This is a genomic window from Herbaspirillum chlorophenolicum, assembly GCF_001189955.1.
GTDB classification, from domain to species: Bacteria; Pseudomonadota; Gammaproteobacteria; order Burkholderiales; family Burkholderiaceae_D; genus Herbaspirillum; species Herbaspirillum chlorophenolicum.
In genome coordinates this window covers 1-56,359 of record NZ_LFLT01000019.1, presented here as the reverse complement: position 1 = coordinate 56,359, position 56,359 = coordinate 1, and the positions used below count along the sequence as shown (strand labels likewise).

The 56,359-nt window shown below is 64.0% G+C and carries 51 protein-coding genes and 1 pseudogene (1 of these 52 cut by a window edge); 29 read left to right on the top strand and 23 right to left on the bottom strand.

Translation table 11 applies throughout. The features are described 5' to 3' along the window. Positions 1-782 carry the 3' portion of a D-amino acid aminotransferase gene (locus tag AKL28_RS13255; RefSeq protein WP_050468621.1) on the top strand. 67 nt of this gene lie to the left of the window's left edge, so 782 of the gene's 849 nt are visible here — the last part of the coding sequence; its start codon lies off the left edge, out of view; the stop codon is at positions 780-782. A gap of 155 nt (positions 783-937) precedes the next feature. Next, positions 938-1,261, top strand: a complete 324-nt coding sequence (locus AKL28_RS13250; RefSeq protein ID WP_082221489.1) for an HP0495 family protein — start codon at positions 938-940, stop codon at positions 1,259-1,261. A 69-nt stretch (positions 1,262-1,330) separates the two neighbouring features. Here AKL28_RS13250 and gcvA read toward each other — a convergent pair whose 3' ends face one another. After that, positions 1,331-2,251, bottom strand: a complete 921-nt coding sequence (gcvA, locus tag AKL28_RS13245; protein WP_050468620.1) for a transcriptional regulator GcvA — start codon at positions 2,249-2,251, stop codon at positions 1,331-1,333. A gap of 175 nt (positions 2,252-2,426) precedes the next feature. Here gcvA and AKL28_RS13240 point away from each other — a divergent pair, with 175 nt between their 5' ends. The 6 genes from AKL28_RS13240 to AKL28_RS13215 all read left to right on the top strand — a co-directional run bounded on the left by AKL28_RS13240 (position 2,427) and on the right by AKL28_RS13215 (position 9,843). Beyond that, positions 2,427-2,813 carry a DUF2917 domain-containing protein gene (locus AKL28_RS13240; RefSeq protein WP_082221488.1) on the top strand — a complete coding sequence of 129 codons (387 nt, stop codon included), beginning with the start codon at positions 2,427-2,429 and terminating at the stop codon, positions 2,811-2,813. Between the two features lie 137 nt (positions 2,814-2,950). Then, positions 2,951-3,673 carry a lipoyl(octanoyl) transferase LipB gene (gene lipB / locus AKL28_RS13235; protein ID WP_050468618.1) on the top strand — a complete coding sequence of 241 codons (723 nt, stop codon included), beginning with the start codon at positions 2,951-2,953 and terminating at the stop codon, positions 3,671-3,673. Between the two features lie 32 nt (positions 3,674-3,705). Continuing rightward, entirely contained in the window at positions 3,706-4,689 is a 984-nt protein-coding gene (lipA, locus tag AKL28_RS13230; protein ID WP_050468616.1) for a lipoyl synthase, read from the top strand. A gap of 186 nt (positions 4,690-4,875) precedes the next feature. Continuing rightward, the gene (gene ribA, locus AKL28_RS13225) at positions 4,876-5,559 is read left to right on the top strand and encodes a GTP cyclohydrolase II (protein ID WP_050468615.1); all 684 of its coding nucleotides are present in this window, start codon (positions 4,876-4,878) and stop codon (positions 5,557-5,559) included. 123 nt (positions 5,560-5,682) lie between these two features. Continuing rightward, positions 5,683-6,843: a CobW family GTP-binding protein gene (locus AKL28_RS13220; RefSeq protein ID WP_050468660.1), complete on the top strand. Its 1,161-nt coding sequence runs from the start codon at positions 5,683-5,685 to the stop codon at positions 6,841-6,843. Between the two features lie 165 nt (positions 6,844-7,008). Beyond that, positions 7,009-9,843 carry a bifunctional diguanylate cyclase/phosphodiesterase gene (locus AKL28_RS13215; RefSeq protein WP_050468613.1) on the top strand — a complete coding sequence of 945 codons (2,835 nt, stop codon included), beginning with the start codon at positions 7,009-7,011 and terminating at the stop codon, positions 9,841-9,843. A gap of 81 nt (positions 9,844-9,924) precedes the next feature. Here AKL28_RS13215 and AKL28_RS13210 read toward each other — a convergent pair whose 3' ends face one another. Both AKL28_RS13210 and AKL28_RS13205 read right to left on the bottom strand, forming a co-directional pair. Then, positions 9,925-10,860, bottom strand: a complete 936-nt coding sequence (locus tag AKL28_RS13210) for an AEC family transporter (protein WP_050468659.1) — start codon at positions 10,858-10,860, stop codon at positions 9,925-9,927. A 92-nt stretch (positions 10,861-10,952) separates the two neighbouring features. Then, a complete protein-coding gene (locus AKL28_RS13205; protein WP_050468612.1) occupies positions 10,953-11,657 on the bottom strand; it encodes a GntR family transcriptional regulator in 705 nt (234 codons plus the stop codon). 224 nt (positions 11,658-11,881) lie between these two features. Between AKL28_RS13205 and mnmC1 the strand changes: the two genes are divergently transcribed. After that, a complete protein-coding gene (gene mnmC1 / locus AKL28_RS13200) occupies positions 11,882-13,843 on the top strand; it encodes an FAD-dependent 5-carboxymethylaminomethyl-2-thiouridine(34) oxidoreductase MnmC1 (protein WP_050468611.1) in 1,962 nt (653 codons plus the stop codon). A gap of 78 nt (positions 13,844-13,921) precedes the next feature. On the opposite strand, the gene AKL28_RS13195 is transcribed toward mnmC1, so the two are convergent. Next, the gene (locus AKL28_RS13195; protein ID WP_050468610.1) at positions 13,922-14,263 is read right to left on the bottom strand and encodes a YXWGXW repeat-containing protein; all 342 of its coding nucleotides are present in this window, start codon (positions 14,261-14,263) and stop codon (positions 13,922-13,924) included. 409 nt (positions 14,264-14,672) lie between these two features. Here AKL28_RS13195 and AKL28_RS13190 point away from each other — a divergent pair, with 409 nt between their 5' ends. Beyond that, positions 14,673-15,887, top strand: a complete 1,215-nt coding sequence (locus AKL28_RS13190; protein WP_050468609.1) for a low temperature requirement protein A — start codon at positions 14,673-14,675, stop codon at positions 15,885-15,887. A gap of 65 nt (positions 15,888-15,952) precedes the next feature. Here AKL28_RS13190 and AKL28_RS13185 read toward each other — a convergent pair whose 3' ends face one another. Both AKL28_RS13185 and AKL28_RS13180 read right to left on the bottom strand, forming a co-directional pair. Continuing rightward, positions 15,953-16,951, bottom strand: a complete 999-nt coding sequence (locus tag AKL28_RS13185; RefSeq protein ID WP_050468607.1) for a bifunctional helix-turn-helix transcriptional regulator/GNAT family N-acetyltransferase — start codon at positions 16,949-16,951, stop codon at positions 15,953-15,955. A gap of 36 nt (positions 16,952-16,987) precedes the next feature. Beyond that, positions 16,988-17,212: a hypothetical protein gene (locus tag AKL28_RS13180; protein ID WP_156226336.1), complete on the bottom strand. Its 225-nt coding sequence runs from the start codon at positions 17,210-17,212 to the stop codon at positions 16,988-16,990. Between AKL28_RS13180 and AKL28_RS13175 the strand changes: the two genes are divergently transcribed. Further along, positions 17,199-18,806, top strand: a complete 1,608-nt coding sequence (locus tag AKL28_RS13175; RefSeq protein WP_050468605.1) for an NAD(P)/FAD-dependent oxidoreductase — start codon at positions 17,199-17,201, stop codon at positions 18,804-18,806. The genes AKL28_RS13180 and AKL28_RS13175 overlap by 14 nt on opposite strands. A gap of 98 nt (positions 18,807-18,904) precedes the next feature. On the opposite strand, the gene phaP is transcribed toward AKL28_RS13175, so the two are convergent. The 5 genes from phaP to AKL28_RS13155 form a co-directional block, all read right to left on the bottom strand. Further along, positions 18,905-19,474, bottom strand: a complete 570-nt coding sequence (gene phaP / locus AKL28_RS13170; protein WP_050468604.1) for a TIGR01841 family phasin — start codon at positions 19,472-19,474, stop codon at positions 18,905-18,907. 242 nt (positions 19,475-19,716) lie between these two features. Continuing rightward, positions 19,717-20,943: a patatin-like phospholipase family protein gene (locus tag AKL28_RS13165; RefSeq protein ID WP_050468603.1), complete on the bottom strand. Its 1,227-nt coding sequence runs from the start codon at positions 20,941-20,943 to the stop codon at positions 19,717-19,719. A 145-nt stretch (positions 20,944-21,088) separates the two neighbouring features. After that, entirely contained in the window at positions 21,089-21,301 is a 213-nt protein-coding gene (locus AKL28_RS13160) for a DUF3717 domain-containing protein (RefSeq protein ID WP_050468602.1), read from the bottom strand. A 70-nt stretch (positions 21,302-21,371) separates the two neighbouring features. Continuing rightward, positions 21,372-21,524, bottom strand: coding sequence for a hypothetical protein (locus AKL28_RS24490; protein ID WP_156226335.1), 153 nt, complete (start codon positions 21,522-21,524; stop codon positions 21,372-21,374). A 15-nt stretch (positions 21,525-21,539) separates the two neighbouring features. Beyond that, positions 21,540-22,751: an MFS transporter gene (locus AKL28_RS13155; RefSeq protein ID WP_050468601.1), complete on the bottom strand. Its 1,212-nt coding sequence runs from the start codon at positions 22,749-22,751 to the stop codon at positions 21,540-21,542. A 287-nt stretch (positions 22,752-23,038) separates the two neighbouring features. Here AKL28_RS13155 and AKL28_RS13150 point away from each other — a divergent pair, with 287 nt between their 5' ends. From AKL28_RS13150 to AKL28_RS13130, 5 genes and pseudogenes are all read left to right on the top strand, one after another. After that, positions 23,039-24,256 carry an MFS transporter gene (locus AKL28_RS13150; protein WP_050468658.1) on the top strand — a complete coding sequence of 406 codons (1,218 nt, stop codon included), beginning with the start codon at positions 23,039-23,041 and terminating at the stop codon, positions 24,254-24,256. A gap of 252 nt (positions 24,257-24,508) precedes the next feature. Continuing rightward, positions 24,509-25,755: pseudogene (locus AKL28_RS13145) on the top strand (SfnB family sulfur acquisition oxidoreductase). A 43-nt stretch (positions 25,756-25,798) separates the two neighbouring features. Continuing rightward, the gene (locus AKL28_RS13140; protein ID WP_050468600.1) at positions 25,799-27,058 is read left to right on the top strand and encodes an SfnB family sulfur acquisition oxidoreductase; all 1,260 of its coding nucleotides are present in this window, start codon (positions 25,799-25,801) and stop codon (positions 27,056-27,058) included. A 12-nt stretch (positions 27,059-27,070) separates the two neighbouring features. After that, a complete protein-coding gene (locus AKL28_RS13135) occupies positions 27,071-28,453 on the top strand; it encodes an LLM class flavin-dependent oxidoreductase (RefSeq protein ID WP_050468599.1) in 1,383 nt (460 codons plus the stop codon). A 176-nt stretch (positions 28,454-28,629) separates the two neighbouring features. Then, complete coding sequence (locus AKL28_RS13130; RefSeq protein WP_414735701.1) at positions 28,630-29,391, top strand: MetQ/NlpA family ABC transporter substrate-binding protein; 762 nt, start codon at positions 28,630-28,632, stop codon at positions 29,389-29,391. Between the two features lie 3 nt (positions 29,392-29,394). Here AKL28_RS13130 and cuyB read toward each other — a convergent pair whose 3' ends face one another. After that, the gene (gene cuyB / locus AKL28_RS13125; protein ID WP_050468596.1) at positions 29,395-30,849 is read right to left on the bottom strand and encodes a cysteate racemase; all 1,455 of its coding nucleotides are present in this window, start codon (positions 30,847-30,849) and stop codon (positions 29,395-29,397) included. Between the two features lie 298 nt (positions 30,850-31,147). Between cuyB and AKL28_RS13120 the strand changes: the two genes are divergently transcribed. Together AKL28_RS13120 and AKL28_RS13115 are read left to right on the top strand one after the other, a co-directional pair. Continuing rightward, positions 31,148-32,080 (top strand): DMT family transporter, encoded by a 933-nt coding sequence (locus AKL28_RS13120; RefSeq protein WP_050468595.1) that lies wholly within the window; start codon positions 31,148-31,150, stop codon positions 32,078-32,080. After that, a complete protein-coding gene (locus AKL28_RS13115) occupies positions 32,077-33,381 on the top strand; it encodes a DUF2863 family protein (RefSeq protein ID WP_050468594.1) in 1,305 nt (434 codons plus the stop codon). Before AKL28_RS13120 ends, AKL28_RS13115 begins: the two co-directional genes overlap by 4 nt. Positions 33,382-33,395: 14 nt before the next feature. On the opposite strand, the gene AKL28_RS13110 is transcribed toward AKL28_RS13115, so the two are convergent. The 4 genes from AKL28_RS13110 to AKL28_RS13095 all read right to left on the bottom strand — a co-directional run bounded on the left by AKL28_RS13110 (position 33,396) and on the right by AKL28_RS13095 (position 37,722). Continuing rightward, positions 33,396-33,725, bottom strand: coding sequence for a hypothetical protein (locus tag AKL28_RS13110; RefSeq protein WP_050468593.1), 330 nt, complete (start codon positions 33,723-33,725; stop codon positions 33,396-33,398). Between the two features lie 241 nt (positions 33,726-33,966). Then, positions 33,967-35,499: an L-piperidine-6-carboxylate dehydrogenase gene (amaB, locus tag AKL28_RS13105; protein WP_050468592.1), complete on the bottom strand. Its 1,533-nt coding sequence runs from the start codon at positions 35,497-35,499 to the stop codon at positions 33,967-33,969. A gap of 20 nt (positions 35,500-35,519) precedes the next feature. After that, positions 35,520-36,587, bottom strand: coding sequence for a 2-oxoadipate dioxygenase/decarboxylase family protein (locus tag AKL28_RS13100; protein WP_082221487.1), 1,068 nt, complete (start codon positions 36,585-36,587; stop codon positions 35,520-35,522). Next, on the bottom strand, positions 36,553-37,722 hold the full coding sequence (locus AKL28_RS13095; protein ID WP_050468591.1) for a saccharopine dehydrogenase C-terminal domain-containing protein: 1,170 nt from the start codon (positions 37,720-37,722) through the stop codon (positions 36,553-36,555). Before AKL28_RS13095 ends, AKL28_RS13100 begins: the two co-directional genes overlap by 35 nt. A gap of 441 nt (positions 37,723-38,163) precedes the next feature. On the opposite strand from AKL28_RS13095, the gene AKL28_RS13090 reads away from it, so the two are divergent. Next, a complete protein-coding gene (locus AKL28_RS13090) occupies positions 38,164-39,006 on the top strand; it encodes a transporter substrate-binding domain-containing protein (RefSeq protein ID WP_050468590.1) in 843 nt (280 codons plus the stop codon). A gap of 98 nt (positions 39,007-39,104) precedes the next feature. Here the strand turns inward: AKL28_RS13090 and AKL28_RS13085 are convergent, their stop codons facing one another. Genes AKL28_RS13085 through AKL28_RS13075 form a run of 3 tightly spaced genes read right to left on the bottom strand, consistent with a single transcriptional unit; the run spans position 39,105 to position 41,024 of the window. Next, positions 39,105-39,551, bottom strand: coding sequence for an Lrp/AsnC family transcriptional regulator (locus AKL28_RS13085; RefSeq protein ID WP_050468589.1), 447 nt, complete (start codon positions 39,549-39,551; stop codon positions 39,105-39,107). Between the two features lie 20 nt (positions 39,552-39,571). Continuing rightward, positions 39,572-40,348, bottom strand: a complete 777-nt coding sequence (locus tag AKL28_RS13080) for an amino acid ABC transporter ATP-binding protein (protein WP_050468655.1) — start codon at positions 40,346-40,348, stop codon at positions 39,572-39,574. 10 nt (positions 40,349-40,358) lie between these two features. Beyond that, the gene (locus AKL28_RS13075; protein ID WP_050468588.1) at positions 40,359-41,024 is read right to left on the bottom strand and encodes an amino acid ABC transporter permease; all 666 of its coding nucleotides are present in this window, start codon (positions 41,022-41,024) and stop codon (positions 40,359-40,361) included. A gap of 379 nt (positions 41,025-41,403) precedes the next feature. On the opposite strand from AKL28_RS13075, the gene AKL28_RS13070 reads away from it, so the two are divergent. Both AKL28_RS13070 and AKL28_RS13065 read left to right on the top strand, forming a co-directional pair. Beyond that, on the top strand, positions 41,404-42,189 hold the full coding sequence (locus AKL28_RS13070) for an SDR family NAD(P)-dependent oxidoreductase (protein ID WP_050468587.1): 786 nt from the start codon (positions 41,404-41,406) through the stop codon (positions 42,187-42,189). A gap of 27 nt (positions 42,190-42,216) precedes the next feature. Next, positions 42,217-43,482, top strand: coding sequence for a D-amino acid dehydrogenase (locus AKL28_RS13065; RefSeq protein WP_050468585.1), 1,266 nt, complete (start codon positions 42,217-42,219; stop codon positions 43,480-43,482). Between the two features lie 16 nt (positions 43,483-43,498). Here the strand turns inward: AKL28_RS13065 and AKL28_RS13060 are convergent, their stop codons facing one another. Beyond that, positions 43,499-43,948, bottom strand: coding sequence for a hypothetical protein (locus AKL28_RS13060; protein WP_050468584.1), 450 nt, complete (start codon positions 43,946-43,948; stop codon positions 43,499-43,501). A gap of 206 nt (positions 43,949-44,154) precedes the next feature. On the opposite strand from AKL28_RS13060, the gene AKL28_RS13055 reads away from it, so the two are divergent. Then, positions 44,155-44,730 carry a hypothetical protein gene (locus AKL28_RS13055; protein WP_050468582.1) on the top strand — a complete coding sequence of 192 codons (576 nt, stop codon included), beginning with the start codon at positions 44,155-44,157 and terminating at the stop codon, positions 44,728-44,730. Between the two features lie 113 nt (positions 44,731-44,843). Here AKL28_RS13055 and AKL28_RS13050 read toward each other — a convergent pair whose 3' ends face one another. Next, positions 44,844-45,509: a flagellar basal body L-ring protein FlgH gene (locus AKL28_RS13050; RefSeq protein WP_050468581.1), complete on the bottom strand. Its 666-nt coding sequence runs from the start codon at positions 45,507-45,509 to the stop codon at positions 44,844-44,846. A 338-nt stretch (positions 45,510-45,847) separates the two neighbouring features. On the opposite strand from AKL28_RS13050, the gene folE reads away from it, so the two are divergent. Both folE and AKL28_RS13040 read left to right on the top strand, forming a co-directional pair. Beyond that, the gene (gene folE / locus AKL28_RS13045; RefSeq protein WP_050468580.1) at positions 45,848-46,564 is read left to right on the top strand and encodes a GTP cyclohydrolase I; all 717 of its coding nucleotides are present in this window, start codon (positions 45,848-45,850) and stop codon (positions 46,562-46,564) included. Between the two features lie 272 nt (positions 46,565-46,836). Then, positions 46,837-47,262 carry a BLUF domain-containing protein gene (locus AKL28_RS13040; protein ID WP_050468579.1) on the top strand — a complete coding sequence of 142 codons (426 nt, stop codon included), beginning with the start codon at positions 46,837-46,839 and terminating at the stop codon, positions 47,260-47,262. A 13-nt stretch (positions 47,263-47,275) separates the two neighbouring features. Here AKL28_RS13040 and AKL28_RS13035 read toward each other — a convergent pair whose 3' ends face one another. Together AKL28_RS13035 and AKL28_RS13030 are read right to left on the bottom strand one after the other, a co-directional pair. Next, positions 47,276-48,481, bottom strand: a complete 1,206-nt coding sequence (locus AKL28_RS13035) for an HD-GYP domain-containing protein (RefSeq protein ID WP_050468578.1) — start codon at positions 48,479-48,481, stop codon at positions 47,276-47,278. Positions 48,482-48,889: 408 nt separating this feature from the next. Continuing rightward, a complete protein-coding gene (locus AKL28_RS13030) occupies positions 48,890-50,317 on the bottom strand; it encodes an MFS transporter (protein WP_050468577.1) in 1,428 nt (475 codons plus the stop codon). Positions 50,318-50,550: 233 nt separating this feature from the next. Here AKL28_RS13030 and AKL28_RS13025 point away from each other — a divergent pair, with 233 nt between their 5' ends. The 5 genes from AKL28_RS13025 (at position 50,551) to AKL28_RS13005 (ending at position 56,172) form a co-directional block, all read left to right on the top strand. After that, positions 50,551-51,795, top strand: coding sequence for an ArgE/DapE family deacylase (locus AKL28_RS13025; protein WP_050468575.1), 1,245 nt, complete (start codon positions 50,551-50,553; stop codon positions 51,793-51,795). Positions 51,796-52,192: 397 nt separating this feature from the next. Continuing rightward, positions 52,193-53,671, top strand: a complete 1,479-nt coding sequence (locus AKL28_RS13020) for a HAMP domain-containing sensor histidine kinase (protein WP_050468654.1) — start codon at positions 52,193-52,195, stop codon at positions 53,669-53,671. Next, positions 53,661-54,161 carry a hypothetical protein gene (locus tag AKL28_RS13015; RefSeq protein WP_050468574.1) on the top strand — a complete coding sequence of 167 codons (501 nt, stop codon included), beginning with the start codon at positions 53,661-53,663 and terminating at the stop codon, positions 54,159-54,161. The genes AKL28_RS13020 and AKL28_RS13015 overlap by 11 nt, the downstream gene beginning before the upstream one ends. A gap of 51 nt (positions 54,162-54,212) precedes the next feature. Beyond that, the gene (locus AKL28_RS13010; protein WP_050468573.1) at positions 54,213-55,586 is read left to right on the top strand and encodes a sigma 54-interacting transcriptional regulator; all 1,374 of its coding nucleotides are present in this window, start codon (positions 54,213-54,215) and stop codon (positions 55,584-55,586) included. Between the two features lie 232 nt (positions 55,587-55,818). Continuing rightward, entirely contained in the window at positions 55,819-56,172 is a 354-nt protein-coding gene (locus AKL28_RS13005) for a BON domain-containing protein (RefSeq protein WP_050468572.1), read from the top strand. Positions 56,173-56,359 lie beyond the last annotated feature (187 nt).

The window sequence follows — 56,359 nt, the reverse complement described above, 5'->3', positions numbered from 1 at the left end:
TGGATCGAGGTTTCATCTTCGGTGACGGCATCTATGAAGTGATCCCGATGTATGGCCGCAAGGCCTTTCGCGGCCAACAGCACCTGGCGCGCCTGTTCCGCAGCCTGAAGACCATCTCCATTCCGAATCCGCATAACGAAGCCGAATGGTTCGCCCTGATAGAGCGCGTGGTGCAGGCCAACAACCTGGACGACCAGATGATCTACATCCAGGTCACGCGCGGCGTGGCCAAGCGTGCGCATGCTTTCCCCAAGGAAGTGGTGCCGACCGTGCTGATCATGACCAATCCCATGGTGCTGCCGCCGGCCTCCGCGCGCGAAAACGGCGTGGCTTGCGTGAGCATGGAAGACCGCCGCTGGCTGAACTGCCAGATCAAGTCGACCTCGCTGCTGGGCAACGTGCTGGCGGCGCAGTTCGCGGCAGAAAACGAAGTGACCGAGGCCATCCAGTTCCGCGACGGTTTCCTGTCCGAGGCATCCTCGTCCAACGTATGGGTGGTCAAGGACGGCAAGATTTCCGCGCCGCCCAAGGACAACCTGATCCTGGAAGGCATCCGCTACGGTTTGATGGAAGAACTGTGCGCCGGGCAGGGCATCGCGCTGGAAGCGCGCCGCATCCTGCGCGACGAGGTGTTCGCCGCCGATGAACTGTTCATCTCCTCGGCCAGCAAGGAAGTGCTGCCGGTGGTGACGCTGGACGGCAAGCCCATCGGCAGCGGCAAGCCGGGTCCGGTCTATGCCAAGGTCTACGCTGCTTACCAGGCGGCCAAGGCGCGCCTGTAAGCCGTTTGAGGTTTTTTGCTTGCATGGGCCGCCAAGTGCGGCCCATGTGCGTGTTGGGGTGTATTGTGGGCTTGATTTGCCGTTGTATGGCGTAAAATGTCGGCATTCCCCCTCCCGCAACCCCTTCCGCTTGAAGCCGGCCGTTTGAGCCCCATATGGGTACATTGAAAACGGAACGCCAGCGGAACACGCTGAGCCATACTGCCATGACTATCCCAACCGAAGAATCCCTCATCGAATATCCGAGCGACTTCCCGATCAAGGTGGTCGGGATCCTGCACGATGAATTCGCCCAGACTATCGTCGAACTGGTGGTCGAGCACGACCCTGAATTCCATGCCGGCAAGCTGGAGATGCGGCCGTCCTCGCAGGGCAAGTACCTGTCGCTGACGCTGACCGTCCGTGCCACCAGCCGCGAGCAGCTGGATAACCTGTACCGCGCGCTGTCGTCGCACGAGAAGGTGAAATTCGTGCTGTAAGCCCTTGCGCGCTTGCTTATGAAACCCGGCGTTGCCTGCCAAGGCGCGCCGGGTTTTTGTTTGGGGAAATCAGCCGGGCCAGCCGCCGGTTTCGCGGAAGAGCTTCATTTCCATGAAGATCCACTTCTTGAATTCAGCCACGGCCGGCTTCTCTTGTCCCTCAGGAAGGTGCACGAAGTAATACGATTCGTCGGCCTTCAGGGCCACGTCGAACAGCCGCACCACTTCGCCGGCGGCGATTTCCTGCGAGGCGATCATGTGCCGGGTCAACGCCACGCCGCTGCCGTCAGCCGCCGCGCGCAGGGTCAGCGAAGAATCCTCGATCACCAGTCCGCCGGTGGGCTCCGGCAAATCCAGCCCGGCTTGTTGCAGCCAGGGCTGCCAGGATTCGCGCTGGTCCATGCGCAGCAGTGTGCATTGCGCGAGGTCGGCGAGTTTGGAGGGTTTTTTGCCGCGCTTGCTGCGGTAGGCGGGGGAAGCCACCGGGTAGTAGTAATCGTCGCTCAGTTTTTCCGATACCACACCGCTATAGCCGCCGCGGCCGAAGCGCAGGCCGACATCGACGCCGTCCAGGCGCAAGTCGGATAAATGGCTGCCCGACTGCAGCACCACCTCGATCTCCGGATGGCGGTCGATGAACTTCCACAGGCGCGGCGCCAGCCAGCGCGAGGCAAACGAAGGCGTGCTCGATATCACCAGCCGTTGCTGGCGGTTCAGGCTGCGCAAGTGCTCGGCCGCCAGTGCGATCTCGGACAGCGACTTGCGGATGGTGGCGGCGAAGCGCTGGCCGGTTTCGGTCACTGAAATGCGCTTGCCGTGGCGGATGAACAGCTGCAGGCCGAGCTCCTCTTCCAGCGCGCGCACCTGGTGGCTGATGGCGCCGGGCGTGACATGGATTTCCTCGGCGGCGCGCGAGAAGCATTCGTAGCGCGCGGCGGCATCGAAGGCGCGCAGCGCCGCCAGGTTGGGTAGCTTCCTCAAGTCGGCCATGCTGGTTCCTTGTGAATTTGATTCGCAATAACGCCGAATATATATCGTTTTGGTTTGCGCGTGAGGCTTCCTACAATGAAATCCAATTCAACGAAATCACCGGAAATATCCTAGAAGGGCAAGGCATAGAGGCTTGGCCCGGGCTTGTCCGGCGAAACGGGAAAAGGAGTCCGCCATGCCAATTTCATTCACAAACGAACAGGCCCCGCTATGCCTTGAAGAAGGGCGCGTCCACGCCATGCGGCTGCAAAGCCCGGTACGCGTGAGGGTGCGCAGTGGGTTGATCTGGCTGACGGTGGAAGAGGGCGGGGCGGACGTGTGGCTGAGCCCCGGCCGCGACTTCGATTTCCACGGCCGCGGGCTGGCGGTGTTTGAAGCCGTCAAGGGTTGCGCCGAATTTGACATCCTGCCGCTGCCCGGCCCGCTGGCGCGTGCCGTTCGGGCGGTGCGCGGCTGGTTTGTCCGCCAGCAGCCGGCTATCGCCGACTGCTGCACGGCGGACGGCCAGGGCGCGCTACGCATCAGCCGCCTGTTGCCGCGCGGGCTGATCCGCTGGTTCTGAGCCGGGAGAACGAGGCGGCCGGCCGGTCGCCTTTTTCCAACGTTTTCCAGCCATGAATATTGCTCCTAATGCAATATTTTCCGTCAAAACCCTTGCCGCGCCGACGGGCCAGAGCGAAGTTCGCTAAACTGGCAGCCATGCAGACAGCAACACAAACCGTAGGCGCGCAGCAGCTTGCCGCTTCGCCCACCATCCTGACCGGTTCCGGCCTGCCCCAGATCGTGCGGCGCGGCACCGAGCCCTACGAGGCCAGTTTCGCGGCCATGCGCGCCTACACCGACGCGCGCACCGCCGAGACGCCCGACCAGCTCTGGATCGTCGAGCATCCCCCGGTCTACACGCTGGGCCTGGGCGCCGACCGTTCCCATGTATTGAATCCCCACGACATCCCGGTAGTGCAGACCGACCGCGGCGGCGAAGTCACCTTCCACGGCCCCGGCCAGGTGGTGATCTATCTGCTGATGGACCTGCGCCGCAGCCGCACCGGAGCCCGGCTGTTCGCGCGCGAGTTCGTGCACAACATCGAGCAGGCGGTGATCGACACGCTGGCGGCGTATAATCTCGCCGGTGAACGCAAGCAGGGCGCGCCGGGCATTTATGCCGCCGACGGGCCGTGGCAGGGCGCCAAGGTGGCCGCATTGGGCTTGAAGATCCGCGGCAACGGGTGCACTTACCATGGGGTATCGCTCAACGTCGACATGGATCTGATGCCGTTTTCCTGGATCAATCCCTGCGGCTACGAAGGCCTGGCCACGGTCGACATGAAGACCCTGGGCGCCGACGATGCCCGCCTGGCCGACGTCCAGGCGCTGCTTGCCGAGAAACTGATCGCCCGCTTCACGGGCATAGACGGGCGCTGAGGCATACGCCGGGCGCCGGAAACACCGACATCATGACTACCGACATCACTCCAGCAGCAGATTCCTCCAGCAACGCGGCGCGCGCCAATCCGCTCGACAAGCAGAAGGGCGCCGGCAAGACCGCCTGGATCCCGATCAAGATCGTGGCCGCCGAGAAACTGAAGAAGCCGGACTGGATCCGCGTCAAGGCCGGTTCGCCGACCACGCGCTTCTACGAGATCAAGGACATCCTGCGAGCCAACAACCTGGTGACCGTGTGCGAGGAAGCCTCCTGCCCCAACATCGGCGAATGCTTCGGCAAGGGCACCGCCACCTTCATGATCATGGGCGACAAGTGCACCCGCCGCTGCCCGTTCTGCGACGTCGGCCACGGCCGTCCCGACCCGCTGGACCCCAATGAGCCGGAAAACCTGGCCAAGACCATCGCCCAGTTGAAGCTTTCGTACGTGGTGATCACCAGCGTCGACCGCGACGACCTGCGCGACGGCGGCGCCGCCCACTTCGCCGAATGCATCCGCCGCGTGCGCGAACTGTCGCCCGAGACCCGCATCGAGATCCTGACCCCGGACTTCCGCGGCCGCATGGACCGCGCGCTGGAAATCCTCAAGATGGCCCCGCCGGACGTCATGAACCACAACCTGGAAACCGCGCCGCGCCTGTACAAGGAAGCACGCCCCGGTTCCGACTACGAATACTCGCTGAACCTGTTGAAGCGCTTCAAGGACCTGCACCCGGAAACGCCGACCAAGTCCGGCATCATGGTCGGCCTCGGCGAAACCGACGAGGAAGTGCTGCAGGTCATGCGCGACATGCGCGCACACAACGTCGACATGCTGACCATCGGCCAGTACCTGATGCCCAGTGGCGACCACTTGCCGGTGCGCCGCTACGTGCACCCCGACACCTTCAAGATGTATGAGGAAGAAGCCTACAAGATGGGCTTCGTGCACGCCGCTGTCGGCGCCATGGTGCGTTCCAGCTACCATGCGGACCAGCAGGCGCATGGATTGGTGTAATCCAGTTTTTGCCTGAATCGCCCGTTCAGCCCCGCCCATGGCGGGGCTGAGTCGTTTTTGGCAGGTCTTGCCGGTGCCGGGCCGGCTTGCAAAGCGAATGATCGCCATCATCTGCAGGTCCTGAAATAAACCCCGCCGCAAGGTAAGATACGCGGTTCACCGCATCCGTATTGAAAGCAGGTTGTCATGTCGTCACCGATTGAGCCCGGCGCCGTGCCGGAAGAAAAACTCGAATTCGTCAGTTCGTGCAAGTTGCCCATGCCGTGGGCGACATTTGAACTGCATGCCTTTTACGATGAGATTTCCGGCAAGGAACACCTGGCGCTGACCTTGGGCGATGTCGGTAACGGCGAGCCGGTCTTGGGCCGCGTGCATTCCGAATGCCTGACCGGTGACGGCCTGTTCTCGCAGCGCTGCGATTGCGGCGCCCAGTTGGAAGCAGCATTGAAGAAGATCGCCAAGGAAGGCCGTGGCGTACTGTTCTACCTGCGCCAGGAAGGCCGCGGCATCGGCCTGTTGAACAAGATCCGCGCTTACCACCTGCAAGATCAGGGGGCCGACACGGTCGAAGCCAACGAGCGCCTGGGTTTTCCGGCCGACATGCGCCGCTACACCATCGTGCTGCCGATGCTGGCGCACCTGAAGATCACCAGCCTGCGGTTGATGACCAACAACCCGCGCAAGGTGAAGGCGCTGGAAGACAACGGCATCCCGGTGGCCGAGCGCATCCCGCTGATCGCCAACCATAACCCGTTCAATATCGGCTACCTCGGCACCAAGGCGCGCAAGCTGGGCCACTTGTTGCCGGGCATGGGAAAAGGCGCGGAACCGGCCGCCAAGGTGCCGCTGGACGCGCACGACAACGAGTAAGATCCCTGCAAGACGGACCCCGCGCGGTCCGTTTTTTCATGGCGCACGGCCCTCTTGACGCATCGGTTAGGATGGAGGTTTACGCGCCGATTGCGCGCCATATTTCCGCCCGAACATTCCATCATGAACCCATCCGTACCTGCCGGCGATGCGCCGATTCCCGTTTCTCTCCTGACCGGTTTCCTCGGCAGCGGCAAGACCACGCTGCTCAATTACCTGATCGCCCAGCCCGAGATGAAGGACACCCTGGTCATCATCAACGAGTTCGGCGAGATCGGCCTGGATCACCTGCTGGTGGCGCACAGCCAGGAAGACACCGTGGTCGAGATGAGCAGCGGGTGCCTGTGCTGCACCATCCGCGGCGACCTGAAGAAGACGCTCAAGGACATCACATGGCGCTTTGCCGAAGGGGGCCAGCGCAAGTTCAATCGCGTGGTGATCGAGACGACCGGGCTGGCTTCGCCGGTGCCGATCCTGCACACGCTGATGACTGATTCCTTCATCGCCTCGCGCTACCGGCTGGACGGCGTGATCGTCACGGTCGACGCCGTCAATGGCATGTCCACGCTGGACAACCACGTCGAAGCGGTGCAGCAGGCCGCGGTCGCCGACCGTTTGCTGCTGACCAAGAGCGACCTGGCCGATGCCGCCCAGCTGGAGCAATTGAGCGCCCGCCTGCGCGTGCTCAACCCGAGTGCGCGGCAGCTGCTGCCGCAACAGGGAAAGATTTCACCGTCCGAATTGCTGGACGCGGGTTTGTTCAGGCCGGGCGAGAAGATGCCCGACGTGGCGCGCTGGCTCAACGAGGAGGCTTTTGCGGAGAAGAAGGCGCACGACCATCATCACCATGATCATGGGCACGGTCATGACCATCACGATCACGGCCACCATGACCACCACGACCATGCGCACGACGTGAACCGCCACGACGATCACATCCGTGCCTTCTGCTTCACTTTCGATGAGCCGATCGATCCTGTGTTGTTCGACGAATGGCTGAGCTTGCTGGTCGGTTTCAAGGGCCCCAACATCTTGCGCATCAAAGGCATCCTCAACCTCAAGGGAGAAGACAAGCCGACCGTGATCCACGGCGTGCAGCACATCTTCCATCCGACCGTGACGCTGCCAGAATGGCCATCCGGGGATCGCCGTAGCCGTATCGTCTTCATCACCCGCGACATTGAGCGCGCGACCATCGAGCGCTCTTTCGATGCCTTCATGCAAGCGCAGGCGATCGAGCAGGAAGAACGTAAAAAACAGCCATCTTCGCCATACAGCTACTGACCCGGGACGCCGGTTCAGGGGGCCGGCCAGGTGTTTTCCGGGGCCAACATGCGCTTGGCGGCCGTTTATTCTGTTTTCGGTCGTCAATAAAAATAAATCTGGTGTTTCTGATAATTTGATGAAGACCAGATTATTATCGATGTCGTTCAAGATAACGATTCAGGTATGCGGCGTGTGATCAACAAGCTGGGGGCAACGTTGTCGGCATCGCTTACGCTGATGTTGGGGCTGTGCGCAACCACGTTGGTGTTCATCGCCACCAGCCGCCTGGAAGACGACGCCGTCAACCTGGATTTCGAGCGCCGCGCAGCCTTGCGTACTTTTACCGTCCAGCGCGGCCTGGAAGAGGCCGTGCAAGTGTTGTCGGTGATCAACCATTTCTACGCCACCGTCGGCGACCCCACCCGCCAGCAATTCCGCAACTTCACCAAGCCGCTGCTGGAACGCTACCCCTATGTGCGCGCCTTCAGCGTCCAGCGCTTCGTCGCCGACGACGACCGGCCGGTATTCGAAGCCTTGCGCCAGGGCGCCGTTCCCGATTTTGAGATCACGGCGCTCATCGACGGCAAGGTCGAGCGGGCGCCCCAGCTCCCGTTCTATCTGGTGGTCGACTACGTCGAGCCGCTCGACGGCAACCGGGCCGCGCTAGGATTGGACCTGACCGGCAACCCGGTCATCATGCAAGCGCTGGAAATGGCATTGGCCAGCGGCCGTCCGGCCTCGACGCTACCCATCCGCCTGGCCCAGTCCTCATCCGACCAGCGCGGCTTGCTGGTGCTGCAGCCGGTCTACCGCGGCGGCGTCCAGCCGGACAATCCTGCTGCGCGCCGCGCCGCCATGACGGGCGATACGGCCGTCGTGCTGCAGGCTACCGAATTGGTCCAGAAGATCCTGGATGGCGCCGGCCTGCTGGACGACGACCAGATCAGCCTGCGCATCTTCGTCGGCCCGAAAGCCGATGAGTCCAGCCTGGTGTACCGCCATGACAGTGCGATGGAGCAAAGCCACGGCCAGTTGACGGCATTGGGCAATCTGTTCAGCGAGCCGTCCAGCACCATGACCAGCTTCGATATCGCCGGCCAGACCTGGCATATGGGCATCAGCATTGCCCCGCACTCCGTATTTGCCGACCACTACGGCTCGCTCCTGATCCTGCTGGCCGGGGTCATTTCGTCCCTGCTGGGCGCAGCCTACCTGCGCGCCTTGTCGATGCGTTCGTACCGCGTGCAGCGCCTGGTCGAGGAGAAGACCGCCGAGCTGCGCCACACCAATGCGCTGCTGTCCGACGACATCAAGGCGCGCCGCCTGGCCGAGCGCGCCCTGCAACTGCGCCACCAGGCCATCGAAGCCAGTGCCAACGCCACCATCATTCTCTCCGCACAGGCGCCGGACTACCCCATCGAATACGTCAACCCGGCGTTCGGCCGGATCACCGGCTACAGTCCGGACGAAGTCGTGGGCCAGAGCATCCGATTCCTGGAAGGGCGCGACAGCGATCCCGGCGGCTTTGAAACCGTGTGGATCGCCATGCGCGAGAAGCGCGAGCACAACGTGGTGCTGCGCAATTACCATAAGGACGGCTCGGAGCTGTGGAATGACTTCTACATCGCGCCGGTGAAGGATGACAACGGCGCCGTGACCCATTTCGTGGCGGCGCTCTACGACATCACTTCCATGAAGCGCTACGAGGCCGAACTGGAATTCCAGGCCAGCCGCGACACGCTCACCGGCCTGATCAACCGCCACATGCTGCGCCACCATCTGGACCAGGCCATCGGCAACGCCGAACGGCAGAAGCAGGCGCTGTGGCTGGTGTTCGTCGACCTCGACCGCTTCAAGTTCGTCAACGACACGCTGGGCCACAAGGCCGGCGACACCCTGCTGCGCACCGTGGCCGGACGCCTGCGCGCGGCGGTGCGCGAGGCCGACACGGTGGCGCGCCTGGGCGGCGATGAATTCATCATGATCCTGCCCGAGCAGGATGAGCTCACGCTCGACACCCGCAGCCTGCAACGCATCATGGATGCGGTGGCCGCGCCCATCACGCTGGGCGGCCACACGCTGTTCATGACCTGCAGCATCGGCGTGGCCTGCTACCCGGCCGACGGCACCGACGGCGAGACCCTGATCAAGCACGCCGACATCGCCATGTACCGCGGCAAGCAGACCGGGCGCAACAACTTCCAGTTCTACACGCCGGCCATGAACGAGCAGGCGCTGGAACGCCTGCGCATCGAAGGCGACCTGCGCAGCGCGCTGGACAATAACGAATTCCTGCTGCATTACCAGCCCAAGGTCGACCTCGCCAGCGGGCGCATCGTCGGCAGCGAAGCGCTGATCCGCTGGCAGCATCCGCAACTGGGCATGGTCTCGCCGGCGCGTTTCATCGGCCTGGCCGAAGAGACCGGGCTGATCCTGCCGATCGGCGCCTGGGTACTGCGCACGGCTTGCGTCCAGTGCCGCCGGTGGCAGCTCGACGGGCACGAGGACATCAGCGTCTCGGTCAACCTGTCGGTGGGACAGTTCCTGCAAAAGGACCTGGTGACCTCGATCGCCGACGTGCTGGAAGACACCGGCCTGCCGCCGGCCTCGCTGGAACTGGAACTGACGGAAAGCCTGATGATGACCGATGTCGAACATGCCATCGGCATCCTGACCGGCCTCAAGGAGCTGGGCGTGCGCCTGTCGATCGACGACTTCGGCACCGGCTATTCCTCGCTGGCCTACCTCAAGCGCTTCCCCATCGACGTACTCAAGATCGACCGCTCCTTCGTGCGCGACATCACCATCGACGCCGACGACGCTGCCATCACCGCATCCATCATCTCGCTGGCGCGCCACCTGAAGCTGCGCGTGATCGCCGAAGGCGTGGAAACCGACGAGCAGCTGGATTACCTGCGCCACTACGGCTGCGATGAGATCCAGGGCTACCTGTTCAGCCCGCCGGTGCCGGCCGAGAAGTTCGAGCAGCTCCTGAGGCAGGAGCGGGCGGTGGTCTGAGCGGTGCGCGGAATGGGCAGACGCAAGGAAAAAAGGCCGGTGGGCGATGCCCCACCGGCCTTTTGCTTTGGATGGCCCGGTTCAATGATGGCTGATCCAGGCCAGGATCAATGCGATGGTCGGCAACGACAAGGTGGTGGAAATCAGGATCGCGCGCGACATCCCGGCCACCTCGCGCTGGTATAGCTCGGCCAGCATGAAGGGACCGGTGCCGATCGGCATGGCCGCCAGCAGTACCGCGCTGTCGGCCCACAGGCGCGGCAGCGGAAACACCCAATACGCCAGCACCGCGGTCACCGCCGGCTGCAGCAGCAGCTTGAAGGCCACCAGCAGCGACACCGAAGAGCCTTCGCCATGCCGCACCGGCTGCGCCAGGAACAAGCCCAGCGACACCAGCGCGCAAGGGCTGGCCGCGTCGCCCAGGATCTTGAATAGCTGCTGCACGCCGCCGGGAATGGACAGGCCCGACAGCGCCACCGCGATCCCGGCGACCGGCGCGATCATGATCGGGTTGCGCACCAGCGAGCGGCCCACCTTGGAAACCGTCTTGCCCAGGCTGGCTCCGGCGTGCAGGCTGGTTTCCAGCAGCACGATGGCGACCGCAAACAGCAGGCAGGCGGTCATCACCATGGCGATCACCGAAGGCGGCAGGCCGTCGTGGCCGAAGGCCAGGTAACACAAGGGGATGCCGATGAAGCCGACATTGGCGTAGGACGTGCCCAGGCTGTCGATGATGACATCGGCCGCGGCGGCTTTCTGGCGCACGCGTATCCAGGCGGTCAGCAAGAACACGATGGCGATGCCGGCGGCGAATACGCCGATGAAGCGCACATTGGCGAAGTCGGCCGGCGTGAGCCGCGACATCGAGTCGAACAGCAGCGCCGGCAGGCCCAGGTAGATCACGAAGCGGTTCAGTTCGCTGGCCGCACCGGCCGAGAGGATATGGCGCTTGCGGCAGATCCAGCCGAGGAAGACCAGCGAAAAGATCGGGAAGACGATGTTGAAGATGGCGAGCATGGCGGCGCGCAGCCATGCTGCGCGGGAGATGATGGTGTGTATGGGGTAAGCGGCGCCGGCCGGGCCAGAACGGCCCGACGGCAAAGGCGGGATCAGGCTTGCTTCCTCTTCGATGCGTATTCTTCGCTGGTCAGTACCCGCGCCAGATGTTCGGCCGCGCTTTCGGCATGCTGGCGCGCCAGCTTGTCGGCCACCGCCGCGCGGCCATCGATGATGGCTTGCAGGATGGCTTCATGCTCGTCCCACACGGAGATGTGGGAGCGCACGTCCGACGAGAGGATGGCGCCCATGGCGCGGCGGATGTGGTGCCAGTGGATGGCGGTGGTTTCACCCACCATCGGATTGCCGCAGCTGCGATAGATGAACTGGTGGAAGTTCATGTCGGCCACGATGCGCGCCGACAGGTCGCCCATGTCCGAGACATTGCGCCCGGCGGCGATCAGGGCGCGGCCTTCGCGTTCGCCGGCGCTGCGTTCATCGCCGTCCTGTTTCCAGCGTTCGGCGGCCTCGCGCGCGGCCAGGCCGTCCAGCACGGAACGCACTTGATAGAGCTGCATCAGCTTCTTCGGATCGAGCGGCGTCACCATCACGCCTTTGCGTCCGGCATCCTCGATGAAGCCCTGGCGCTTGAGCAGCTGGAAAGCCTGCAGGATGGGTTGGCGCGATACGCCCAACTGTTCGGCCAGGCCTTCCTGCGTGATTTTTTCGTTGGGTGCCAGCGTGCCGGAGCAGATCGCATCCAGGATGGCATCGTAGACTTGCTCGATCAGTTGCGCCGGGGCGTCGATTTTGTACATGGAACTGCCGCTAAAAAAGATAAAAAAAACCAAATTGGAAATCAGGCCGGAGAGACCGAAAACACATCCTGAAACGGCCCCCCGAAGTGCTGTTTCGTGTTCTGTATGCAGATTATTGCTGCGCCGCAGCTTTGTCAAGCCGCATCATCCGGCGCCGGGCGAGGGCGTAGAATGGCGGCCTTCCTCCAACTTGCCTAAGAACCCGTTCTAAAACCGGAACACCGATGCCCGCCCGTCCTGTCATCCCAGCCTCTGCCAACCTGCTTGCCGCCTGGCGCGCCGACCCGCATAGCGGCGACGCCGGCCAGATGGCGCAACTGCTGGCAACGCCGCAAGCCGGGCTGGACGCCTGCCTGAAAGAGCAGCATACCCCTGCCATTCTGGATCTGCATTTCGGCGCCGGGCTGGCCTTCCTCACCAGCTGGCGGCGTTTCGAGCAGATGCGCGAGCAGGGCGGGGCGCAGCGCTTGCATTATGTGGCGATCCAGCCGCATCCCTGCACCGTGGAGCAGTTGCTGACGCTGCATGCCAACTGGCAAGGGCTGGCGCCTTATGCCGCGCAATTGCGTGCGGCGTGGCCGCTGCTATTGTCGGGCACGCACCGGCTGCTGCTGGATGAGGGCCGTGTGACGCTGACTTTGGTGTTCGGCCCGCTCGACGAAGAATTGGCGCGCCTGGAAGCGCCGTGCGACCTGTTCTACCTGCACGGGCGGCAGCAGGATTTCGACGTTGCCGCATCGGATTGGAACCCGCATGCCTGCAAGCGCCTCGCACGTCTGGCCTGGACCGGCGCGCGCGCGCTGGTGTTCGACGGCGCCGCCACGGCTGGCGCGATGCGCCAGGTCGGCTTCAGCGGCGAAGCACTACCGGGTGCGCTTGCCTTGTACTATGCGCCGGCATGGACACGGCCGCCTTCGCATGTGGCCGCGGCCGATACCCCGCTGCGGCGCCAGAGCTCACATGCGCGCCACGCACTGGTGATCGGCGCCGGATTGGCCGGCTGCGCCATCGGTGAGCGGCTGGCCGCGCGCGGTTGGCGCATCGATCTGGTGGAGGCCGGCGACGGACCCGCTACCCAGGCTTCCGGCAACCACGGCGGACTATTCATGCCGGCGCTGGCGCGCGACGATAGCCCGCTGGCCCGGCTCACACGCGCCGCTTTCCTGTTCGCTGCGCGTCATTGGGAACGGCTGGGCGGTGTCGGCACGGCGGCGGATGCGGCCATTGCCGGCGAGCGTTGCGGCATTCTTCAGTTCGGCCGCGACGCCAGGCAAGCGCAGTCCTTCGAACAGGGGGCGCGCGACTGGAACTACCCGCCCGACTATGCGCGCTGGATGGATGCCGAGCAGGCGCGTGCCTTGTTGGGTATGCCGGTCATGGGCGGCGGCTATTTCTTCCCGCAGGCCGGCTGGCTGAATCCGCCGTCGGTATGCCGCCGCCTGTTGGCCGTAGCGCAGCAGGGTGGGGCGCTTGCCACGCATTTTGGCCGGCAGGTAGCAGCCTTGCGCCGCGACGGCGAGCATTGGCAGGCGCTGGACCAGGCGGGACAAATCATCGCGCAAGCACCGGTGGTGATCCTCGCCGCCGGCGCCCAGGCACGCGTGCTTGCGCAGAGCGCATCGCTGCCGCTGAACACGGTGCGCGGCCAGGTCACGCATCTGCCGGCACAAGGATTCCCCGAGGTGCCGGTGGCCTTATGCGGCGACGGCTATCTGACCCGTCCCTATGCCGGCCAGGTGTGCATGGGCGCCAGCTACGACCGCGACGATGGCGCCGGCCTGCGCATCAGCAGCCATGCCGAAAACCTGCGGCGCCTGCGCAATATGCTGCCCGGGATCGGCGAGCGCTATGCCATGCCGGATGCGGAAACGGCCGAACTGCAAGGCCGCGTCGGCTTTCGCTGCATCGCCCCCGACCGCCTGCCGCTGGTGGGCGCCTTGCCCGACATGGATGCCGCCGCCGCACTCGCGCCCACGCGGCTGGACGCCGTGCCGCGCCACACCGGACTCTATGGATTGCTGGGCTACGCTTCGCGCGGGCTGATCTGGGCGCCGGTCATGGCGGAACTCCTGGCGGCGATACTGGAGCGCGAGCCCCTGCCGCTGCCGCGCGACTTGCTGGCCGCGCTCGATCCCGCCCGCTTCGTAGGGAAAGCCGACGTCGAGACGGCGGCGGCCGACGATTGATTCCGTCTCCTCAAATGCCAACCGCCGCTGCGGCCTGAACCGGAGCGGCGGTTGCGTGCGCCTGATGACGGGGGATGCTCAGCGCATCCAACGGCCCGGCACGAAGTACCAGCCGCCATGCCGGCCTTGCTGCCAGTGCGCAGGTTCATAGCGGGCATAGCCGCGGCGCGCATGTTCCCAGTGGCCGCCCATCCAGACATGGCGGTGGCCGTTCCAGGCCCAGTAGCCGGGCGCCCAGGCATAGCCAGGGCGCGGCCGCGGTGCGGCTTCATAGCGTGGCGGGGGCGGCGGCGTGCCGATGCGTACATTGACCGAACCGGCCACTTGGGCCTGGGCTGCAGGGGCGGTAGCGACGACCGCGCCGATGGCCGTCAGCGTGGTCAGCAAAGCGAAGGCGAGGCGTGTTGTTGTGGTTTTCATGATGGGCTCCTGCTTATCTGGTGTGCATGGATGGCACATGGATCAATGGTCTCGGTCCGGGGGCGCGATGCCGGGTGGCATTTGCCGTGTGCGGCATCGCGCATGGCCGTGAGTTCAATGTAGAGGGACGCCGCGTTTGACGCTGTAAATTTGTGTTTCCATTTGTGTCGCTTTTTCCCGCCATCGCGAGGCGCTGATGCGTTGCCAATTTGCCGCATCCCAAGAGGAAATTTCGACAAAGCCGGGCTGCCGATATTGTTGGCGAGGGGGCGCGCGTGCGAGGATTGTCGTCAGGATGTAAAGAACAAGAAAACCTCAGGCGCATTTCACGCAGACGTGGGATGCGTTCTTGTAACAAGCTCCGGCGTACTGTTACTTGGCGCCGGCTGCCGACCTCCGGAATTGCGCCATGAACCAACAGATCCGCCATCACAAATCCCATCAGCCATCCCTGCTGCGCGTGCGCGACGGCCACGAGGCCCGGGTCTCCTTCGTCGAACTGTTCTTCGACCTGATCTACGTCTTCGCCGTCACCCAGCTTTCGCACAGCCTGCTGGAAAAGCTCACGCTCGAAGGTGCCATCCAGACCCTGGTGTTGTGGTTCGCGGTTTGGCTGGCGTGGCAATACACCGCCTGGGTGACCAACTGGTTCGACCCGGAAGCCCTGCCGATCCGCACCTTGCTGTTCGCCATCATGCTGGTCGGCCTGCTGATGGCGGCGGCGCTGCCGGAAGCATTCGGCGAGCGCGCTCTGGTGTTCGCCATCGCTTACGCCGCGATCCAGGTCGGCCGCACCTTGTATGTGCTGGCCAGCCTCGGCCGCGACCACGAACTGGCCGCCAACTTCCGGCGCATGCTCGGCTGGCTGTCGATCTCGGCGGTGCTGTGGATCGCCGGCGGCTTGCTGCCGCAATACCGGCTGGGTTTGTGGATTGCTGCCGTGGCCTGCGAGTACATCTCGCCCATGATCGGCTTCTACCTGCCCGGCATGGGCCGTTCGCGCACCGACGACTGGACCATCGAGGGCGGTCACCTGGCCGAACGCTGCCAGCTGTTCGTCATCGTCGCCTTGGGCGAAACCCTGCTGATGACCGGCGCGACATTGGCCCACGCCCACGAATGGGAAACCCCGGTGCTGGTCGCCTTCATCGTCACCTTCCTGGGGGCGGTGGCGATGTGGTGGATGTATTTCGACACCAGCAGCAAGGACGGCAGCGAAGCCATCGTGCGCTCCGACGATCCCGGGCGCATCGGCGCCTATTTCCATTACGTGCACGTAGCCATCGTGGCCGGCGTGATCTTGTCGGCGGTGGGCAACGAACTGGTGATCGCCCATCCCGACCAGCGCATCGACGTGCTGCACGCCGTGTTGCTGATCCTGGGGCCGGGCATCTATGTATTGGGCAACGGCATCTACAAGCAGGTGGTGTACCGCCGCTTCCCGCTATCGCACATCGCCGGCCTGGTGATGCTGGCCGTGCTGGCGCCACTGGCTTTCTTCACCGACCTGCTGATGGTGAGCGGCCTGACGACCGCCGTGCTGGTGGTTGTTGCAGGCTGGGAGGGCTGTGCGCGGCGGGCGGTGCGGCTGGGTTATCTGGATGAGCACGTCACCGACTTCTGACGCGGTTGGATGTTGCGGAAAAAAGCCCGGCAATTTGCCGGGCTTTGCTATTGCGGCTTGCCGATTCAATTGCGCGCCTTGATGCCGCCCTTGCGCACCGGCCGGACAAAGCGCTGCTCCACCACGCGGCTGCCCCATTGTTCCCCGGGCGATTCTTCGGCCAGCGTGAATCCCGCCGCTTCATACAGATGGCGCGCCGCATGCAGTCCCTGGAAGGTCCACAGGTAAGTTTCAAAGGCGTGCGCATCGGCAAAGGCCAGCGCCCGTTCCAGCAGCGCGCTGCCGATGCCGCTGCCGCGCAGGCTGTCGTCGACGATGAACCAGCGCAGGTGCGCCACGCCAGAGGCCGGATCGCCGTCGATCGCGATCGAGGCCAGCGTGCGGCCGTTTTCCACATGCAGCCAGAGGTCCTTGCCCGGCGCCGGCAGCGCCTGTGCGAAAGCGCCCAGCTCGCTGCCGACCTTGTGTTCGAAGAACACGCCGAAGCCGGCCGCCTGTGCGTAATAGCGCGCATGCAGGCTGGCGATGTCGCCGATGCAGCCGGGGACATAAGCTTGGCGGATGGCATCGCCGCCGGCTGCCGCCGAACGGGACGGGGCCAGGTTGGGATTGTCCTGCGCCAGCGCTTGCGAATACAGCGCCAGCGCGCGCACCAGCCCTTGCTGGTCTTCCGGCGCCAGGCGGGTGAGGGCGGCCGAGACCTGGTCGGTGGCGAACTTGTCGATCTTCTTGCGCAGGGCCTGGCCCTGTTCGGTCAGGAACAGGCCGTAGGCGCGGCCGTCGCCATCCACCGCTTCGCGCCGCAACAGGCCCAGCGCTTCCAGCCGGGCTGCCTGGCGGCTGGTGTTGGACTTGTCCAGCGACAAGATCTCGCCCAGGTCGCGTGCCTGGATGCCGGGCGCCAATCCGATCTCGATGATGGCGTGCACGGCCGACGGCGCCAGCTCGCTGCCGGCCAGGGTGTTGCGCATGAAACCCAGTTCGCGCACCAGCTTGCGCGAGAGCTCGCGCAGCTGGCGGATGGTTTGTTCGCGCGGGGGGATATTCAGTCCGACAAAGTCCATGGTGGATGCTTTAGTTAGTTGCGATGTACAACTAATTTAATCCATGATGATTGCGAGAAGCAACTTGTTTTTGCCGCCCGGCAGCGTATTCGTATCCCGCCCGGCTGGAGTAAAATGGCGGCTTTCGCGCAGCCCGTCGGGTTTTTCCGTCCGCCAGCGCCCCATCCCGTCCGCCAGCGTGCGAAGGAGGAGGAGGGCAGGATCGTCCGGGCTGCGCCCGTACTCTGCCAACCGAAAGTCCCCGCACATGCTGCGCATCAACGAATTATTCCTCCCGCTGGAGCACACGGAAGAAGACCTCAACGCCGCCATCCTGGAACGCCTGGGCATCAAGGCCGACGAGCTGGTTTCCTTCACGCTGTTCCGCCGCAGCTACGACGCGCGCAAGAAGGCCGCCGTCACGCTCACCTACACCATCGATGTGGAAGTGAAGGACGAAGCGCAGGTACTGGAACGCAACAAGAAGAAAACCAATGTCGGCCCCACGCCCGACACCGGCTACCACTTCGTCGGCCGGGCGCCCGCCGGCCTGAAGCAGCGTCCGGTAGTGATCGGCTTCGGCCCGTGCGGCCTGTTCGCTGCATTGCTGCTGGCCGAGATGGGCTTCAACCCGATCATCCTGGAACGCGGCAAGACCGTGCGCGAACGCACCAAGGACACCTGGGGCCTGTGGCGCCAGCGTGAATTGAAGCCGGAGTCGAACGTCCAGTTCGGCGAAGGTGGCGCCGGCACCTTCTCCGACGGCAAGCTTTACAGCCAGGTCAAGGACCCCAAGCATTACGGCCGCAAGGTGCTCAAGGAATTCGTCGCCGCCGATGCGCCGCCCGAGATCATGTACGTCAGCAAGCCGCACATCGGCACCTTCCGCCTGGTGAAGATGATCCAGCTGATGCGCGAGAAGATCGAACAGCTGGGCGGTGAATTCCGCTTCGAGCAGCGCGTGGAGGATGTGCGGATCGAAGATGGCGAGATCCGCGGCCTGACCCTCGCATCCGGCGAACAGATCGACGCCGACCATGTGGTGCTGGCCATCGGCCACAGCGCGCGCGACACCTTCGAGATGCTGTATGAGCGCGGCGTCTACATCGAGGCCAAGCCGTTCTCGATCGGCTTTCGCGCCGAACACCCGCAGTCGCTGATCGACAAGTGCCGTTTCGGCCCCAGCGCCGGCCACCCCATCCTCGGCGCGGCCGACTACAAGCTGGTGCACCACGCCACCAATGGCCGCGCGGTCTACAGTTTCTGCATGTGCCCGGGCGGCACCGTGGTCGCGGCCACCTCGGAGCCGGGCCGCGTGGTCACCAACGGCATGAGCCAGTACTCGCGCAACGAGCGCAACGCCAACAGCGGTATTGTGGTGGGCATCACCCCGGCCGACTATCCCGGCCACCCGCTGGCCGGCATTGCCTTTCAGCGCGAATGGGAAAGCCGCGCCTATGAACTGGGCGGCGGCAACTACGACGCGCCGGCGCAACTGGTGGGCGACTTCATCGCCAACCGCCCGTCCACGGCGCTGGGCAGTGTGGAACCGTCCTACAAGCCGGGCGTCAAGCTGGGCGACCTCAACCCGTCGCTGCCCAAGTACGCCATCGACGCCATCCGCGAGGCCTTGCCGGCCTTCGACAAGCAGATCCGGGGCTATTCGATGCATGATGCAGTGCTGACCGGCGTCGAGACCCGCACTTCCTCGCCGATCCGCATCAAGCGCGACGACCATACGCTGCAAAGCCTGAATACCAGGGGCTTGTATCCGGCCGGCGAAGGCGCCGGTTATGCCGGCGGCATCATGTCGGCCGCCATCGACGGCATCCGCGTGGCCGAGGCGCTGGCGCTGGACATCATCGGCCGGCAGTAAGCATTCGGTACATAAGAAGACAAAAGGCCGCTCCGGTTTCCCGGAGCGGCCTTTGTCATTTGCCCGCAGCTTGCTGCTGCGTCTTGCTTACCTGCCGATTACTTCTTGGAGCGGGTAGTAGCAGCCGTCTTTTCCGCAACCGCGGTGAATTGCTTGGCGGCGTTGCTCAGGTTGGCTTCCAGCGTTTCGACGGCTTGCTTGGTGCTCTTGGTCAGCTGTTCGTAGCCGGCGTTGGCGTTGGTCAGGGTGGCCTTGAGCAGCGAAATCGCTTGTTCCGAGCCCGGAGGCGCGTTCTTGCTGATTTCGTCGATCAGGGCGCCGACCTTGCGGCTGGTTTCGGCGACCTGGGCTTCAGCAGCCTTGGTGAATTCAGCTTGGGTAGCCGAAACGATGCCGGCCAGGTGACGACCGTAAGCGGCAGCCTTTTCAGCGCCCGGCTGGGCTTGCGCGGCAGCCAGCGATAGCAGTTCCTGAGGATCCTTGGCAGCGGCCAATTGCTTGGCGGCGGCAGCGGACTCTTCCAGCGAAGCCTTAGCGGCGGACAGGTTCAGTTCAACAATCTTTTCCACGCCTTCGAAAGCCTTCGCGGTCAGGGTGTTGATCAGATCCAGCTGAGCCTGCAGGTTGGATTTGGTGGCGGCGGAAAACTGATCTTGGTACGAAAACATTTTCATCTCCTTGATGTGTGACAACGTGATGCACTAAACGAACAGCCGGTATGGATAAACAAACGGCCTTCCACAGCGGCTTTCGACCAGAATCAACCAACAATCATGATTTGTGCGCCGCAACAATTCCTATTTTATGCACTTCTTTGGGGAGGTCAAGTGAATTTTGTGCGGCGCACAAAATAATTTGTAACATCGTCGAAAATATGCGACGCCCAATCCAGGCGCGGCTTTGCGGCTAATCAAGACGAACGTTCGGACACTTTTACATGGGTTTCCCCGGTGGGAAGCTCATGCACCACAATACCTGCCTCTGAAGACCCGAACGGGCAACCGGCGCTGACCTCGATACCGCGCAGGCCATCCTGGTAGCCCTGTTCCCAGCGCCAGAGCAGCGAGCCATGCGCGAAATTGACATCCTTGGAAGCCATGTTCCAGTCGCGCCCGGCATAGGGCAGGCGCACGATATGGATGGTGGTGTCGGCGCCCAGCTCGGCCATCATCTTGCGGTCGGCGGCGCTGAGCATGCCGGCCGGCAGGCGCTTGTAAAGGTCGTGCGCGGCGCGGCGCAACTGGTATTGCTTGAGATAGGCATCGATATGGCGTTGCGAGCGAGAGGCGAAGGTCACGTCCTTTTCGCGCGTCTGCACTTCTTCCAGCGTCTTGGGCTCGGGGCCGTCGGAGTGCCACAGGTCGACCATCATGCACAGCGTGTTCATGCGCGGCTCATCGTTGAGAACCGCTTCCAGCGGGGTGTTGGAATACAAGCCGCCATCCCAGTACAGCTCGCCATCGATACGCACCGGCGCGAAGCCCGGCGGCAGGGCGCCGCTGGCCATGATGTGCTCGGGGCCGATGGGGCGGGTGGCGGAGTCGAACTTGACCAGCGTGCCGCACGTCACCTTGACGGCGCTGACCGTCATGCGGATGCCGGCCTCGCGGTTGAGGTAATCGAAGTCGACCAGCCGCTCCAGCGTCTCCCGCAGCTCGGCAGTGCTATAGAAGCTGGCGTCCTCGGGCGGCACCGGCAGGCCCAGCGCAAACGGGTTGAGCAGGCGCGGCCGGAAGAAGCCCGGCGCGCCGCGCACGAAGGTATCGAGCGTGGTCAGCCGGGTGGACAGCAGGCGCAGGTTGTCGGGCAGATACTGCAGGTCGAACAGGTCGGGATGGGAGACCGTTTCCCAGAATTCGCGCAGGCGTGCGATGCGCGTCTCGCGCGGGTTGCCGGCGATGATGGCGGCATTGATGGCGCCGATGGAGGTGCCGACGACCCAGTCCGGCGTCAGGCCGTTTTCATGCAAGGCCTGGTAAACCCCGGCCTGATAGGCGCCCAGCGCCCCGCCGCCTTGCAGCACCAGCGCTACCCGAGGCTTGCCGGGATCGGCCTCTTTGCGGGAGCGCGTGGCGGGCCTGGCCGGTTCCGCTTTTCGGCGGCCGGCAGGAGGTGTCTGCTCGGGGATCTTGCGCATGTTCCTTCCTTTCGGGATGGATCGGGCGGAAACGGAAACGTTCAGTGGAGGTCCGCGCGCTGCCAATCCATTAGCGGGCTTCTAGCATAGCGCGGTTACAGAGGGAGGATGTGGCGGCGTGAAAGAAAAATGGGGCAGGGGAAGCTCAGGCGCGCGTGCCTTGCCAGGACTCCACCAGCTGGCGCGCCTGGGTACCCATTTCGTCCAGCGCCACTTCATGGCGGTGGTCGTAGATCATCATCGCGTACAGGTCGGCCAGCGCGTTCACCTCGGGCGACAGCGCGCATTCCTCGCCAGTGGCGGGGCGCTGCTGGCGCCAGTAGTTGATGGCTTGTTCGAGGTCGGTGAGCGAGAGCATGGCGTTCTTGTTGATGGTGACGGACTGGAGCGGGTCGGCTCATTCTAGCGTAATTTGGCCGGACTACTGTCTAAAAACACAGGTAAATCCGATTCGCCAGGTCGACGATGAAGGCCGGTTGCAGATAGGCAAGAAATATCGCCGCCAGCATTCCCGCCCCCGCCAGCGCCAGCAACAGGCGACGCCAGCGTCCGGCGGGAACATGCTCAGAGGGTTTGGCCACGGCAAAGTTCTCCACTCAGTTCACCGCCAGCGGGCGAGCAATCGCCTGCTCGCGCACCGGCAAGTTGATCAGCGTGGCGAAGATGCCCAGCGCCAGCGTGATTGCCCACACCGTGTCGTAGCTGCCCTGGCGGGTGAACAGCCAGCCGCCCAGCCACACGCCCAAAAAGCTGCCTACCTGGTGCGAGAAGAACACGAAGCCCGACAGCATCGACAAGTGCTTCACACCGAAAATGCCGGCCACGATGCCGTTGGTCAGCGGCACGGTCGACAGCCACAGGACTCCCATCGCCGCCGCGAAGATATACACCGACCAGGTCGACAGCGGCGCCGCCAGGAACAGCCCGATCGCCACCGTGCGCGAGAAATAGATGCCTGCCAGCAGGAAGCGCTTGGGCAGCAAGCCGCCCAGCTTGCCGGCGTAGTAAGAGCCGAAGATATTGAACAGGCCGATCAGCGCCAGCGCCACCACGGCCACATTGGGATCCATGATGCCCTTGTCCTTCAGGTAGGAGGGCAGGTGCGCGCCGATGAATACCACCTGGAAGCCGCACACGAAATAGCCCGCCACCAGCAGCTGGAAGGGACGGTAGGCGAACGCCTCGCGCATGGCTTCGCCGATGCTTTGCTCTTGCGTCGCCTTCGCCAGCGGCGGCTCCCGCAGACGGAATGCCATCGGCAGCATCGCCACCAGCACCAGCGCGGCCAGCCAGAAGAACGCCTGTTGCCAGCCGGCCAGCGAGATCAGTTGCTGCTCTACCGGCATCATCATGAACTGACCGAAGGAGCCGGCCGCGGAAGAAATGCCGAAGGCCCAGGAGCGTTTTTCCGGCGGCGCGCTGCGGCCGACGATGCCGCTCACCGCGCCGAAGGCGGTACAGGCCAGCGCTGCGCCGATCAGCACACCGGACCCCACCACGAACAGCACCGGTTGCGCCACCAGCGCCATCCATATCAGCCCCGCCGCGTACAGGAAGGCGCCCAGCACGATCACGCGCGCCGTGCCGAAGCGGTCGCAGGCCATGCCGGTGAAGGGGCCGATGGCGCCCCACATCAGGTTTTGCATGGCGATGGCCAGCGAGAAGGTCTCGCGCGTCCAGCCATGCGCCTGCGACATCGGTTGCAGCCAGAAGCCCAGCCCATGACGCACGCCCATGGCCAGCGTGAGCACCACACCGCTGGCCAGCAGCACGGTCTTGAAATCGGGGGCGCGATCGGTTTGAAACATGTCTCTCTTCTTTTGGTGATGTTGTTGTTATGTACGGCGCTGTGCCGACAATGCATGCGCGTATTTGCTTATGCGTTTTTTGTTGGTGCCGGTGGAGTTTACTGCAAAGCCGCCACAGGCATCGGCGCACGGCCTTCCCGGCTTTTTCCAATGCTTCGCAAAAACGGCCGCGGCCTGCAGGAAATCTGCATCTGGGTTAAGGTGCGCGCATAGAATTGTTGCGGCACAGCATGGATTTGTGCCGTGGCAACCCGCACCGCCATCCGCCACGCTATCCGGAGAAAAACATGCCCATCCCCTTATTTGCCCTGGCGCTATGCGCCTTCGCCATCGGCACCACCGAATTCGTCATCATGGGCCTGCTGCCCGAGATGGCCGCCGACCTGCAGGTCAGCTTGCCTGCCGCCGGCTACCTGGTCAGCGGCTACGCGCTCGGCGTCACGGTCGGCGCACCGATACTGGCGGCCGTCACCAGCCGCATTCCTCCCAAGCGCGCGCTGGCCATGCTGATGCTGATCTTCATTGCCGGCAACTTGCTGTGTGCGCTGTCGGCCAACTACGGCATGCTGATGGTTGCGCGCGTGGTCACCTCGTTCGCCCACGGTTCGTTCTTCGGCCTGGGTGCGGTGGTCGCCACCAGCCTGGTCAGCAAGGAGAAGCAGGCCAGCGCCATCGCCCTCATGTTTACCGGCCTGACCCTGGCCAACGTAGTGGGCGTACCCGGCGGCACGCTGCTGGGCCAAAGCTTCGGCTGGCGCGCCACCTTCTTCGGCGTGACCGTGATCGGCCTGCTGTCGCTGGCGGCGATCATGGCTTTCCTGCCGTCCCGCATCAAGACATCCGATGGCACCGCTGAAGACAGCGCCGCCCTCTGGCGCAGCAAGCCGGTATGGCTGGCCTTCGCCACCACGGTAGCGTTTTCGGCCAGCACCTTCGCCGTGTTCACCTATATCGCCCCTATCCTGCGCGACGTTAGCGGCATCTCGCCGCGCGGCGTGGCCGGCGTGCTGCTGTTGATCGGCGTCGGGCTGGCGGTGGGCAACATCATCGGCGGCAAGCTGGCCGACCGCAGCGTGATGCTGGCGCTGCGCACCAACTTCATTATTCTGGGCGCGGTGCTGCTGGTCTTCATGTTCACTAGCCACGCGCCGGTTTCGGCCATCGTCACGGTCTTCCTGTGGGGCATGGCCGCCTTCGCCGCCGTACCGGCATTGCAGATGAACGTGATGAACAAGGCCGCGATGGCGCCTATCCTGGCATCCACCCTCAACATCGGCGCCTTCAACCTCGGCAACGCGCTGGGCGCCTTCGGCGGCGGCGCGGTGCTGACGCTGGGCTTCGGCCTGACCGGCATTCCCCTGCTGGGCGCGGTGCTGGCTTTCGTCTCGCTGGGGCTGGCGCTGTTGGGCGCGGCGCTGGACCGCCGTGCATCCAAACCGGTCGATCACGCCTTGCATGACCAGGCCAAGCTGGTTAAACAGGAAGAGGAAGTCTGCGCGGAATAACGCGCACATTCGCGTGTTGACGCAAATGCCGTCCGGCCAGCCGGGCGGCATTTTTTTTGTCTCTCCATGGCAGGCCGGGTTCTTGCGACACACAACGTATATGCATGTGCGGAAAACGCGGCATGAGAAATCCAAGCAAGCACATGCGGAATGCTTCGTTCTGCCCGGCGCGATGCTTTGCTTTAATGATCCTCCGCCCTGGTGCGCCCACATCGGGACAGCGCCGGCCATATCAGGAAGGATCATTGTTTCATGTCAGCGGCCATCGACGCCTTGCGCGCCCCCAGCGTGCGGCACCTCTTCCAACGCACTGCCCAGCGCATCGCCAGCCAGGCCCAGGCGCTGCAAGTCGCGCATGCGCTGGCGCAGGAATTCGCCCGGGGCGCAGCCGAGCGCGATCGTGAACGCCGCTTGCCGTTCGAGGAGATCGAGCGCTTCTCGCACAGCGGCTTATGGGCCATCGCCGTGCCGCGCGCCTATGGCGGCATCGGCGCATCGTGGGCCACGGTGGCCGAGGTCTTCAAGATCGTCTCCGCCGCCGACCCGTCGATCGGCCAGATTCCGCAGAACCATTTCGGTAACCTCAACGTCATCGCCAATGCCGGCAGCGAGGAGCAGAAACGCTTTTTCTTCGGGGAGGCCCTCAACGGCGCCCGCTTCGGCAACGCCGGGCCGGAACGCAACAGCAAGAACGTGCTCGACGTGCGCACCCGCGCCGTACTCGACGACGAGGCCGGCGACGGCAGCTACCTGCTGACCGGCACGCGCTTTTATTCCACCGGCGCCTTGTACGCGCACTGGATTCCCAGCCGCGCCATCGACGACCAGGGCGATCCGCTGTTCGTCTACAACCGTTTTGATGCGCCGGGTTTGCGGGTGGTCGACGATTGGTCCAGCTTCGGCCAGCGCACCACCGCCAGCGGCAGCGTAGTGTTCGACCGCGTGCGTGTGCCGGCTTCGCAGGTGCTGCAGGTGAAGGATTTTCTCAAGCAGCCCAACAACATCGGTCCGGTGTCGCAACTGATCCAGGCCGCCATCGACGCCGGCATCGCCCATGCGGCGGTACGCGACGCCATCGAATTCGTGACCACGCGCTCGCGACCCTACGCCGACAGCGGCGTCGAGCGCGCCGGCGACGACCCTTACATCATCCGCGACATCGGCAATCTGAAGCTGCGCCTGCACGCCAGCGACGCGCTGCTGGAACGCGCAGCGGGCGTGCGGACGCCTTGCCTGACGCCATCAGCTTCGACCAGATGGCCGAAGCCTCGGTTGCCGTGGCAGAAGCCAAGGTGCTCTCCACCGAGCTGTCGCTGCTGGCGTCCGAAAAGCTGTTCGAACTGGCCGGCTCGGCCTCCACGCTGGCCGCCCACAATCTCGACCGCCACTGGCGCAACGCGCGCGTGCATACGTTGCACGATCCGGTGCGCTGGAAATATTACGCGGTCGGCAACCACGCCCTGAACGGCACGCCGCCGCCGCGCCATTCATGGAGCTGAAGCGCTCCGCACCCATCGATCGACCCTTGTCCGAAGAAACGTCATGACCCAAACCGCAGCCACTACTGCCACCGCGCTCGATTCCCTGCCGCCATCCTCGGCTTCCGCCACCCCGCGCATCGTCGCCCGCATCCGCGATGATGCCGAGGCGCTGGCCGTGGCGCGCAAGCTGGCCGAAGACTTCGAGCGCGAGTCCGCCCTGCGCGACCGCGAGCGCAAGCTGCCCTGGGACGAACTGGAACGCTACGTGCGCTCCGGCCTGTGGGGCATCACCGTGCCCAGGGAATACGGCGGCGCCGGCGTTTCTTACGGCACGCTGGCCGAAGTGATCGCCACCATCTCCTCGGCAGACGGTTCCATCGGCCAGATCCCGCAGAACCATTTCTATGCGGTCGAGCTGATCCGCGTCAACGGCAACGAATCGCAGAAGCGCTTCTTCTTCGAACGCGTGCTGCAAGGCGACCGCCTGGGCAACGCGCTGGCCGAACTGGGCACCAAGACATCGCACGACCGCAAGACCAGCCTCACGCGCGATGCGAACGGCCCCGGCTATCGCATCAACGGCCGCAAGTTCTACGCCACCGGCGCGCTGTATGCCGACTGGGTGCCGACCTCGGTGGTCGACGAGAACGGCGTGCAGCAACTGGCCATCGTGCCGCGCCACGCACCGGGCCTGACCATCATCGATGACTGGTCGGGCTTCGGCCAGCGCACCACCGGCAGCGGCAGTGCCGTGTTCGAGAACGTACACGTGCCGGCCGACGCCGTGATCGGCTTCGCTTCCGCCTTCACGCGCCCGACCCAGATCGGCCCGATGGCGCAGATCCAGCACGCCGCCATCGACCTGGGCATCGCGCGTGCCGCCTACCGCGACCTGATTGCCTTCGTGAAGACGCGCTCGCGCCCCTGGATCGACAGCGGCGTCGAACGTGCCGGTGACGATCCGCTCACCATCCGCGAAGTGGGCGACCTGACCATCCAGCTGCATGCCGCCGAAGCGCTGGTGCAGCGCGCCGGGCACAAGGTGGACGCCGCCGCCGCCGCGCCCACCGAAGACAGCGTGGCTGAAGCCTCGATTGCCGTGGCCGAAGCGCGCGTGCTGACCACTGAAGTCTCGCTGGCGGCCGGCAGCAAGCTGTTCGAACTGGCCGGCTCGCAATCGACGCTGGCCGAGCACAACCTCGACCGCCACTGGCGCAACGCCCGCACCCACACGCTGCACGATCCGGTGCGCTGGAAGTACCACGCCATCGGCAACTTCTATCTCAATGGCAAGAAGCCGCCGCGCCACGGTGCGTTGTAGCAGGAGCCGCCGATGAGCAAGAAGCAGATCCGGCTCAACGCGTTCAACATGAATTGCGTGAACCACATCAACCACGGCCTGTGGACACACCCGCGCGACCGTTCGCAGGACTACACCGACATCGCTTACTGGACGCACTTGGCGAAACTGCTGGAGCGCGGCAAGTTCGACGGCCTGTTCCTGGCCGACATCGTCGGCGTCTACGATGTCTACCAGCAATCGGTCGACATCACGCTGCGCGAATCGATCCAGTTGCCGGTGAACGATCCGTTGCTGCTGATTTCAGCCATGGCCGTGGTTACCGAGCACCTCGGTTTCGGCATCACTGCCAACCTGACCTACGAGGCGCCGTTCCTGTTCGCACGCCGCATGTCCACGCTTGACCATCTCACCAAGGGGCGCGTCGGTTGGAACATCGTTACCGGTTACCTCGACAGCGCCGCGCGCGCCATGGGCCTGACCGAGCAACTGGAGCACGACCAGCGCTACGACCGCGCCGACGAATTCATGGAAGTGGTCTACAAGCTGTGGGAAGGCAGCTGGGAAGACGGCGCCGTGGTGCGCGACCGCGCCAACCGCATCTACGCCGATCCGTCCAAGGTGCACAAGATCAGGCACAGCGGCGACTACTACCGCGTCGAGGGCATCCACTTGTCGGAGCCTTCGCGCCAGCGCACGCCGGTGCTGTACCAGGCCGGCTCGTCCGGACGCGGGCAGGCTTTCGGCGCGCGCCATGCCGAGTGCGTGTTCATCTCCAGCCAGACGCGCGATGCCGCCCGGAAGCTGGTGCAGGGCATCCGCGAAGGCGCCGCGCGCGAAGGGCGCAACCCGGACGACGTCAAGGTCTTCATGGGCCTGACCGTGGTCACCGCCGCCACCGAGCAGGCCGCACGCGACAAGTACCGCGAGTACGCCAGCCATGCCAGCCCGGAAGCCGGGCTCGCGCATTTCTCGGCCGGTACCGGCATCGACTTCTCGCAATATGAACCGGATGAGCCGATCCGCGCGGCCAAGACCAATTCCATCGAATCGCTGGCCAAGACCGTGACCAATCCCGAGCTCAACTGGACCAAGCGCAAGCTGCTCCAGCAGCTTGAGCTGGGCGGACGCTACGCCACCGTGGTCGGTTCGCCCACCCAGGTGGCCGATGGGCTGGAAGCCTGGATGGCCGATACCGGCATCGACGGCTTCAACCTCACGCGCACGGTCACGCCCGAGAGCTTCGAAGACTTCGTCGACCTGGTGATCCCGGTGTTGCAGGAACGCGGCTCCTACAAACGCGACTACGCTGACGGCACGCTGCGCGAGAAGTTGTTTGGCGGTGCATCGGTGCTGCCGCAGAACCACGCTGCCGCAGCATTTCGCGCGCACGAGCCGGAGTCGCACACCTATTGATGAGCGTTGGCCTCACAAATGCAGGCGGCACATATTCAAGTCGGAAAAGATTCGTTCCACTGCAATGAGGCCGTCGCTACATTGGCTGTTTTTCTTGCTGAGGACGACGGATGAAACACGCAGTGGCGACATGGATCAAGGCAGTGGCGGGGACGGCATTGGCGGCGGCGCTGGTGATGCACGTACCGGCCCGGGCACAGGAGAAGGTGTTGAAGGTCGGCGTCACCAGCGGCCCGCATGCGCAGATCTTCGAAGCGGCCAAGCGGGTGTTCGAGCGCGACAATCCGGGCTACAAGATCAAGATCATCGAATTCAACGACTACATCCAGCCCAATGCCGCACTCGATGCCGGCGAACTCGACGCCAACAGCTACCAGCACCGGCCCTTCCTCAACGCGCAGATCAAGGCGCGCGGCTACAAGCTGTACGGCGTCGGCAAGACCATGATCGGGCCGATGGCGATCTATTCGAAGAAGTACCGCAAGCTGGAAGACATCCCTGCCGGCGCCAAGATCGGCATTCCCAACGACCCGGCCAATGAAAGCCGCGTGCTGCTGCTGTTGCAAAAGCATGGCGCGATCAAGCTGCGCGCCGGCATCGATGCCCTGACCGGGACCAATGCCACGCCCATCGATATCGTCGATAACCCGAAGAAGTGGAAGTTCGTCGAAATCGATGCGGGACAATTGCCGCGCACGCTGGACGACCTCGATGCCTCCGCGATCAACGCCGACTTTGCCTCCAAGGCCGGTTTGAACCCTGCCAGGGACAGCCTGGTAGTGGAGAATGGCGACAGCCCCTATGCTTGCCTGATCGCCGTGCGCGAGAAGGACAAGGAGCAGCCCTGGCTGCCCAAGCTGGTGCAAGCCTACCAGTCGGATGAGGTGAAGCGCTTCGTTGAAACCGAGTTCAAGGGCGGAATCCTGGCCGCCTGGTAATTTTTATTCCGTGGCCGTTCCCGCATACGCCACGCAGCGCCGCGCCAGCGTGTCGGTGGGGTCGACCAGCGCGACGATCTTGCCGCTGCCGTGTTCCAGTTGCGGGAACGGCAGCAGCAGCGGCAGTTCGGTGCACCCCAGGATGACCACGTCGGCGCCTTGCCGCACCAGGTCATCCAGGCCGGCGCGGATGTCGTCCTGGCACTGGCCTTCGGTATAACCCGCCTTCACCCCTTCGCGGCCGTAGATGGCGTTCATCACGCGCTCTTGCATGGCCGGGGTGGGTAGCAACTGCTCCAGTCCCTTGTCTTCCAGTGCACGGCGGTAGACGCCGCTGCCGACGGTGCCGGAGGTCGCCAGCAGGCCGACCTGCTTCAGGTCCGGGAAACGCGCGCGAATGCTTTCCACGGTCACCGTCAGCATGTTGACGATGGGGATGGAGAGGCTGGACTGGATGCGTTCCACATAGGCGTGCGCGGTGTTGCAGGGAATCGCGATGAGGTCGGCGCCGCCTTCCTCCAGTTTCTTGCAGGTGGCATACAGCGCGATGGTCGGGTCCGGCCCCTTGCCGACCAGGTTCTCGGTGCGGTCGGGAATCTGCGGGTTCTGTTCCACATGCACCTTGATATGGTCCTGGTCGCGTTCGGCCGGCGTGTTGCGCACGATCTTTTGCATGAAATCCACCGTGGCCGCCGGCCCCACGCCACCCACCACACCAATCTTGAACGGCTTGGCCGACATCTCGCGCCGGCCATCGGCCACGCATTGCGCGTAGACCTGGTTGGCATCGACGACCGGCACCGGCAGCGTGCCGATGGCATGCGCCACCAGCGCGACTTCGGTGAGGCCGGGCAGGATCAGGTCTGCGCCTTGCGCCACCAGATCCTGTGCGGCTTCGGCCAGCAACTGCAAGGGCTTGCCGGTGAGCGCACCCTGCTTGATGCCGCCAGCGCCATAGACCGCTTCGGTCACCGCATCGCGGCCCTGCGGCATGCGGGGATAGATCACATCGAAGGCCGGGGCGGGAAAGTAGCGTTCGAACAGGCCGCTGCCGCGCGTGTAGTCCGAAGTCAGCACGCCGATGCGGGAGGCTGCCGGGTGGGCGCGGCGCACATGGCTGCGCAGCGCATCCATCAGGTCGACGATGGGCAGGGTGGTGTTGGACTTGAGTTCGTCGAGGAAGGTGTGGCTGAGGAAGCAGGGCAGCACCACCGCGCCGACGCCGCGCCTTTCGAAATCGCGGATCATGTCGAACACATACAGCTTGCGTTCGGTGGTGGCGGCGCTGGTCGAACCGCTGCCGTGGAATGGATGCTGTTCGAACACGACATCGGCTTGCTCGATATTGCCGTGCGCCGCCATGGCCTTCATCAGCTTGAAGAAAACATCGGCACTGGCCAGCGGACCGAGTCCGCCGATGATGCCGAACGAGCGGGTGCCTTCGATGAGGGGGGCCATGGTGTTTCCTTTGCGGTGGTGGGCCGGACGTGTTGTCCGATACCGCCCAGTATGCGCCCCGGGCGGGGTGGCGTTCATGCTTAGCGTGCATGGAAGGGCAGTGCCGATGGCGACAGGCTTTTTCGGCTTATGCAGATAAGGCATAAGCGGGCGCCAGGCTTTTCCATCCGCCCGGCTGGCCTGCGCATACGGCATCCGGCCATCCCATCGTTTCGGATTAAAATGCAGCCTTGCCTGGGCGGCCCGCACTGCCGGCCCCGCCCCAGCCCCCAGCTGCCACCCACCAGACAAGGAACGAATGAGCTATACCCCGAGCCGGGCCATGGGCTACGGCTGCCTGATGCTGAGCATGTCCATGGTCGGCGCCTACGTCGCGCTGACCAAACCGCTGGCGGCGGCGCTGCCGATCTTTCTGCTTGCGTGGCTGCGTTTCGGCATCGGCGCCGTCGCCATGCTGCGCTGGATGAAGAAGCCTGCGGATGAAAAGCCGCTGTCGCCGCAGTCGCGCCGGCTGGTGTTCCTGGAGTCCTTCCTCGGCAATTTCCTGTTCACGATCTGCATGATCACCGGCGTGTCGATGACCAGTGCGGTGTCGGCCGGCGTGATCATGTCGGCCATTCCCGCCGTGGTGGCGCTGATGAGCTGGATCTTCCTGAAAGAAAAAATCACGCCGCGCGTGTGGGGTGCAGTGGCGTGCGGCGCGCTGGGCATCGGCATGCTGTCGTTCGCCAAGAACACCCACGGCGCTGGCGAGGCCCACGGCCAATATATCTGGCTGGGCAACCTGCTGGTGTTTTGCGCGGTATTGTGCGAAGCCTCGTATGCGGTGATCGGCAAGAGGCTGACCGCAGTACTCACCCCCAAGCGCATCAGCGCCATCATCAACCTGTGGGGCCTGCTGCTGATGACGCCCATGGGGCTCTACACCGCATTGCGTTTCGATTTCGGCGCCGTATCGGCCAATATCTGGCTGCTGCTGGTGTTCTATGCGCTGGCCGCCAGCGTGTGGAGCGTATGGCTGTGGATGACCGGCCTGAAGGTGGTACCGGCCGGGCGCGCCGGTGTGTTCACCGTGATGCTGCCGGTCAGCGCCGCGCTGGTGGGGGTGGCTGCGTTGGGCGAAAGCCTGACCGTGCTGCAGGGCGCGGCCTTCGCCGTAGCGTTGGCCGGCGTGTTGCTGGCGACCCTGCCCGGTGGCGGCGCCAAGATTGAATACCAGGAAAAACCATGAATAAACCAACCCGCCCGCAGGGCAAGCCGAATGGCAATCCGAACAGCAAGGCCGCCGCCAGGCCGCAAGGCCCGGCCAGGGGCAAACCCAAGACCCACGTCGCCACCGACGCCTCGCGCCGCCGCCAGCATAATGCCCACGCCGCATCGCAGGAGCAAGACGAGGGCGAGGAGCAGGTCTTGCAATTGGCCGCGCTGGCTGCCGCCGTGGCCGCCGGCGAGCCGGACGCGGCCGGACGCCGTGTCGGCCAGGACGAGCTGGAACGCATGATCCGCAAATGCCTGCGCCAGCGCGATGACGAAACCTTGTATGAAGCGCTGGAGCACCTGCGCTTTGAAGACAGCCGCGGCCATGCCTTGCTGCGCGCGGTGGCGGAAGAGGCCGCCGATATCGTGTTCATGCGCCGCGGCGAGAAGGAAATGGAAATCAACGCTTTCCTGATCCCGTTCCTGGCGCGCACCCAGGGCGGGTTGCAGGCCGGGCGCGTGTTCACCGATGGCGATGCTTTCGACACGCTGCGCGCCAGTTTGCAGGAAGCCGGACTGGAAAGCCCGAAAGCCCGCGTGGTGCTGGTGCACCACCTGTACCACCCGGACGAGATCGGTGCGCTGACCTATAGCGATGTCGATGCCATGAACCGCGATGCGTTCGCTTCGCTGACCGACAAGAAGGTGATGAGCGTACCGGCCATCGAGCGCAGCATGCGCGGCTGGCCGGCCAATGACTTTGCGGCGGACGATGAGGTGCTGGAGTTGCGCTTCCTGCTCGGCTTCGCCCTGAAGGACCTGGACGATCCTTTCTATGCGATCCCGCAGGACGAGGCCGCCGCCGACGCTTACTTCGAACAGCGCGCCGAACGCTTCCGCACCTGGGCCGAAAAACACACGCCGCTGATGCAGCACTGCCTGACCGGCAAATCCGGCGACGAGGCGCGGTGTCAATTGCACTTCATGTACCAGGACCTGTTCCACGGCGGCAAGCAGACCGGCAATGCGGAATACGGCACGCTGCAGATGATGTCGGAGCTGGAGCACGGCCTGGCGCAGTCAGGCACGGCCGCCGCCGATGCTACCGCGATCTTCGCGGTAGCCGATGAAGACGGCGAGACCGTATTGCAGGTGCAACTGCGCGCCGCCGGGCAAGTGCTGGCGCAAGCGGCGCGGGTGCTGGAAGGCGACCCGCATGAACAACTGGCCGATGCCGCCGATGCGGTCTCCACGCTGGGCGTGGCGCAATTCAGGCTGGCCGACGGCTTTGCCGCGGATGGCAGCGTGCAGCGCGAGCGCGACTTTCCTGCCTGAATCCGCAGCCGGCTTTAATCGAGCAGGGCCTGCAGGCTGATGCCTTTGGGCTGGCAGCGGAAATACAGATCAACTTGCATCGGCCGCCAGCCGCGCACCAGTTGGCGCAGGTCGGCATTCATCTGCTGCTTGCCGCAGAAGTCGTAGGCTTTTTCCTTGGCGGCGGCGGTCAGCGCGGGTATCGACATGGTGTAGCTCACGCCGGTGGCGGTGACCATGAACATGTCGCGCTCCTCGGATTGCACTTCGCTGAAATTGGCGCAGCCGGCCAGCGCGGTAGCGCCGATACAGGCAGCGAACAGGCCTCCGGCGCGCAGGCGCCGGGATAGATGTGGTGTGCGCATGAGATCCCCCTCTTGCTATGCTTTTGATACTGCACATCGCCGCAGCATTGTTGCTGCGGAGAACGAGGCGCAGGAATCACAGCGTAAGCTTGGGCGGATTGGGGCAGGGGGCTTCTTACCCGGATTTACGCAGATGGCGTTGCTGTTAAAAAGTGCTGGGATTTGCAAGGATGCCGCGGCAGCGATAACGCCGCTGCCTGGCAATGTACAGCGCGCCATCTGCCATCGCTACCGAAGGGCATCACCCGATGTCAAACCTCACACCCTGTGCCAGCGGCAAGGCGCCGCTGTAGTTGATGGTGTTGGTAGCGCGCCGCATGTAGTTCTTCCACGCATCCGATCCCGACTCGCGGCCGCCGCCGGTTTCTTTCTCGCCTCCGAAGGCGCCGCCGATTTCGGCGCCGCTGGTGCCGATGTTGACGTTGACCAGTCCGCAGTCGCTGCCCAGCGCCGACATGAACAGCTCCGTCTCGCGCACGTCATTGCTGAAGATGGCGGAAGACAATCCCTGCGGCACCGCGTTGTTGAGATCGATGGCTTCCTCGATGCCGTCGTATTCGACCAGGTAGAGGATGGGCGCGAACGTCTCGGCATGCATGACCTCGCTTTGACGCGGCATGCGCACCAGCGCCGGTTTCACATACCAGCTCGCAGAGGCCGCTTGCGCCGCGCCGACCGGCACGCGTTCGCCGCCGGTGATGGCGCCGCCTTGTTCGCGTGCGTCGCGCAGCGCGTTTTGCATCGCTTCATAGGCGCGAGCGTCGATCAGCGGGCCGACCAGCTTGCCTTCCTCGCGCGGGTCGCCGATCGCCAGGTGCGCATAAACCTGGGCCAGGCGCTCATGCAGGCGGTCGGCGATGCTGCGGTGGACGATCAGCCGGCGCAGCGTGGTGCAGCGCTGCCCCGCGGTGCCCACTGCGGAAAAGACGATGGCGCGCAGCGCCAGTTCGAGGTCGGCGCTGGGCGTGACGACCATGGCGTTGTTGCCGCCCAGTTCCAGCAGGCTGCGCCCCAGGCGCTGCGCCACGGCAACCGCGACCTTGCGTCCCATGGCGACGCTGCCGGTGGCGCTGACCAGTGCTACCTGCGGCGATTGCGAGAGCATCTCGCCCAGTGGTGCGCCGCCCAGCAGCAGGCTGCATAAGCCTTGTGGCGCCACGCCGGGGTGGCTGCGTTCGAAGCGCGCGGCGGCTTCGTCGAAGGCGCGCATGACGGCCAATGCCGTCAGCGGCGTTTTCTCCGATGGCTTCCACACCACGCTGTCACCGCATACCAACGCCAGCGCGGCGTTCCACGCCCACACCGCGACCGGGAAATTGAAGGCGGTGATCACGCCGCATACGCCCAGCGGATGCCAGGTTTCCATCATGCGGTGGCCGGGACGTTCGCTGGCGATGGTCAGGCCATGCAGCTGGCGCGACAGGCCGGTGGCGAAGTCGCAGATGTCGATCATCTCCTGTACTTCACCCGTGCCTTCGGACTTGATCTTGCCGGCCTCCAGCGTCACCAGCGCGCCCAGCGCAGTACGCCGTTCACGCAATACCTCTCCCAGCAGGCGCACCAGTTCGCCGCGCAGCGGCGCGGGCGTTTTCCGCCATTGGAGAAAGGCCTCATGGGCCTGGGCGATGAGGTGTTGCGCATCTTCGGTCGTGTGTTCGCGCAGGCGCGCCAGGCGGCTGCCGTCGCAAGGCGAATGGACGGTGAGCGTGCCATCGATGCGGTCGAGCGCGGCGGCGTCAAGGCCGCAGGCGTTGAGGATGTCGGCGCTGGTCATCGTGGTCTCCCGGTGGTCGTTTACATGCCGCCGCTGGCGGTCATCTTGAAGATGCCTTGCGCGTTGCCGCTGTCGAAGCTGAGGTCCAGGCGTTCTACGCCCTGTTCGTCGATGTAACGGTCGCGCGAAATGAATTCGTAGAAGGAACCCGGCACGGCCTTTTCCAGCACTGCGCCATGCTCATCGCGCATCGGGCGCAATACGGTGCAGGCGCGATAGGCGGTCTGGCGCACGCGGCCGTTGCGCGAGACTTCGATCTTGTCCTTCATCGGCCGTCCCAGCGCACGTTGATGCTCGGCCACCGCTTCCACGTCCGGCACGCGGTCGGTGGCGTGGTTGAAGACATTGCCCTCGGTGGCGATCCAGGCCATCTCGGCGGACTCCGCGCGCAGCCTTTCATACTCGGCCACGCTGGGCAATTCGTGCTGGCGTTCGAAGCAGGACAGCAGCACCGGCAACAAGGCCTGCGCTGCTGCCAGCGGCAGTTCGCCATCGGTTTCCATTTGCGCCAGCAAGGCCTTGGCATCGCCGGTGAGCGGATCGCGCGAGGTGCCGATGACGCGGTCGACGATGGCCTGGAACTCCGGCGAGAAGCGATCCGCGTGGAGCTCGCTGACGAAGAACTGGGCGATCTCCTCGGGCGCATCGGCATGGCCGTAGGTGCGGCCGGTCATGCGGATGCGCTCCAGCGGATAGAGGCCATTCTGTACATAGCCCAGCGGACGCAGGATGCGGGTGATGGCGGTTTCGCCCGGCGGCAGCAATCCGGTGCTGGCGGCTTGTACCGTGCGCAGCGCACCGTGGTCGAAATGCATGCGCTCGCCTGCGGCCATGGCGTCGGCCACATAGGCGGCGGCGTCCGGCACATCCTGCAGCAGCTTTTCGAACAGCAGCATGTTGAGCGCCTGCGCCAGTTCGAGCCGACTCACTTCCGCGCGCGGCGGCTTGACGGTACAGGCCGGCACATGCAGCGCGCGCAGCAGGAAATCGATCTGCTGCGGGGAGCGCTGCGTGCGCAAGAGGCGGATAAGCTGCGAATCCGCGATGGCAACATCATGCGGCAAGCGGTTGGGGGCTGGGGCTGTCATGCTGTTCTCCCTGGGATGCGATAGGGGCAGTGTAACTCCGCCGCGCCGGATGTTCAGGCGCTGCTTCTCCCGCATAAGCGCGGCCGAAGCGGTTGCCCAGCAGGTCGGGCAAGGCGATCTGTTCCTGGCGGATGAAGCCGCGCTGCGGCAGCCGGCCGGCGGCGAACAGGTCGAGCGCGGCGCACACGCTGGCGGCGGTGGTGATCTGGATCGCGCTCTCATGCACGCCATCGGCTTCGTGCGCGAACACCTTGCGGCTGAACACGCGCTGCAGGTATTGGCCGTTGCGGTGGCCGCTGACGGTGACGAACACCAGCACCACATCCTGCATCGTGGCCGGCACGGCATGGCGCAATATGTCCTTCAGCAGCGCCGGCTGTTCCTTCAGGCGCAAGCCTTCCAGCAGGAAGCGCAGCAGGTCGCGATGGCCGGGGTAGCGCACCGACTTGTAATCGAGGTTGGCGGCGCGGCCGGCCAGCGTCGTGCACAGCGTGCCCAGCCCGCCCGAGGTGTTGAAGGCCTCGTACTCGACGCCGTCCAGCGAGAAATGCTCCAGGCCTTCCAGCGGCTGCACCTCCTGCAGGCGGCCGTCGCGGATCGCTTCGCAGGGATGGCAATACTCGTTGACCAGTCCGTCCACGCTCCAGGTCAGGTTGTACTTGATCTCGTTGGTGGGGAACTCCGGCAGCGCGCCGACCCGCATCTTGATTTCCGCGATGTCGTCGAACTCCTGCGCCAGGTGGTGCGCGGCGATGCCGATGAAACCCGGCGCCAGCCCGCATTGCGGCATGAAGGCGGATCCGGCGTCCTGCGCCAGCTGCATGATGCGGCGTGTGGCTTGCACATCCTCGGTCAGGTCGAAGTAATGCACCCCTGCCGCGCGCGCCGCCTCGGCTACGGTGATGGCCATGTGCCAGGGCAGGGCGTTGACGACGGCGTCGCCGCGCGCCAGCAGGGCCTGCAGGCAGGCGGCATCGCTGAAGTCGGCGCATTCGGTGGCGACGCCCAGTTGCGCCAGCGGCGCGAGCGCAGCCGCGTCGCGGTCGGCGGCCAGCACCTCATAGTCGCCGCAGCCGTGCAGGCGGCGCGCGATGGCCAGGCCGATGTGGCCGGCGCCCAGCAGTACGATCTTCATGGCGGCTCCTTTTTTCGATGTCCTTGTAGAGCATTCTAGGCAAGGGTTGGTACGATAAAAAGATGAAGATTGATGTTGAAATGGTTGTTTTATTGACGTTTTGTTAGATATTGAAATACAAAACGTCGGGTTATTCATCATCGCCTCAGGGAAGGCTTGGCCCAGGCGACGTTTGCCGTGCATCAACGTCCGTTGCACGACGCGGGGTCCTGACTTTCGTCAGGACGACGACATGTGAGAGATGGATTTATTCCTGTTTCCCATTGGCTGGGATGGCAGGCATTGACGGATCCTGGAGAGACGCCGCAACAACAAATTTCATCCGGCAATTGCCCACGCACCCGCCCGTGCCTGGGCTAAAATCGACGGCGCTGTCCGGCTGTTTGCCGGACATATTTTTGACGCGCACAGTCGCCGCCATCCGCCAAACAGGGAGAATCCATGACCAACCGCCGCAGTTTCATCGCCAACGTCGCCGGCCTCGCCGCCGCGTCGTACCTGCCCAGTGCTTTTGCGCAAGCCCCCGCACCGGCTTCCACTGAAGCTACTTTCGCGCGCATCCAGCGCACCAAGACCCTGCGCATCGGCGCGGTGCGCGGCGCGGCGCCGTACTACAACAAGGATTTGGCCAGCGGCGAATGGGGCGGCTTCATGATCGATTTCGCCAAGAGCCTGGCGACCAGCCTGAACGTCAAGCTGGACATCACCGAAACCACCTGGGGCAACTCGGTGCTGGACCTGCAGACGCGCAAGATCGACATCTTCTTCGGCATGAACCCGACCCCGGCGCGCCGTGAAGTGATCGGCTTTTCCGATCCGCTGTTCCTGAACGCCTTCACCATCGTCTCCAAGAAGGAATACAAGACCTGGGCCGACCTCAACAAGCCGGAAGTGAAGATCGCCGTGGACATCGGTTCTTCGCACGACCAGATGATCTCGCGCGTGTGCCCGAACGCCACCATCGTGCGCCTGGAGAAGGCAGACGACGCCACCCTGGCGCTGCAGACCGGCCGCGTCGACGTGCAGGTGCTGGTGTGGCTGCTGTCGCTGAACATCCTCAAGAAGAACCCGTCGCTGGGCAAGATGTACGTGCCGCTGCCGCTGGAAGCCACTTCCACCAACATCGGCGTGCCCAAGGAAGACGACAAGGCCTGGGTCGAGACCATCAACAAGTGGATCGTGGCCGAACGCAATGCCGGCAAGATCAAGCCGACCGTGCTGAGCAACCTGCAGAAGTTTTCCGGCGTGAAGCCGGAAGACGTGCCGCCGCAGATTCCGCTGTAATCGCATCCGGTGGGCTGACGCACAGCCGCATACGACAAGCCCCGCGCTCGGATGAGCCGCGGGGCTTTTTTTCGGATGCGGGAAAAACGGGCGCGGGGTCAGCGTTCGATCTTGCGTGACAGCACGATGGAAGTGGTGGTGCGGGTGACGCCGTCGATCTCGCCGATCTCGTCGAGCAACTGGTCGAGCCGTTCGGCGGAGGAGGCGCGCAGCCAGGCGACGTAGTCGAACTCGCCGGAGACCGAGCACAGCAGTTCGATCTCGGGCATGCGCTTGAAGCGTTTCAATACGTCGCGCGCGGCCTTTGCCTCGACGGTGATGCCGACATACGCACGCAGCGCGTTGTCGGTCACTTCCTGGCCCAGCTTGACGGTGTAGCCGGCGATGATGCCGTTCTTTTCCAGCCGGGCCAGGCGCGCCACCACGGTGGTGCGCGCCACGCCCAGCTTGCGCGCCAGGTTGGCCACGCTCTCGCGCGCCGACACCTGCAGCAGCGCGATCAGGTTGCGGTCGGTGTCGTCGAGGGTGTCGAGCCGCGTTTTCATAGGGGCGGTGTGTGGGGCGGTCAGGCGTTGAAGCGCGCCAGGAAAGCCTGGGTCGCTGCCTGTTGCGGGTTGTCGATGACCTGCGATGGCGGGCCGGCCTCCACCACCACGCCGTCGCGCATGAACACCACCTGGTCGGCCACTTCGCGCGCGAAGGCGATCTCGTGGGTGACCAGGATCATGGTCATGCCGTCGGCTGCCAGGCTGCGGATCACGTTCAGGACTTCGCCCACCAGTTCGGGGTCGAGCGCCGAGGTCGCCTCGTCGAACAGCATCACGTCCGGCTGCATGGCCAGCGCGCGGGCGATGGCGATGCGCTGCTTCTGGCCGCCGGAAAGCTTTTGCGGATACATGTCGGCGCGGTCGGCCAGGCCGACTTTCTGCAGCAGCGCCAGGGCCTTGGTGCGGGCTTCGGCCTTGGGCGTGCGCAGCACGGTGACCATGCCTTCCATCACGTTCTCGAGCGCGGTCATGTGCGGGAACAGGTTGAAATGCTGGAACACCATGCCGGTGCGGGCACGGAAGCCGGCCAGCTCCTTGTCTTTGGGCAGGCGCGTTTTCTTCCCGTTCTTGCTGTCGAAGTCGAAGTGGCGCTCGCCGATGCGCACCGAACCCTGGTCCGGCACGGTCAGCAGGTTCAGGCAGCGCAGCAGGGTCGACTTGCCCGAGCCGGACGGCCCGATCATGGCGACCACGCAGCCTTTGTCGATCTGGATGGAAATGTCTTTCAGCACCACGTGGTCGCCGAAGGCCTTCTTGAGGTTGCTGATCTGGATCATCGAATTACCGTTGCTCATCATTGACTCCTTAACCGTGCTGCGCCGACAGGCGGGTTTCCAGGCGCTTGGCCCAGATGGTGGCGGGCAGCAGGATCAGGAAATAGATGATCGCGACCAGGGTGTAGATTTCCAGCGGACGATAGGTCTCGTGGGCGATGATCTGGCCCTGGTAGAGCAGGTCGGGTACGGCCAGCACCGACAGCAGCGAGGTGTTCTTCAACTGCATGATGGACTGGTTCACCAGCGGCGGGGTCATGCGCTTGAAGGCTTGCGGCAGGATCACGCGCTTCATCAGCTGGAAGCGGGTCATGCCCAGCGCCCAGCCGGCTTCGGACTGGCCGACGTCGATCGAGACGATGCCGCCGCGGATGATTTCCGAATAGAACGCGCCGCCGTACAGTGCCAGCGACAGCATGGCCGCGGTGCCGGCCGACATCTCAATGCCCAGCAGCACCGGCAGCGCGTAGTAGAACCACACCAGCTGCACCAGCACCGGCGTGCAGCGGAACACCTCGACGAAGGCGCGCAGCGGCCCCGAGATGAACGGGTTGCTGGAGAGGCGGCCGAGGCCGACCACCAGCCCGACCAGCAGGCCCAGCGCGATACAGGCCACGGTATAGCTCAGCGTGTAGACGAAGCCGATGCCGATGATGCTCTTGAATTGCCAGAGCGAGCCGAAGTCCCATTGATACATCTGCGGTTTTCCTTCAATACGATTCAATATGGACCAGAGGCCTGGTCCGGGGCGGATGGGATGCGAAATTTCCAAGCATGATCCATGCCCCAACGCCACGGTTTCGGGCAGGAGCCGCCGCTGTCGCTGGCAAGTGTCGGGAAGGCATGGGGGAGGGCACGGATATCTTTTATAAGGATTGCATGATGGGCAATCCGCGAATCCGGCAATTGTAATGGAGAACGGCCGGCGGCGGACACATCCGGGCCATGCTGGATAGGCCTGACACCCCACGCTGTTACAGCGTTTGGCTAAAATAGCGTACTCGCTGCGACGTGCTTGAATACGCCGCCCGCCGGCTTTCCCAGCGATTGGGAAAGCGCCCAATCTGAAAATGACCATGAGCCAGGTTTCCCCTTCCGTAGCTTCCGCCGATCCGCACCGCACCATCCTCATCACCGGCGCCGCGCGCGGTATCGGTGCGGCGGTCGCCACCTCGGTGGCGCGGCCGGGCGTGTCACTGGTACTGCACGCGCGCAGCGATTCCCCTGAACTGCAAGCCACCGCGCAGCGCTGCGGTGAACAGGGCGCGCGCTGCGTGCTGGCCTTCGGCGACATGGCCGAGCCCGGCACTGCATCGTTGCTGCGCGACACGGCGCTGGATGAATTCGGCCGGCTCGATGCGCTGGTGGCCAATGCCGGCTTCGCCGACCGCAAGCGTATCGGTGAGTTGTCGGACGCCGACTGGTCGCGTTCGCTCGATGCGCTGCTTTCGGGATTCTTCCGGCTCACGACAGCCTGCAAGGATGCATTGCAGGCGTCCGGCTCGGGGCGGATGGTGGCGGTCAGCTCTTTCGTGGCGCATGTGTTCCGCCTGGGCGAATCGGGCTTTCCGGCGTCGGCCGCGGCCAAGGCCGGCATCGAGGCGCTGGTGAAATCGCTGGCGGTGCAGCTGGCGCCGGCCGGCGTCACCGTCAATGCGGTCGCACCCGGTTATGTGCAAAAAAGCGACCCGGCCAAATCGGCCATCGACCCGACTGCCTGGCAGGCTGCGCTCGACCGCATCCCGCTGCGCCGCTTGGGGCAGCCGCAGGAGATCGCCAATGTCATCGGCTTCCTGCTCAGCCCCGCGGCTTCCTATGTCACCGGCCAGGTCTGGCATGTAGACGGCGGCCTCACGCTTTAACCCATCTTATCCATCCCAGAAAACACCATGCGCATCATCGTGCTCGGCGCCGGCATCGTCGGCGTCACTACCGCTTATTTTCTCCGCGAGCGCGGCCATGAGGTCACCGTGGTCGAACGCCGTGCCGACGTGGCGGCCGAGACCAGTGTCGGCAATGCCGGCCACGTTTGCCCATCCTACGCCACGCCGTGGGCGGCGCCGGGCATGCCGGCCAAGTCGCTCAAGTGGTCGCTGCAGAGCTGGATGGGCATCGAAGCCGCGTTGCGTTTTACGCCGCGGCTGGACACGCACCAATGGAAGTGGCTCAAGACCTTCCTGGCGCAATGCACGCCTGAACGGTATGCCGTCAACAAGGCGCGCATGGGACGCCTGGCGCGCTACAGCCACTTGCAGTTGAAGCAGATCCGCGAGCGCCTGGACATCCAGTATGAGCAGACTACCGGCGGCAACCTGCAGTTGTTCCGCACCCAGGAAGGCGTGGACAACGCGGGCTTGTCGACCCAGGTGCTGGCCGAGGCGGGGGTGCCGTTCGAGCTGCTCGATGCCGACGGCTGCGTGGCCTTCGATCCGGGTTTGCGCGCGGCGCGCAATGAATTGAAAGGGGGCCTGCTGCTGCCGATGGACGAGACCGGCAACTGCCCGCTGTTCGCCCGCGCGCTGGCGGAGTGGCTCAAGACACAAGGTGTGGCGTTCCGCCTGTCGACGACGGTGGAGGGCATCGAGGTCGCCGGCGGCCGGGTGGCGGGTGTGCGCACCAGCGCCGGAACGCTGCAGGCCGATGCCTATGTGGTGGCTTGCGCTGCCGCATCGGTGCCGATGCTGAAGCCCCTGGGCCTGGATCTGCCGATCTATCCGGTCAAGGGCTATGCCATCACGGTGCCGGTGGCCGACCCCGATGGCGCGCCCAGGAGCGGCGTCATGGATGAGTATTACAAGGTGGCGATCACCCGCATGGGCAGCCACATCCGCGCGGCCGGCACGGCCGAGATCGGTAGCTGGGATACCAAGGTCACGCCGCGCGACTGCGCTACCGCGATCAAGTCCTTGAAGAACCTTTATCCCGGCGGCGCCGATCTGGTCAGGGTCGAATACTGGGCCGGCCTGCGGCCGATGACCCCGGACGGCGCACCGCTGATCGGCAAGACGCCCTATGCCAACCTGTGGCTCAATGCCGGGCATGGGTCGAACGGCTGGACCACGGCCTGCGGTTCCAGCCGCATCATCGCCGACAAGATCGCCGGCGTGGCGACCGATATCGAAAGCGCGGACCTGGAGCCGCAGCGGGCGATCTGAGCCAGCGACAAGCTGGTCAGTGGTCGAACAGCGCATCCACGTTGTCGCCGTTACTGAAAGCGCTGATCCCCCAACCGGCCGGCGTCTTGTAGAAGATGAATTGCCAGGGGATGGCTTGCTTCTCGGTCTTCTCGATATAGGTCAGCTTGAGCAGCGAGTCGCCGACCTTCTCCGAACGGATGAACTCGTAACCGATCGAATTGCCGACTTGCGCTTCGATCGCCATGCGCGAGCTGCGTGCGTTGGTACGGGCGACTTCCAGCGCGCGGATGTCGATCAGCGCGTAAGGCGACATCGCGCCGTAGGCGTTGTCGGTGCGCCCGGCGCCGGCCTGGGCCATGATCTTGTCGGTCAGCGGGCGGATTTCATTTTCGGACTTGAGCGTATCGGCATGGGCGGTCAGAGCGGCCGCGCCCAGGGCGAGGGCAAGGGCGGCGATCGGTGTGCGCAGGGAAAAATGTGACATGTGGGTCTCCTTCCGGGTGGGCGAAAACAGGTGCGGCTATTGTGCCAGCATGGCGCCTATTGCGCGCGTGCGACATCGATGTAAAGCGTGCCGATGTGCAGCGTAAATCAAGGTAAAACAAGCATGGCGCGGGAACCCGCGCGGATATGATGGGCAGCCTGGAACCCCGCATCCATACAACGCGGGTTCCGCTCGGGGGGAGCACCATGCGCACCATCATCATCGTCACATTGCTGGCATCGTCGTTGTCGGGTTGCGTCGTCACCTCGACCAATACCCTGGTCGACGCGGCCAGCCTGGTCGGGTATGCCGCATCCGGCGTCAAGTCGATGGCGCCCAATCCGCCAGCCAATCCCATCGTCTACAACAAGGACCCGATCCGCGAGATCTGCATCGAGTGGAACGGTTCCGTGGCGTTGAGCGACTTCGTGCCGGGCCTGCAGGGCGAACTGCAGAAGCATGGCGTGCAAAGCCGCGTCTACGACGCCGGCAGCCAGGCCATGTCCTGCCCGGTGACGTTGACCTATAGCGGCTACGTCAAATGGGACACCAAGGTGTTCTCCGATGCCTACACCCCTTATCTCACCTACGCCGCGCTCACGCTGCGCCGTGACGGCCGCGTGCTGGGCATGGCGCAATACCGCATCGGTTCCTTCGGCCAGGACAAGTGGGCCTCCGTCGGCGAGAAGCTGGGGCCGTTGGTGGACGCGCTGCTGCCGGGCAATCCCGCCATCATCGCCGACGGGTCGTCCGATACCAAGTCGGCTTTCGGCGGATATTGACGACGCACCGCCGCACTGGCGGCAGTCAATAAAAACGGCAACCTCGGTTGCCGTTTTTGTTTTGCCTTTTCCTTGCGCCGCGGATGTGCGTGCGGGACGCACATCCGCATGGATCACCAGATCGTCAGGAGACGGCGGAAGAAACTGCTGTCGGTGCTGGCGTCGGCGATCGAACCGCCGCCCACTTGTTCCAGGCGCGCGTCGGCCACGTTGGATGAGGCCACCACGCCGCCGCGGATGTCGCGCGTGCGCACCACGCCGGAGAAGCGCAGCGTGTTGACGTTGCTGTTGACGCCAATGCGTTTTTCGCCTGCCACCACCAGGTTGCGGTTGGGCAGCACTTCGACGATGGAGACCATCAGCGTGCCGGTCATGGTGTTGGTGCTGCTGCTATCGCCGGAGCCCTTGAACGAGTTGCTGCCGGTGGCCGAGTAGTTGGCGTCGTACAGCTGGGTGAACAGGCCGCCCAGCGGCGCCCCGGAACCCGGCCCCTGCTGCGACAGGCTGGTGTCGCGGCTGTTGGTGGTGGCGGCCTTGTTGCTGCTGCTGATCGATTCCGAAATGTCGATCTTGATGATGTCGCCGACGTTGTAAGTGGTCGGTTCTTCAAACAGCTGCGCGCTGGAGACGCGGAAGATGGCGCCGCTGTTTTCGACGTTGGCCACCGGATAGGACGGCCGTACGCTGGTCGGGCCGGTCACCATCGGCGCCGGGCTTGAGCATGCGGACAGCATGGCGGCCAGCGCGCATGCGCCGGTCAGACGATATTGGAACTTCATGGCGATCCCCCCGAGAATTGACGGCCGGACTGGACTGTCCGGCGCTGCCGAGTAGCGTCGAAATGTGCGCAATACGCGTCGGCTCGTGTGCGGATGATGTTCGTGAACGATGTAAGCAGCGGTTAATTCGATGTAAATGCCTGCAAACAAAAATCAGCCATGGTTAAGCTGCAGATATGCCGGGTATTTACGGTGTATTTCTCTTGAAGGAGGCCACCGCCGGCAGATGCGGCGCATGCCCCTGTTGGCCGCCGAGCCTGATGCGATGCTCCTTTTCGGGGCATAATGGCGACTATTCCACCGAGACGGCGGGCCTGTCCGGGCACCCGCCCCCAATCATGGCAACAGAAAAAAATCAGCCCAGCGTGCATGAGCAACTTGTGTCGGCACGCATCCGTGGGCGCATCAAGGCCGCCGGCGTGCGTTTCCACGCCAACGACAATATCGCCGCCTTCATCGAGGACGGCGAGCTCGAGCAACTGCAGGCTGAAGTGCAAGGCAAGCTGGCGGCGGTGCTGGAAAGCCTCGTCATCGATGTCGAGAGCGACCACAATACCCAGGATACCGCCAAGCGCGTGGCCAAGATGTACCTCAACGAGGTGTTCCGCGGCCGTTACCAGGCGCCGCCGGCGGTGACCGAGTTTCCCAATATCGAGCGCCTGAACGAGCTGATGATTGTCGGCCCGATCACCGTGCGCAGCGCCTGTTCGCACCACCTGTGCCCGATCATGGGCAAGGTGTGGGTGGGAGTGATGCCCAATGAACATTCCAACCTGATCGGCCTGTCGAAGTACGCGCGCCTGCTGGAATGGGTGATGAGCCGCCCGCAGATCCAGGAGGAAGCGGTCTCCCAGGCGGCCGACCTGCTGATGCAGAAACTGCAGCCGGACGGCCTTGCCATCGTGATGGAGGCCGACCATTTCTGCATGCACTGGCGCGGCGTGAAGGATATGGAGTCGAAGATGATCAACAGCGTCATGCGCGGTTCCTTCCTGCGCGACGCTAACCTGCGGCGCGAATTTCTGGCGCTGATTTCCCAACGTCAACGAGGTTAGAACTCATTTCATGAATAGGCGTGAGATGCGTTCTGCTCAGAAAGGGCGCTGGCAAGGCGCGCGACGCGTCGTGTGGCGGTGCCACACGCAAGGAGCGCAACGCGGCCAGCGCCCTTTCTGAGCAGAACCCGGAGGGAGCGGCCCATTTGGGCGAATTGCTGCGTTACGAAGTTGGGTCAAGACGTCCAGTCTTGACCCAACTTCGCGCCTTGCACTTCATCCCAAATGGGGTAAGCTCGCACTCACGCCTATTCATGAAATGAGTTCTCATCATGCTGGTTCGTCTGATCTACGCAAGCCGTGCGCGCAGCCCGATTTCCCACGAGATGGTCGAGAGCATCCTGACCAGCGCGCGCAAGCACAATCCCCAGCAAGGGATCACTGGCGTGCTGTGCTATAGCGACACCATCTTCGTGCAGGTGCTGGAGGGCGGGCGCGACCAGGTGAACCAGATGTATGGCCAGTTGCAGCACGACGAGCGCCATCACGATCTGGTGTTGCTGGGTTACGAGTCGATCGACGAACGGCAGTACTCGTCGTGGACCATGGGCAAGATCAGGCTGGACAAGATCAACCGTTCGTTGCTGCTGAAATATTCGGTGTGCGGCGAACTGAATCCTTACCTGGTGTCCAATTGCGCCACCGTGGCGCTGCTCAACGAACTCGCCTCGACGGCGGCCTTTACCCAGCGCGACTGAGCCGGCGGCACGTTCAGAAATCGAGCGAAGGCAGGTTGCGGATGTCCCATTTGGCCGGATCGGCATAGGCGATGATCTTGTCGTTGCTATGCGCCAGGTCCACCATTTCGGGTTTGAGCGGCATCTTGCTCTGGGTGGAATAAAACACTTTCACGCGCGGCGTCAGGAGCTGGTCGGGACGCTGGTCCACCACCACTGCCAGGCGGCCCGATTGCATCATCACGCAGGAGCCGGTCGGGTAGATGCCGATTGCCTTGACGAAGGCTTCGATGATCGAGGCGTCGAAGTGGCCGGCGCTGCTGGCCATGTGGCGGATCGAGCGCGCCGGGTCCCAGCCGGCCTTGTACGGGCGGTTGGAGGTGATGGCGTCGTACACGTCGCAGACGGCGCCCATCTTGGCCATGACTGAAATCTGGTCGGCCTTCAGGTTGAACGGATAGCCGCTGCCGTCGATTTTTTCATGGTGATGCAGGGAAACATCCAGCGCGGCCTGGCTGATGCCATCGATCTGCCGGAGCATCGAATGCCCTGCCACGGTGTGCGAACGCACGGAGGCGAATTCTTCTTCGGTCAGCTTGGCCGGCTTGTTGAGGATGTCCAGCGGCACCGACATCTTGCCGACATCGTGCAGCAGCCCGGCCATGCCGGCCTGCTTGGTCTGGTCGTGCGACATGCCCAGCTGGTGCGCCAGGGAAATCATCATCGCGCACACCGCCACCGAATGCATGTAGGTGTAGTCGTCGGCAGTCTTGAGCCGCGCCAGGCTGATCAGGGCGTCGGCATTGCGCGATACCGATGAGGTGATTTCGGTCACCAGCTCGGCGGCGTCCTTGATGTCCACCGTCTTGCCCATGCGGGCTTCGGAAAACATATTGAGTACCGTCGACTTCGACGATGAGATGATCTTTGCGGCGCGTTCGCGTTCGACGCGGGTGTCGGTGCGCGTGGCAGCCTTGCGCGGGACGGGCGCCGGTGCGGCGGGCGAATCCGGCGGCGGCGTCTCTTCGTCATCTTCCGCGGCGTCTTCGGGGGCGATATCGCGCCCTTTGGCGGTATCGATCACGATTTCGCGGATGGGGCCGGCACGCAACGCCTCCAGGTCCTCGAAGCGGTCGAGCTTGAATGACTTGCGCCAGAAAGGATGATCGATCCACGCTCCTGGAATGGAGTGGACGTACATGCCTAGGCGCAGCTGTTCTGTGGCGATGGATTTCAGCATATCGAATTCCAGGTCTGTTGCCTGGTGGTGGTGTGTTCCCGGAAACCGGTTCGATGTCCCTGATGAAATTGACGCCTGTCCTGCTTTTCATTCTTGCAGGTTCTTCATGCCACACCATTTTGCGTGGTAAATGTGCGGCACGTTTTTCATCGTAGCAGAATGTGTTTTCCTTGAGCGCGCCGGAACGTCTCACGTTTGGTTTAATTTGCAATTCACATTCTCAAAGATTTGCCAGCGGCAATTTTTGATGTTTTCCTGCATGGCCATGCAGTGTTCGCGTCTTTCAAACGGACAAGATGGACTTCTGCCTGGAGTGGCTCATCCATAAGAAAACGCCGGGACAACTCGAGTTGTCCCGGCGTTTTCCTTGTTTGCCCGGTTGGCGTTGCTGCCATCGGACCGTTTTTCTTATTTCTTCAGCGGCGGTGCATACGGGTTCTTGGTCAGCAGGCGCAGGAAGCTCGCCAGGCAGGCCGCGCCTGCGAAGGCTGCGCCGAAACCCAGCGCGAAACGCGATCCCTGGCTTTCCGACAGGTTGAAGCACAGCGCCACCAGCGCTGCGCCGATGCTTTGGCCCAGCAAGCGCGCCGTGGCCACGATGCCGGAAGCGCCGCCGCTGCGGTGCGGGGGGGCGCTGGTCATCAGGGCTTTCAGGTTGGGCGACTGGAAGAAACCGAAACCCATGCCGCATAACAGCATGCGCCAGCTGATTTCCCACACGCTGGGCGCGGCCGGCATGAAGGTCATCAACAACAGGCCCGCACATAGCAGCGCCAGGCCGACGCCGCCGAGGATGCCGGCCGGATAGTGGTCGGACATGCGGCCCGCAATCGGCGCCATGATAGCCACGGCCACCGGCCACGGAGTCATCAGCAGGCCGATCTCGACCTGGCTGCGGCCGAGGTCGTGGTGGAAAAAGAAGGGCAGCGAGACGAAGGCCAGGCCTTGCGCGGCGAACGAACACACGGCGGTGATTGCCGACAGCGAGAACATGGGATGGCGGAACAGGTCGACCGGCAGCATCGGCGCCGGGTGCGAGCTCTCGCGGCGCAACAGGAACAGGCCGCACACGATGGCCGCCGCCAGTTCGATGCCGACTACGCTGGCTTCGGCCTGGTGCGCGCCTTCGCCGATAGCCAGGATCAGCAGGCCAAAGGCTGCGGCATTGAGCAGCGCGCTGCGCATATCGAATGTATGTTTGGACAGTGCGGTGTGCGGCAGCGAGGGCAGCGCCAGCGCGATGGCGATGATGCCCAGCGGCACGTTGACCGCGAACAGCCACGGCCACGGTGCGATGGCGAGGATGCCGGAAGCGACGCTGGGGCCGACGGTGAAGGCGATCGCCACGATCAGCGTGTTCAGGCCGACGCCCCGGCCCAGCGAGCGGGTGGGATAGATGAAGCGGATCAGTGCGGTGTTGACGCTCATGATCCCGGCCCCGCCCAGCCCTTGCAGGAAGCGGGCGATGACCAGCGTGGGCAGCGACCACGCGACCGCGCACAGCAGCGAGGCGGCGGTAAACAGCACCAGTCCCCAGATGTAGATGCGGCGGTAGCCGACGATTTCGCCCAGCGCCGCCAGCGGCAGCAGCGACACCATCATGGCCAGCTGGTAAGCGGTGACGATCCAGACCGAACCTGCCGGTGTGGTGTTGAGGTCCAGTGCCATGGCCGGCAGGGCGGTATTGGCGATGGCGGTGTCCAGCGTGGCCAGGCCGACCGCGATCAGCAGCGTCATGATGGCGCGGCCGCGTTGTTCGGGCGGCAGGCCTTCGCCGGCGATGACCAAGTGATGGGCGGGTTCGGTGGCGCCGGTGGATGAAGGCAGCGATGACATGTGGTTTGGCGTGGTGGGGGCGGTATGCCTGCTAACGGCAAGCTTCGCCGCTTATCTATATATATAAAGCCTGTTTGTGGAACAGGCTCTGACCGGCCCTTGGCTGAGGGCGCGGTCAATGATAGCGGGGAAACGCGGGGTTTGCTGGCGGCGGTGCCCGTCACGGGGACGGTGCGCTATGATGGGGGTTTGCGTCGGCGTGGCCGGCGCGTTTTGATGACGGAGTCGCGAGCATGTCCAATAAGCAGTTGTCGCAGCGCCTGTGCGCATGGATCGACCAGCATTTCGATGAGGAAGTCGGCGTCTTGCAGCAGCTGATCCGCATTCCCACCGATACTCCGCCCGGCAACAACGCGCCTCATGCGGATGCGGTGGCTGAACTGGTCAAGGCCTGGGGCTGGAGCGCCGAGAAGTATGCGGTGCCGCAGCAGCAGGTGGCCGATTACGGCATGCAGAGCGTGACCAACCTGATCGTGCGCCGTCCTTACGCTGCCGGAGGGCCGACCGTGGCGCTCAATGCCCACGGCGACGTGGTGCCGCCAGGCGAGGGCTGGCGCCACGATCCCTACGGTGGCGAGATTGCCGACGGCCGCATCTACGGCCGTGCGTCGGCGGTTTCCAAGAGCGACTTCGCCAGCTATATCTTCGCGGTGCGTGCACTGGAGGCGCTGGGCGCCGATTTGCGCGGCGCGCTGGAACTGCATTTCACTTATGACGAAGAGTTCGGCGGCCTGCTCGGCCCCGGCTGGCTGCTGGAGCAGAAGCTGACCAAGCCGGATTTCGTGATCGCGGCCGGCTTCAGTTACAACATCGTCACCGCCCACAATGCCTGCCTGCAGTTCGAAGTCACCGTCAATGGCAAGGCGACCCACGGCTCCATGCCCGAAACCGGCCATGACGCCTTGCAGGCGGCAACCGCCATCCTCAATGCCATCTATGCGGCAGTGCCGGGGCTGAAGGAGATCCGTTCGGCGATCCCCGGCATCAGCCATCCGACCATGATCGTCGGCCGCATCGACGGCGGCACCAACACCAACGTGGCGCCGGGCAAGGTGGTGCTGAAGATGGACCGCCGCATGATTCCGGAAGAAGACCCGGCGCAGGTCGAAGCCGGCGTGCGCAAGATGATCGGGGATGCGGTGGCCGGTTTGCCCGGCATCAAGGTCGAGATCCGCCGCCTGCTGCTGGCGCGCGCGCTGCGTCCGCTGCCGGGCCACGAGAAGCTGGTCGATAGCCTGTTGCGCAATGCGCAGGACGTGATGGGCGAGACGCTGACCACCAACGGTTCGGCACTGTATACCGATGCGCGCCTGTATGGCGAGCATGGCATCCCGGTGGTGCTGTTCGGCGCCGGCCCGCGCACGCTGATGGAATCGAATGCCAAGCAGGCCGATGAGAACCTGGCGCTGGAAGACTTGAAGAAGGCCACCAAGGTGGTGGCCATGACGCTCCTGGATTTCGTCGGTCCGCAGGCTTGAGCGGCCGCGCGTTTCGCAAGGGGTGCAGGCGTTGCCGATATGGCAATGCATGGAAATTTTTCTGACAAGCTCATCTTGATTACAATGGGAGCCCGCACCAGGCTTTCCTGTGGCAGCCGTCGACTGATAACAAACAAAAGAGCGATGGCATTGCCGATGGAAGGTTCGGATGCGAAGGAGGGCATGAGAACCTGTTCGCGCTCCCCCGCTGGCGCCGTTCGACTGTCCTTTGGGGCCGGCGGCGGTGTTCCGGCCACACGGTTTGTCTGAGTTTTGCGCCTTGCTCTTATCCTGAGCGCGTATTTGTACGGCTCCCGGAGAAGAAGCGGGCAGGTTTCCGAGATGGCCTGAGCGCCAGGATTACACCGAAAGTCTTGTGAGGACCTTGATCAATCGCATGCAGAACGCCATCGAGCACACCCCTAATTTGGCAGGACAGCCTGCCGCCAGGCAGGGCTATCTTGGATTGTCTTTCCGGCAGTTGCTGCTGGCTGCGTTCCTGCTGATCGCCGCGCTGTTGAGCGGTACATCCGTCCATGCATTGTTTACTCTGGACCGCATGGCCACCAACAGCAGCGACACTGCGCGCCAGGCGGTGCAGCTGACCGAGGCCGCGCAACGCCTGGCCGAACGCACCGTGGCGATGGAACGCAGTGCGCGCCAATACCTGGTGCTGGACGACCCGGCCTTCCGCGACCGTTTCGTAGAGGCGCGCGACCAGGCCAGGGAAGCGTTGGGCGAGCTGTCCGAGTCGCTGCCGATGGCGCCGCGCGACATCTTCAGCCAGTGGGGCGTGTATGCCGACGAGGCTGCGGCCGTGTTGGATTCCGAAGCGCGCAAGGACAAATCCGAACAGTTGAAGGTGTTCCAGGACTTTGCCCGCCTGCCGTCTTTGAACGAGCGCATGTCGCAGGAAAGCCGGCTCGAAGTCGACCGCCGTAACAACGCACTGTCGGCCGCACTCGAACAGCAGCGCCAGATGCTGACGCTGCAAGTGGTCGGCGCCATCATGCTGGCCGTGCTGCTGGCATTTTGCTTCGGGCTGTGGCTGTCGCGCCCGTTGGCGCAACTGGAGCATGCCATCAGCCGCCTGGGCGATAACCGTTTCGACCAGCACATCGAGGTGCACGGGCCGGCCGACATTCGCCGCCTGGGCCAGCAGCTGGACTGGTTGCGCCAGCGCCTGGCAGACCTGGAGGCGGAAAAGTCGCGTTTCCTGCGCCATGTGTCGCATGAGTTGAAGACGCCGTTGTCGGCCTTGTGCGAAGGGGCGGCGCTGCTGGACGACGGCGTGGCCGGCGAGCTTTCCGACAACCAGCGCGAGATCGCCCGCATCCTGCGCCAGAATACGCAGGCGCTGCAGACGCAGATCGAGGACCTGCTGCGTTATAACGAGGTTTCCTTCGATGCCCAGCATATCCAGCCGGTGCCGGTCGACCTGCGCGCGCTGCTGCACAAGGTGATCGACGACCAGCGCCTGCAATGGCTGGCGCGCGAGCTGAAGGTGGAGATCGAAGGCGCCGCGCGCACGGTAGTGGTCGATCCGGAGAAGATGGCGATCGTATTGGGTAACCTGCTGTCGAATGCCGTGCGCTTCAGCCCGAAGGGCGGCTTCATCCGTTTCCTGCTGTCCGATGCGCCGGGAATGGTGCGCGTAGAATGCATCGACCAGGGCCCCGGTGTGGCGCCGACCGACGCCAACCGTATCTTCGAACCGTTCTACCAGGGGCTGCACCAGCCGACCGGCGCGCGCCGCGGCAATGGCATCGGCCTGTCGGTGGTGCGCGAGTATGTGCAGGCGCACAGCGGCTATGTGCAATTGATGCCGTGCGAGAGTGGGGCGCATTTCAGAATTGAGTTGCCTGATGAAAAATAAGATCCTGCTATTGGCCTGCTGTCTTTTGCTGGCGGCTTGCGCGGCACAGTCGGATGCGCCGACGTCCAATATCAAACTGATCCACTCGGCCAGCAACATCGACGAACTGCTGAGCTATAACGCGGTGCTGCGCAAGATGCCGCCGGCTGAGCTGGGGCGCGAACTGCAGCGTATCAATGCTTACCCGGCCAGCCCGTCCAACAACGTGCGGCGCGCCATGGCGCTGTCGATGACGCGCGATCCCATCGATCTGGCCAAGGCCGAAGCCCAACTATGGAACGTCATGGCCGATAACAGCGTCGAAGCGGAGAAGCTCAAGCCCCTGGTCCAACTGTTGGTCAGCTCTTACGCCGATTTGCGTCGCGTGGCCGACAACGCCGAGAAATCGTCCATCCAGCTCAAGGATGCGCAACGCAAGCTGGACCAGCTCAACGACAAGCTTGAGGCCCTCAAGAACATCGAACGGAGCCTGCCGGCCGGCGGCAAGTAACAGCGCCATCTCCCGTCGGGCCCGTTCCCCATATCAGGAACAGGAGCCCCGATGGGACATTCTTCCCCCTTATTGCTGGTCGACGACGATCCCGACCTGTTGCGCCTGCTGACGCTGCGCCTGAAGGCCAGCGGCCATCGCGTGGTCGCCGTGGAAAGCGCGGAAGCGGCGCTGGCGCAACTGGCCATCTCGCTGCCGGCGCTGGTGATCACCGATGTCCGGCTGCCGGGCATGGACGGCCTGGCGCTGTTCGATGAGATCCGCAGCCGCCATCCGACGTTGCCGGTGATCCTGCTGACGGCCCACGGCACCATCCCCGATGCCGTCGAGGCGACCACGCGCGGCGCCTTTGCCTATCTAACTAAGCCTTTTGACGGCACGCTGTTGCTGGACAAGGTGGCGCAGGGCTTGAGCCTTTCCTCCCCGGCGCTGGAAATGGAAGACCAGGCCTGGCGGTCCGAGCTGATCAGCCGCAGCCAGCGGGTCTCGGAATTGCTGGCCGAGGCGCGGCTGGTGGCGGCATCGGATGCCAGCATCCTGATCCGCGGCGACAGCGGAACCGGGAAGGAACTGCTGGCGCGCGCCATCCACCGCGCCAGCCAGCGTGCGGAGAAGCCTTTTGTTGCAGTCAATTGCGGCGCCATTCCTGAGCAGTTGCTGGAGTCCGAGCTGTTCGGCCACGTGAAGGGGGCGTTCACCGGAGCGATGGACAGCCGGGAGGGCCTGTTCCAGGCCGCCGATGGCGGCACGCTGTTCCTGGACGAGATCGGCGATATGCCGATGCCCTTGCAGGTCAAGCTTTTGCGCGTGCTGCAGGAGAAGACGTTGCGCCAGGTCGGCGCCAACCAGCCCAGTACCGTGGATGTGCGCATTATTTCGGCGACTCACCGCGACCTCGAGGCGGCGATGGCCCAGGGCTTGTTCCGCGAAGATCTTTATTACCGGCTCAATGTGGTGGCGCTGCACCTGCCGTCGCTGGAAGAGCGGCGTGAAGACATCGCGCTGCTGGCCAACCATTTCCTCAAGACGACCGCTGCCAAGTATGCCAAGCGCCTGACCGGTTTCGCGCCCGATGCGCTGGAGCTGCTGAGCCTGGCGCATTGGCCGGGTAACGTGCGGCAGCTCTATAACGTAGTGGAGCAGGTTTGCGCCTTATCGACCGCGCCGCTGATCCCGGCGTCGCTGGTACAGCGTGCGTTGCGTACGCCGACGCTGGATCTGCTGCGCTACGCCGAGGCCAAGCAGAAGTTCGAGCGGGATTACCTGATCCGGCTATTGAAGCTGACGGACGGCAATGTATCGGATGCGGCGCGGTTGGCGGATCGCAACCGCACGGAGTTCTATCGACTATTGCAGAAGAATGGGCTTGATCCGAGGATGTTCAGGGGCGGGGAAGAAAGTGTCTTTGCAGAGCGACAGGCGTGATCCCTTATAAATCAAGGGCTTACCTGTTTAGGTAAGGAGGGATCGTCGCCTTGAAGAGACGGAAAGCAAGTAGATGGGCAAGTCTGGAGCTCATGCGTGGATGGGGGATTTTTGCTAAGTTATTGAAAATATTGAAGAAATGAGCGGGTGGCATGGGGATTGCGAAGAGTAGGGCAGGCGGTGCCGTTTTGGGCACCCACCGTTTCTCTTCTCTCTATATAAGGAACCCATCATGGAAAAGACCAAGTGCATTGCCAAGCTGGTTACTGCATCTCTTCTTGCAGCCGTTGCCGCGGCGCCGGCTGTGCGGGCTGCGGACACTGCCGATACCGGCGGCTCGCCCAAGACCACCCAGAAAGCCGGCGCCTATATAGATGATTCGGTCATCACCGCCAAGGTTAAGGCGGCACTGGTGGGGGACAAGCAGGTATCGGCCATGAAGATCAAGGTGACCACCAAGGATGGCGTGGTGACGCTGAAGGGAGCGGTTCCCAGCGCTGAAGTCGGCCAGCATGCGTTGCAGTTGGCCGCAGGAGTAGAGGGCGTGAAGGACGTGAAGAGCGACCTTACCGTCAAGGGCGGCTGAGTAGCTGGTGGTTCAACGGCTCGCGCGCAGGTTTTGTAGTGGATCTCATGAGGCGTGAAGGCGTTATTTGAGCGTGTAGAAAAAGAACCGGGGCCGTCCCGTTAGGGGCGGCCCCGGCTCTTTTAAATTATTCTCCGGCAGCCGGAGTAGCCGCAACGCCTTTACTGGCGTGGGTTTGGCGGGAGTG

Bases quoted from the DNA above. Each gene is read 5' to 3' on its own strand.
- AKL28_RS13110 (WP_050468593.1), bottom strand. From the start codon at position 33,725: ATGCGCACACCACATCTATCCCGGCGCCTGCGCGCCGGAGGCCTGTTC.
- amaB (WP_050468592.1), bottom strand. From the start codon at position 35,499: ATGACCAGCGCCGACATCCTCAACGCCTGCGGCCTTGACGCCGCCGCG.
- AKL28_RS13175 (WP_050468605.1), top strand. From the start codon at position 17,199: ATGCTGCGCATCAACGAATTATTCCTCCCGCTGGAGCACACGGAAGAA.
- gcvA (WP_050468620.1), bottom strand. From the start codon at position 2,251: ATGGCCGACTTGAGGAAGCTACCCAACCTGGCGGCGCTGCGCGCCTTC.
- AKL28_RS13010 (WP_050468573.1), top strand. From the start codon at position 54,213: ATGGGACATTCTTCCCCCTTATTGCTGGTCGACGACGATCCCGACCTG.
- AKL28_RS13100 (WP_082221487.1), bottom strand. From the start codon at position 36,587: ATGACAGCCCCAGCCCCCAACCGCTTGCCGCATGATGTTGCCATCGCG.
- lipA (WP_050468616.1), top strand. From the start codon at position 3,706: ATGACTACCGACATCACTCCAGCAGCAGATTCCTCCAGCAACGCGGCG.
- AKL28_RS13005 (WP_050468572.1), top strand. From the start codon at position 55,819: ATGGAAAAGACCAAGTGCATTGCCAAGCTGGTTACTGCATCTCTTCTT.
- AKL28_RS13210 (WP_050468659.1), bottom strand. From the start codon at position 10,860: ATGCTCGCCATCTTCAACATCGTCTTCCCGATCTTTTCGCTGGTCTTC.
- AKL28_RS13190 (WP_050468609.1), top strand. From the start codon at position 14,673: ATGAACCAACAGATCCGCCATCACAAATCCCATCAGCCATCCCTGCTG.
- AKL28_RS13050 (WP_050468581.1), bottom strand. From the start codon at position 45,509: ATGAAGTTCCAATATCGTCTGACCGGCGCATGCGCGCTGGCCGCCATG.
- AKL28_RS13090 (WP_050468590.1), top strand. From the start codon at position 38,164: ATGACCAACCGCCGCAGTTTCATCGCCAACGTCGCCGGCCTCGCCGCC.
- AKL28_RS13205 (WP_050468612.1), bottom strand. From the start codon at position 11,657: ATGTACAAAATCGACGCCCCGGCGCAACTGATCGAGCAAGTCTACGAT.
- AKL28_RS13085 (WP_050468589.1), bottom strand. From the start codon at position 39,551: ATGAAAACGCGGCTCGACACCCTCGACGACACCGACCGCAACCTGATC.
- AKL28_RS13215 (WP_050468613.1), top strand. From the start codon at position 7,009: ATGCGGCGTGTGATCAACAAGCTGGGGGCAACGTTGTCGGCATCGCTT.
- AKL28_RS13080 (WP_050468655.1), bottom strand. From the start codon at position 40,348: ATGAGCAACGGTAATTCGATGATCCAGATCAGCAACCTCAAGAAGGCC.
- AKL28_RS13140 (WP_050468600.1), top strand. From the start codon at position 25,799: ATGACCCAAACCGCAGCCACTACTGCCACCGCGCTCGATTCCCTGCCG.
- AKL28_RS13115 (WP_050468594.1), top strand. From the start codon at position 32,077: ATGAATAAACCAACCCGCCCGCAGGGCAAGCCGAATGGCAATCCGAAC.
- AKL28_RS13095 (WP_050468591.1), bottom strand. From the start codon at position 37,722: ATGAAGATCGTACTGCTGGGCGCCGGCCACATCGGCCTGGCCATCGCG.
- cuyB (WP_050468596.1), bottom strand. From the start codon at position 30,849: ATGGCCCCCCTCATCGAAGGCACCCGCTCGTTCGGCATCATCGGCGGA.
- AKL28_RS13220 (WP_050468660.1), top strand. From the start codon at position 5,683: ATGAACCCATCCGTACCTGCCGGCGATGCGCCGATTCCCGTTTCTCTC.
- AKL28_RS13130 (WP_414735701.1), top strand. From the start codon at position 28,630: ATGCACGTACCGGCCCGGGCACAGGAGAAGGTGTTGAAGGTCGGCGTC.
- AKL28_RS13015 (WP_050468574.1), top strand. From the start codon at position 53,661: ATGAAAAATAAGATCCTGCTATTGGCCTGCTGTCTTTTGCTGGCGGCT.
- AKL28_RS13055 (WP_050468582.1), top strand. From the start codon at position 44,155: ATGCGCACCATCATCATCGTCACATTGCTGGCATCGTCGTTGTCGGGT.
- AKL28_RS13040 (WP_050468579.1), top strand. From the start codon at position 46,837: ATGCTGGTTCGTCTGATCTACGCAAGCCGTGCGCGCAGCCCGATTTCC.
- AKL28_RS13250 (WP_082221489.1), top strand. From the start codon at position 938: ATGGGTACATTGAAAACGGAACGCCAGCGGAACACGCTGAGCCATACT.
- AKL28_RS13120 (WP_050468595.1), top strand. From the start codon at position 31,148: ATGAGCTATACCCCGAGCCGGGCCATGGGCTACGGCTGCCTGATGCTG.
- AKL28_RS13240 (WP_082221488.1), top strand. From the start codon at position 2,427: ATGCCAATTTCATTCACAAACGAACAGGCCCCGCTATGCCTTGAAGAA.
- phaP (WP_050468604.1), bottom strand. From the start codon at position 19,474: ATGTTTTCGTACCAAGATCAGTTTTCCGCCGCCACCAAATCCAACCTG.
- AKL28_RS13185 (WP_050468607.1), bottom strand. From the start codon at position 16,951: ATGGACTTTGTCGGACTGAATATCCCCCCGCGCGAACAAACCATCCGC.
- AKL28_RS13025 (WP_050468575.1), top strand. From the start codon at position 50,551: ATGTCCAATAAGCAGTTGTCGCAGCGCCTGTGCGCATGGATCGACCAG.
- AKL28_RS13155 (WP_050468601.1), bottom strand. From the start codon at position 22,751: ATGTTTCAAACCGATCGCGCCCCCGATTTCAAGACCGTGCTGCTGGCC.
- AKL28_RS13160 (WP_050468602.1), bottom strand. From the start codon at position 21,301: ATGCTCTCGCTCACCGACCTCGAACAAGCCATCAACTACTGGCGCCAG.
- folE (WP_050468580.1), top strand. From the start codon at position 45,848: ATGGCAACAGAAAAAAATCAGCCCAGCGTGCATGAGCAACTTGTGTCG.
- AKL28_RS13150 (WP_050468658.1), top strand. From the start codon at position 23,039: ATGCCCATCCCCTTATTTGCCCTGGCGCTATGCGCCTTCGCCATCGGC.
- AKL28_RS13035 (WP_050468578.1), bottom strand. From the start codon at position 48,481: ATGCTGAAATCCATCGCCACAGAACAGCTGCGCCTAGGCATGTACGTC.
- AKL28_RS13165 (WP_050468603.1), bottom strand. From the start codon at position 20,943: ATGCGCAAGATCCCCGAGCAGACACCTCCTGCCGGCCGCCGAAAAGCG.
- AKL28_RS13065 (WP_050468585.1), top strand. From the start codon at position 42,217: ATGCGCATCATCGTGCTCGGCGCCGGCATCGTCGGCGTCACTACCGCT.
- AKL28_RS13075 (WP_050468588.1), bottom strand. From the start codon at position 41,024: ATGTATCAATGGGACTTCGGCTCGCTCTGGCAATTCAAGAGCATCATC.
- AKL28_RS13020 (WP_050468654.1), top strand. From the start codon at position 52,193: ATGCAGAACGCCATCGAGCACACCCCTAATTTGGCAGGACAGCCTGCC.
- AKL28_RS13135 (WP_050468599.1), top strand. From the start codon at position 27,071: ATGAGCAAGAAGCAGATCCGGCTCAACGCGTTCAACATGAATTGCGTG.
- ribA (WP_050468615.1), top strand. From the start codon at position 4,876: ATGTCGTCACCGATTGAGCCCGGCGCCGTGCCGGAAGAAAAACTCGAA.
- mnmC1 (WP_050468611.1), top strand. From the start codon at position 11,882: ATGCCCGCCCGTCCTGTCATCCCAGCCTCTGCCAACCTGCTTGCCGCC.
- AKL28_RS13060 (WP_050468584.1), bottom strand. From the start codon at position 43,948: ATGTCACATTTTTCCCTGCGCACACCGATCGCCGCCCTTGCCCTCGCC.
- AKL28_RS13070 (WP_050468587.1), top strand. From the start codon at position 41,404: ATGAGCCAGGTTTCCCCTTCCGTAGCTTCCGCCGATCCGCACCGCACC.
- AKL28_RS13195 (WP_050468610.1), bottom strand. From the start codon at position 14,263: ATGAAAACCACAACAACACGCCTCGCCTTCGCTTTGCTGACCACGCTG.
- AKL28_RS13030 (WP_050468577.1), bottom strand. From the start codon at position 50,317: ATGTCATCGCTGCCTTCATCCACCGGCGCCACCGAACCCGCCCATCAC.
- lipB (WP_050468618.1), top strand. From the start codon at position 2,951: ATGCAGACAGCAACACAAACCGTAGGCGCGCAGCAGCTTGCCGCTTCG.